We start from the raw sequence: 55,895 nt of genomic DNA, 5'->3' as shown, positions 1-55,895 counted from the left end.
AGTCGGGATGTCTTGCCCCAGGTAATGCATCAGCCGCTTCAAGGGCTTGAGCACCCGCGCGGCAGAAGCATCATGTGTCAGACCGAGATGGACGACATTGTCGCGGCCCAATGCCACAGACAAAGCGTCGCGGTCCAGTGGTAGCGTCCAGCCCCTCTCGCCCGAGCCTTCGGCCTCGCGGCCGACGCGCCAGGCCTGGTCGAGCTTCTTGCGCCCGTCCTCGCTGGCATCACTAGCGTGTAGCAGAAGCGCCACGCCGCCCATCCGCGCCGTCTCGGCAATGCGCTGCGTCCCCAAGATAAGGGCTCCGACGCGCATTTCGAGCCCCAGCCGGTCGAGCAGGACGCGAGTGAGCGCCTCCTCGATCTTCTCGGGCAGGTTCTCCGGGATCTCGAGGTCGCCGGTCTTGAAGGCGCGCGAGAGGCCGCCCTTCAGCTTGCCGTCGGCAAGCGCCTGTTCGATCTGCTGGCGCGAGGAGCACACCCAGGCACCCCGCCCCGGTGCCTTTTCCTGCGCATCGGGCAGGACCAGGCCGGAAGGCGAGACGGCGAGGCGGACAAGCGCGTCGCGCGTGTCCGTCTCTCCGGAAAGGATGCAGCGCCTTTCGGGCTCCGATTTACGGGGCCGGGGGGCTTCAGCGATGTCGGGGCTCAGGCGCTCATTGGGTGGAGTCCGCATCGGCGGCCTCCTGCGTGTCGGTCGCGTCGGCGGCTGCCGGAGCTTCCTCTTCGTCTTCGAACCAATGGGCGCGGGCAGCCATGATGATCTCGTTGCCCTGCTCTTCGGTCAGACCGTATTCGCCAAGCACACCGCCCTTGTCCTGCTCGCGCATGGGGCGATCGCGGCGCATCGGCGGGCCGTCGGGATTGTTGTTCCGGCGGCGCGGAGCCTCGCGCTTCTTGGCGATCAGTTCGTCGGTGGCGAGGTCGGCCACGTCGTCGAGCGTCTTGAGGCCTGCCTTGCCGAGCGTGACGAGCATCGCTTCGGTGATGTGCGGCAGTTCCGCAAGGTCGTCCTCGACACCCAGTTCGCGGCGTGCCTCGCGGTGCGCAGCTTCCTGGCGATCGAGCGCTTCCTTGGCGCGGTTCTGGAGTTCTTCGGCCAGTTCCTCGTCGAAGCCTTCGATGCTGGCGAGTTCGTCCAGCTCGACATAGGCGACTTCCTCGAGCTCGGCGAAGCCTTCGGCGACGAGCAGCTGCGAGAGCGTTTCGTCGACGTCCAGTTCCTCTTCGAACATCTTCGAACGCTCGGCGAATTCCTTCTGGCGCTTCTCCGAGGCTTCTTCCTCGGTCATGATGTCGATCTGGTTGCCGGTCAGCTGGCTGGCGAGGCGCACGTTCTGGCCGCGGCGGCCGATCGCGAGCGACAGCTGGTCGTCGGGAACGACGACTTCGATGCGGCCGTCTTCCTCGTCGAGGACGACGCGGCTGACGGTGGCCGGCTGGAGCGCGTTCACGATGAAGGTCGCGCCATCTTCCGACCAGGGAATGATGTCGATCTTCTCGCCCTGCAGTTCCTGCACGACGGCCTGGACGCGGCTACCCTTCATGCCGACGCAGGCGCCGACGGGATCGATGCTGCTGTCGTGGCTGATGACGCCGATCTTGGCGCGGCTGCCCGGGTCGCGGGCGGCGGCCTTGATCTCGATGATGCCGTCGTAGATTTCGGGCACTTCTTGCGCGAACAGCTTGCGCATGAAATCGGGGTGCGCGCGGCTCAGGAAGATCTGCGGACCGCGGTTGTTGCGCTCCACCTTGGTGATCAGCGCGCGGACACGCTCGCCGACACGGGCGGCTTCGCGCGGGATCTGCTGGTCGCGGCGGATGACGCCTTCGGCACGGCCGAGGTTCACGATCACGTGGCCGAATTCGACCGACTTGATCACGCCGGTGATGACTTCGCCTGCGCGGTCCTTGAACTCTTCATACTGGCGCTCGCGCTCAGCGTCGCGGACCTTCTGGAAGATGACCTGCTTGGCCGACTGCGCATCGATACGACCGAGGTCGACCGGGGGCAGCGGGTCAACGATGAAATCGCCGATCTTGGCATCGTCCTGAAGCTTCTGGGCCTGCTTGAGATCGACCTGCTTGAAGTAGTCTTCAACTTCTTCGACGACCTCGACGACACGCCACAGGCGAAGATCGCCGGTCTGCGGGTCGAGCTTGGCACGAATGTCGTTCTCCGCGCCGTACCGGTTGCGGGCGGACTTCTGGATCGCCTCTTCCATCGCTTCGATCACGATGGACTTGTCGATCATCTTTTCCGATGCGACCGCGTTCGCGATTGCAAGGAGTTCAGCCTTGTTGGCGGAAATGGCGCTGGCCATCAGTCGTCTGCCTTTTCTTCTTCGATGTCGTCGGCACCGCTCGTATCGAGCGGCTGGGTGGCGGCAATAAGCTCGTCGGTCAAGACGAGCTTTGCCGAGTGGATCTGGTTGCGATCGAGTTTGACCTCGCCCGCCTTGGCATCCTCGATGACGACGTCGTCACCTTCGATACCCTTGAGTTCGCCCTTGTAATTGCGCTGGCCGTCAAAGCCCTTGGCCATGGAAATCTTGGCCTCGTGCCCTGCCCAGTTGGCGAAATCCTTGGCGCGGGTCAGCGGACGGTCGATGCCGGGCGAACTCACCTCGAGGTGGTAGGCGCCTTCGATCAGCACCTCGCCCTGCTCTTCGAGCTGATCGAGCTTTTCCGAAACGCGGCGCGAGAGGGCGGCACACTGTTCGATCACCAGCTGCCCAGTTGCCGGGTCTTCCGCCATGATCTGGAGCGCTTCGCCGCCGTCGCCGGCTTCCGAAGGCATCATCTTGACGCGCACGAGTTCGAAACCCAGCGCCTTCGCTTCGGGTTCGATCACTTCGTTCAAGCGCTCAAGATCAGCCATTCGTACTCCGTCTTAGACATGCAATGCGACATCCGGGTTGCTCAAAGGCTTTTCGGCCGGCCCCTTGCGGCGCCAGCCCCTACAATGTCGCGACAATGTCGGGATGGGAGGCAGATAGGGGCGAGTCCTGCAAAAAGCAACACAGTTCTGCATTCGCGCGGCTTCGTGGTATGATCGACTCGCGGTCAACAAGGCCGCGCCGTGCTCCCCGGTCTTCCCGTTCAGCCAAATTGGCCGGGAGAGCCCTTGAACGAGGGGATGCGAGATGAGACTTGTCATTTCAACCATCGCCGCCTTGCTGACGCTGAGCGCCTGCGGCGAAACCGTCGAAGAAGCGCCCGACACCGGCCCGCGCGAACGCGATGCGGCCTGGACGCCCGAGGAAGGGCTGCCCGAGTTTGCCGACCGGCAGGACCCCAATCCGGGGATAGGGACATGGATCAACCGCCTCGAGCCACAGCAAAGCGATGCCTGCGACTTCACCGAGAAACCGCCAAAGGACCGGCCGGCCGAATATGTTCTGACCGCCTGGAGCGGAAACCTCGACCTCTACACGCCGCGCGACACGCTCGAGCACCGTCGGGGCGAAGGCTTCATCGAGTCGGCCTTCATGCATTCACGACCTGTCGTGGCCGTGCGCCAGGGTATGGACGACCTCTGGATCGAACCTGTGGGCGAGAACGTGGTCCTATATATAGGAGCGGACGAGCTTACCTGTCGCCGCGACGAGGCAGAAGCCTGACGCGGTTGGAAATGGCCGCTCAGGGACAGCCTAGACCCCAGGGGTTCTTGTTGCAGTCCACAGCCGGCTTGGGGGCGACGGCGGCCGGTGCCGCCTCGGCCTTCGGCTTCGCCCCCTCTGCGTCCATGGACGAGACCATGGTGAACATGCCGATGAGGAAGATGCCGGCGAGCACGCCAGCGACGATTAGCCGGAGAGGGAAAGTCTGTCGCTCGTGCCGTTCACGTTCGGCACGCTGCTCGTCGGTTTCGGACGCATTGCGCGCGATTTCGTAGGCATCATGCAAATCGAGTAGCGAAAAGCCCATCTGATTTTCCCCCTGGCATTTGAACAGGGGCGAAATAGCTCGCGAAACTGAAGAAAAGCCTAATAAATAAGGGCTTGGCTACTCGGCCTCTTCCATCAATCCATGCTTCTTGATGCAGTGGCGCAGCTGGTCGTAGCTAAGGCCGAGCGCCTTGGCGGTCTGGCGCTGGTTCCAGCGATGCTTGCCGAGTGCGTGCTCGACGATGGCGCGCTCGTGCTCCTCGACTGCCGCCTTGAGATCGTCGACATGCTCGAGATCGGGCGTGGCCGCGGCGGCAGGCGCCGGCTGGGCCGCAGGTTGCTCCGCCTTCGGACGCGAGGACGGCATCGACACCGGCTTCCACGGGCTGTCGAAGGGATCGAACACGACATGCCCGATGGGCGCGCTCCAGTCGTCCCAGCGATAGACCGCGCGCTCGACCACGTTGCGCAGCTCGCGCACATTGCCCGGCCACTGGTGGTTCTCCAGTTCTTCGGCCACGTGATCGGCGAAACCGGGCCAGGCTTCCCAGCCGAGCTCTGCGCCCATGCGGCGCCCGAAATAGTCTGCCAGCACCTCGATATCGCCTTCGCGCACGCGCAGCGGCGGCAAGGTAATGACCTCGAAACTCAGCCGGTCGAGCAGGTCGGCGCGGAATTCGCCGCGCTCCGCCTTGGCGGGCAAATCCTCATTGGTCGCCGCCACGATGCGAACGTCGACACGGATCGGGCGAGAGGAACCGATGCGGGTGACCTCGCCATATTCGACGGCGCGCAACAGGCGTTCTTGTGCGCCCATCGACAAAGTACCCAGTTCGTCGAGGAATAGAGTGCCCTTGTCGGCTTCCTCGAACCTTCCGGCGCGTTGTTTGGTAGCACCCGTGAATGCCCCGGCCTCGTGGCCGAACAGCTCCGCCTCAATCAGCGTTTCGGGGAGCGCGGCGCAGTTCATAGTGACGAGAGGCTCGTCCCAACGGGTCGACAGGCGATGCAGGCGTTCGGCAATCAGCTCCTTGCCGGTACCGCGCTCGCCGATAACCAGCACGGGCCTGCGCATGGGGGCCGCACGGCTGGTCCGCTCGACCGCATCGAGGAAGGCGCCTGACTGCCCGAGAAACTGATTTTCCCGCTCCATGGCCAATATATAGGAATTTTCACCAAGCCTTGGCAATCCCCGCCATGGGAAAAATCACCAATCTCCGCAAACGGCGCGGTTTTCTCCCGTTTTTCGAGTTTGGCACACTGCTTGCTGAACATGGGACAACAACAGTTTCAGTCCAGGGAGGACACCATGTACGACCGCAAGTTCTTCAGCACCCAACTCGGCAAGGCAGCCCTCGCCAGCATCGCAATGATGACGGCATTCGTCGCCTTGAGCTCACAGATTGCGGTTACCACCCCGATGCCGCTGGTGGCATCGATCGATCATGTGGAGATCGCGTGAGCAATTTCGATCCCCTCGGGCCGGAGCGTTCTACTCCCGACAGTCCCCCCCGCGCTTCATCGCGCAAGGACGCTTCGGCCCGCCCCAACCGCGTAACCTTGTCGCGGCTCGATAGCGAGGTAGAACGGCTCCGTCGTTCGCCGACGCCGACCAAGGACACAGGCCAGCGCGCCGCCGACTTTTTCTCTAGTGGAGCACCTTTGATGGGAATCTTCAGCCGTACCCGTGACATCATCGCGGCCAACTTCAATGACATGCTCGACAAGGCGGACGATCCGCAGAAGATGATCCGCATGATCATCCTCGAAATGGAGGAAACGCTGGTCGAGGTCCGCGCGAGTGCCGCACGCACCATCGCCGACCAGAAGGAAATGCACCGCCACACCGTCAAGCTGGACAAGCTCCAGGCAGACTGGGGCGAGAAGGCACAGCTCGCGCTGTCGAAGGACCGCGAAGACCTGGCCCGTGCAGCCCTGGTCGAGAAGAAAAAGGCCGGCGACATGGCCGACCAGCTCAAGCAGGAAATCGCAGTGCTCGACGATGCGCTGCGCGCCTACGAACAGGACATCCAGAAGCTGCAGAACCGCCTGCGCGAAGCCCGCAGCCGCCAGACCGCCATCGCGGCGCGTCTCGAGAGCGCGGAAAACCGTGTTAAACTGCGCACGCTGATGACCGAAGACCGGGTCGACGACGCGCTCAGCCGCTTCGACCAGCTCGAACGCCGCGTCGACTACGCCGAAGGCCGTGCCGACGCCCTCGCCATCACCGATGGCAAGGAAAAGCCCAGCCTCGCCGACGAAATCGCTGCCCTCGAAGGTGCCGATGCGATCGACGACGAACTTGAACAGATGAAGAAGGCGCTCGGTAAGGACAGCGCCAAGAAAGAGGACTGATCCGTGGACGAGATTTTTGCAATCGTATCGATTTTCATCGCGCTGCCGTGGATCATTCTCCACTACATCACGAAGTGGAAGACCTCGGCCACCATCACCACCGATGACGAAGCGCTGCTGGAGGAACTCTACAACCTCGCCAAGCGCCTCGATGACCGCATGGACACTGTCGAGCGCCTGGTCGCTTCCGATAACCCCGATTTCCGTCCCGCACGCCTCGTCCATGACAGCGAGCAGGACAACCAGCAGCTGCGCGAACTCGAACAGCTGATTTCCGAGAAGAAAGGAGCCTCGAAGTGAACTCCCCCCGTACGACCCTCTATCGCGACAAGAGCAATGCGAAGCTGATGGGCGTGTGCTCGGGCATCGCCGACTATACCGGCGTCGATGCCTTCTGGGTTCGCCTCGGCTTCCTCGGCCTGACGTTCATGACCGGCGGCTCGACCATCCCGTTCTACTTCCTCGCCGGCCTGCTGCTGAACAAGAAGCCCGCGCATCTCTATTCGGAGCCTGCCGAGCAGAAGTACTGGCAGGGCGTGCGCCAGAACCCGAAGCGCACCGCTCGCGAAATCCGCAGCCGCATGAAGGACATCGATCGCCGCCTGGCCGACGTCGAGACCTTCTACGTCAGCAACAACCCGCGCCTGAACGCCGAAATCGAGCGCCTGCGCTAAGCCGCGAAGAGGGGAGGAAAGACCATGGATCTGGCAATACTGATCCCGCTTGCACCCTTCATCATGGTTCTGGGCATCATCTACCTGGTGAACCAGCGCAAGCTCGAGGAAAAGCGCATCTCGGCCACCGCCGAAGCGAGTTCCGAAAAGGCCGCGCAATACGCCAGCCGGGTGCAGCAGCTCGAAGACCGAGTCCAGGTGCTGGAGCGCATCGTGACCGACAAGGGCTACGACGTTGCCACTCAGATCGAGGCGCTGCGTGACCAGCGCCAGGTCGAAGAAAAGGGCAGCGGCGTGCCGCTCGATATCAAACAGGGAGAAAAAGCATAATGGACTGGGGTGGCCCCTCCTTTGTCATCGCCATCGTGGCGCTCAGCACGGCTGGCTGGCTGATCAACAACTGGATCCGCGCCAAGCACGGCTACTCGCTCGAAGACGAGTGGGGCGGCAAGACCGAGCGCAGCGACAGCGCGGAAACCAAGCGCCTGCGCGAGGAAAACCGCGAACTGCATGACAAGCTCGACTCCATGCAGGACCGCATGATCGTGCTCGAGAAGATCGTCACCGATCGCGGCTACTCACTCAGCGACGAGATCGAAGCCCTGCGCGACACCGGCACCGGCGTGCCGCTCGATATCAAGACCTCGGAGAAGGCATGATGGAATTTCTTTCCGAAACCGCGATCATTGCAGGTGTTGCGATCATGACCGGCGGCTGGATCGTAAACACCTGGCTTCGGATCAAGAACGGCTACCCGCTGGAAAACAGCTGGGGCAAGGCCGTCTACCCGAAGAACGACCAGGCGGTGGAGCGCGTAAAGCTGCTCACCCAGGAAAACGCCGAACTGCGTGCCGAACTCGGTTCGCTCAAGGATCGCCTCGGCAATGTCGAGCGCATCGTGACCGACAGCGGCTACCACCTCACTAGCGAAATCGATCGCCTGCGTGACAAGTCGGAGGCAAACTGATGGACGCCGATCTTATACTCATTTTCGGGTTCATCCTGACCATCGCCAGCCTTGGCATGGTGACGGGCATCCTGATCCATCGCAGTCAGATCCGTGCCGACGAGCGCAAGCTCGAACTCAAGGCACAGATCGAGCAGGCACGCGCCGAACAGGCCCGCTTCCAGAAGGGCGACTACTCCAAGATGGAGGAGCGCCTCCGGGTACTCGAACGCATCGCGACCGACAGCAACCATGCGCTCGCCTCGCAGATTGACGAACTGCGCGCCCTCGACGCGGTCGAGGACAAGCGGGAGCCGGCATCGTGAGTGGATGGGCCATCGTCGCAGTCGTCGCCATCGTGGTGTGGGGCGTGGTCCAGATGGTCAAGGCCCGCCACCGCGCGGAGCGCGGCATCATCGTGGATGAGACCGGCAAGGAAAGCTTCGGCAATGCGCTACGCGATGCCGAGACCGAGCATGAAATCGAGGACCTGCGTGAGCGCATCAAGGTGCTCGAGCGTATCGCCACCGACGGCAACTCGCTCGATGCGCAGGAAACGAAGAGAATATCCGCCGAGATCGAGGCGCTGCGCGACAAGCAGCCCGGCAAAGGCGAATAGGGATAGGCACTGGTTCAAGGAGGACATGGGGAAATGTTCGAACCGACAATGATCATTGCAGCGGCAAGCCTGACCGGGCTGGTCATCGTGGCTGCCGCCATGCTGCGCGGCTGGCAGGGCTGGCTTGACCTCAAGCGGCGTGAGCTGGAAGAGCATTCCGGCCCGCGGCAGGAAGAAGGCTCGTCGATGGGCGCAGCGCGCATCGAGCTCGCCGACCTGAAAGAGCGCATCAAGAAGCTCGAGGCCATCGCCAGCGGGGTCGACCTGTGATCGAGCGCGGCGGTGAAGTCGCCAAGGTCGGGATCGGCATGGGCAGCGCGATCGCCATCGCGATCTCCTGGACCAAGAACCAGTCGATCCTCTGGGCCATATTTCACGGCTTTATCAGCTGGATTTACGTCATCTACCATGCATTTACCCGCCCCGGCGGGCTGATGGGCTGAGCCCGATGGACGCGGGCGCCGCGCACCGCTAGATGGCGCGGCCATGCGTTCTCTCTCCGATATCCAAGAAGAATACGAGTTCCTCGAAGGCGACGAGCGTTATCGCCTGCTGATCGAACTCGGCCGCGAGCTCGACGAGATGCCCGACGCGCTCAAGACCGACGCCACGCTGGTGCGCGGCTGCTCGGCCAGCGTCTGGGTCTATCCCACGGGCGATAGCGGCAAGCTCCATTTCCTCGCCGACAGCAACGCCGCGATTACCAAGGGCATCGTCGCGCTCGTGATCTCGGCCGTGCAGGACAAGGCCGCCGCGGAAGTTGCCGGCATGGACATCCACGCAGCGCTCGAGCCGTTCGACCTGAAGAACCAGCTTTCGAGCAACCGGACACAGGGCGTGCCCAACATGATCGCGCTGGTGAAGGATCACGCTGCCAGGATCGCGGCCAGCTGACATGAAGCGGACGGTCTACCGCGCCCTCGGCTTCATCAGCGTGGGCCTTGGCGCGATCGGGGCAGCGCTTCCGATCATGCCGACCGTCCCCTTCCTCCTGCTGGCGGTATACTTCTTCGCTCGCTCAAGCCCCGAGCTCGAGCAGAAGATCCTCGATCACCCGACTTGGGGCCCGCAGGTCCGCGACTGGACCGAGCGCCGCGCGATCAGCCGCCGCGCAAAGACAATGGCTATCGGTGCCATGGCAACCGGCGCGGTGGTGACCTACTTCACCCTCGGATACCCGTGGTACTGGATTTCCGTCGCCATCCTCGTGATTGCCGGCAGCTGGATCGCCACCCGCAACGAATAGCCGCTACCGCTGAAGCGGCCAGTCGACTGGCGATGGCAAATCGAGCGAGGCGCCGGCCTCGATCAGCCGGGCCTTGAAGCGCGGCGTGGCATCGAGATCGAAGCCGTTGCCGCAATGGCAGGTAACGATCCCGCTGTTTGCAAACCAGATCGGCCCGGCAGGCCGCGCATCGATCCGCGCCGCGTATTTATTGGCTGTCTCGCGGTCGCCCATGAGCGTCGCCACGTGCAACAGGGCAACGTCGGGGGCGCCCTGCTGCTGATATTTCTCGAATTGGTTTTCCAGCCCCTCGCGGTCGCCTTCGGCGGCAAGTATCCAAGTCTCCGCCTGCCCGTGATAATACGCTTGGGGGTCCATGCGATCGAGCACTTCGCGTGCATCTTCCGTACGGCCTGCTGCGACAAGCGCGAGCACATGGATACGGTGCATGGCTTCCGAATTGTCGCCCGACGTCTCTGCGATCTCGATCGCCTCGTCCACTTTCCCCGAATAGATCAGCATGGCGACGAGCGGTGTGCGGCTGGTGAGAGGGTCGCATTTCTGGAGGCGCCTTGAATAGTCGATGTATTCGTCGACCAGGCCCAGCCGGATGACCAGCCAGTCGTTGTAGCTCGTGAGCACGCTGCAGCCGCTTTCCTCCCGCAGCATACGCTCGACGATTTCGCGCGCATCCGACCAATCGTTCGAATACTGGATCGCCTGCTGGTCGAGCACGGCGTATGCCCAACGTGGCGCATTGGCGCGCGCGGCGGCCAGTCTGCGCTCGATCTCGAGCCGCGCTTCCTCAGCCACTTCGGGCCCACCCACGGGGAAGCCGATACTGTGATCGGTCAGCAAATGGCTGAAGCGGTCAATCGCCGCGACCTGCGCGTTCCAGAACCGTGGTTCAAGTGCGAAGGCACGGTCGAAATACTCGTTAGCCTCGGCAAGGTTTTCGTATGTCGCGCCCTGGTTGTGCACCTTGCCGAACAGCTCCATGCCGCGTGCGAAAAGTGCATAGGCCTCGGGATTGTCGATACCCGCCTCGGCCATCCGTGACCGCTTGTCGCCATCGAGCAGGACGCCGAGAGCTTCGGCTGCACGCTCGGCTATTTCCGATTGCACCGCCAGGATGTCGGAGCCGGTCACATCATAGGTATCGCTCCATAGCTGGCTACCGTCTTCCGCACGGACGAGTTGCGCGGTCACCCGCCAGTCATTGCCATTCCTGCGCACCGTACCGTCGACGAGGTGGGTGACGCCGAGCTGCTTCGCCACCTCCCCGACCGGCAGGTCGGTGCCGGCAAGCTGGAAACTCGAGGACCGTGCGGTGACCCTGAGTTCCGCGAGTGCGCTGAGCCGGTTGAGGATTTCCTCGGCAACGCCTTCCGCGAAGTACTTGTCGTCCTCGTCGTCGGACAGCGACCGGAAGGGAAGGACGGCGACGCCGGTCTGCTCGCTTGCCTGTTCGCTGGCCAGGGCCTCGCTGTCGCTGGACCGGTTGGTCCACCAGAAGCCCGCGGCAACCACAACGAGAGCCATGGCTACCATCAGTATGGCGATCGCCCTGTTGGCCGCCGGTCGTTCGACTTCTGGGGCGGGCGTTCCCGGCAGGCTCGTGAGCCTGTGACCCAAAGCGCGCAGCAGGTCCGAGTGTCCCCGCTCGTCGGTCATGTCGATCGCATGGATCTGCTTGAAACCTATCGGAGGAGGCGTCCCGTCGAGGCTCGTCGCGACCAGCTTGCCCGCTTCGAGACCTATTCCGGCCTCGTCGCGAACCCAGCGCGATGCGACACCGTCCTTGGACCAGAGGACAAGCACGACCTGGGCTTCTTCCAGCCGGCGTTCGATCTCTGCAGCAAATTCCGATCCGCCATCGATATGGCGATCCCACCAGACCGAATATCCGGCAGCCTCGATCTCGGCAGCCAGCCGCTCGGCCTGCTCCCGGTCGGCCCGCGCATAGGAAAGGAAGACATCCCCCATTGCGGGCAATGTGCCATCAATTTCACGCTTGTCCAATAACGCAAACGTATAGGCCGCGCGGAGTGGCCGCGAGGAGCGCTAAACGGCCGTCTTTTCGGAACCCAGACCCGGTCAAGCCGTTGATAAGCCATACGACGGGAGGGCTGACGAAAGGACACTCTCCATGGCAATTCTGATTCTGATCGCGACCATCCTGCTTCCCCCGCTCGGCGTTGCTGCCAAGCACGGACTTGGTGGTACGACGCTGCTGAATCTCGTGCTGACCCTGCTCGGATTCATTCCGGGCCTGATCCACGGTCTTTACGTGAACTACGCCAGGTAAGGCGGCGACAGATTAATCGAGTTCGGCCGGGGCCGGGACCGTTTCAGCGGTCTCGGCCTCTTCCGTTTCGGCCATGCCCTGCTCGCGTTGCATTTCGAACGTGCCGTTCATGTCGAGCAGGCTCCAGACGCCGGTTACCTCCAGCCCGTCGCTCGATATCTGGCCGACGTAATCGACCGGGTTTTCATAGCCGCGGGGCGCATCGAAATAGACCTTGGTGAAATCGACCGAGCGGGCCGTCCGGTGACCGGAAATCTCGGCCTCGATCGTCGCAGTCGGGCGAAAGATGTCGGGCTCGATCACCGAGCCTGAGAACCTGCCCGAGGTTTCGGATATCCTGACGCGGAAAGGCGTCGTCGCCTCGCCGCCCGGATAGGAAAAGCTGCCGTCCCAGTCCCCTGTCAGGTCGAGCGGATCGGCGATGTGATCAGGCCCCGGCGCTGTCGCGAACGACCGCTTCGCCCGCTTCGCGCTGACGTTTGAGTTCGGCTTTCAGCTTGGCAGGGTCCTGCGCGAAGACGAAACCGAAGCTTACGCCGCCTTCCTTGCCGATGGTGGCATGGTGCAGCTTGTGGGCCTGGACCAGGCGCTTCGCGTAGCCCTTCTTGGGCACCCATTTGAAATAGCGCTGATGGACCAGCCCGTCGTGCACCAGCGTGTAGATGACGCCGTAGAACAGGATGCCGAGCCCGATCCAGGTCGCTGGCCACCAGGCACTCGCACCAAGAACCCATTCGCTGCCGAGCGCAAACATCGAAATGCTCATCGCGGCACCGACGATCGCGTAGAGGTCGTTCTTTTCGAGCACATTGTCGTGCGGCTCGTGATGGTCGCGGTGCCATCCCCAGCCGAAGCCGTGCATGATGTACTTGTGGCTCGCCCACGCCACCCATTCCATGGCAGCGACGGTCGCAAGGACAATCAGGATCGGTGCGATGATTTCCATGGTCGCAATATAGGCGCTGCACAGGGGCAGCGCAAAGCCTGACTAGGCGTCGGGCGATGTCTTGCGCGTATCGATACCGAAATAGTCGCGTGCCACTTCGCGGCTGATCCGCGCGGGCATATGGCTTTTCGCATCAAGGCAGCACCACATGCTCTTCACCTCGGCGAGAACATCCTCTCCGCGGCGAATCACCGTGTTGTAGAAGCTGCGCGCGCCCTTGATCTTCTCGAGAACTGTCTCTGCGATCACCTCGTCGTCGAGGAAGGCGGGCTTGCGATAGGTGATCTCGTGCTTGAGCGCGACCCAGGCCTTGCTCGCCACTTCCTCTGCCGGCGCGAGTTTCTGCCAGTGCGCAAGGACAGTGTCCTGCACCCAGTTGAGATAGCGCGCATTGTTCACGTGCCCCATGAAATCGATATCCGCGGGCAGGACTTTGATCGGAAAAGAGAATGGCTTTGCTGACATGAGTGTAAGTAAAGCATAGAAAGATGAAGTTTGGAAGACTCTGGATTTGCCTTTTTGCGCCTGTCCCAAAGTGAGGCCAAACCACGCCCATGGCGAGCAAACCGCGCACACTTTACGAGAAGATCTGGGACGCCCACGTGGTCGAACGACAGGACGATGGCACCTGTCTCGTCTATATCGACCGGCACCTGGTTCACGAAGTCACCAGTCCGCAGGCATTCGAGGCGCTGCGCCTCGCTGGACGCAAGGTCAGGCGCCCGGACCTGACGCTGGCAGTCCCGGACCACAATCTCCCCACGACCGCGCGAAAGGCCCCGGACGGTTCGCGCCTGCCGATCGAGGACAAGCAGAGCGCGGCGCAGCTCGCCGCTCTTGAACGCAATGCGCCCTCTTTCGGTATCGACTATATAGACGCGGTCGCGCCCGAGCAGGGCATCGTCCATGTCGTCGGGCCCGAACAAGGCTTCTCGCTTCCCGGTGCGACTATTGTATGCGGCGACAGCCACACCGCGGCGCATGGCGGGATCGGCGCGCTGGCTTTCGGCATCGGCACGAGCGAAGTCGAGCATGTACTCGCCACGCAGACGCTATTGTTGCGGCCTTCGAGGACCATGGAAGTCCGCGTCGAGGGCGAACTCGGCCCGGGCGTCACGCCCAAGGACCTCATCCTCCACATCATCGGCGTGATCGGCACCGCGGGCGGTACAGGCCACGTCATCGAATATCGCGGCAAGGTCTTCGAGCGCATGAGCGTCGAGGGCCGCCTGACCGTGTGCAACATGAGCATCGAGGGCGGCGCGCGCGCCGGTTTGATCGCGCCCGACGATGTGGTCTTCGACTACCTGAAAGGGCGCCCTTACGCGCCGAGCGGTGAAGCATGGGGCAAGGCGGTCGCATGGTGGCGATCGCTCGCGACCGATCCCGGTGCGAGCTTCGACAAGTCCGTCGTGATCGACGCCGCCGACGTCGAGCCGACGGTTAGCTGGGGTACCAGCCCGGAAGACGTGGTCGCGATCGGCGGCAGCGTCCCCTCGCCCGAGAGTTTCTCGGATCCCTCCAAACAGGAAGCGGCCCGCAAGAGCCTCGATTACATGGGCCTCGCCCCCGGCACTCCGCTGGAAGAGGTCGAGGTCGAGAACATCTTCATCGGCTCTTGCACCAACAGCCGGATCGAAGACCTGCGCGCAGCGGCCGAGATCCTCAAGGGCCGCAAGAAAGCGGCGAATGTGCGCTGGGCCATCGCCGTGCCGGGCTCGGGCCTCGTCAAGCTGCAAGCCGAGGAAGAGGGGCTCGACCGCATTTTCACCGAGGCCGGTTTCGAATGGCGCGAACCGGGTTGTTCGGCCTGCCTCGCGATGAACCCCGACAAGGTCCCGCCGGGCGAACGCTGTGCATCGACCTCCAACCGTAATTTCGTCGGGCGCCAGGGGCCGGGCTCGCGCACCCATTTGCTCAGCCCCGCCATGGCCGCTGCCGCCGCGGTAACCGGTCGGCTCACCGATGTTCGCAAGTTGATGAGCGAGTGACCTCTTGCCCTTGCCCGCGTCAAATCCCATGAGGGGGTCATGACCAAACTACCCAAAGGCAAGGCCGCCATCGCAGGAGCCATCGGCTCCGCCGCCATCGCCGCCGCGCTGCTCTATGCGAACAAGCGCCGCGAAAAGAAGAACAAACCCACGCAGCCCGGGCCGATCCCCTCGGGTGAGAAGCCGGAGACTGATTGATGGACAAGGTATCGACGATTTCCGGCCGGGCGATCCCGCTGGGCCTCAAGAACGTCGATACCGATGTCATCATTCCCGCGCACTGGCTCAAAACGGTCAGCCGCGAAGGGCTCGGCAAGGGCGCCTTCGAGACGATCCGCGCGGCCCCGGGAAATCCCTTCGATGTCGAGGACTTCGCCGGCGCCCCGATCCTGATCGCGGGCGACAATTTCGGTTGTGGTTCGAGCCGTGAACACGCGGCTTGGGCCATGCTCGACATGGGACTGACCGCAGTCATCGCGCCGAGCTTCTCGGACATATTTTCGGGCAATGCGTTCAAGAACGGCATCCTCGCGGTCGAACTGTCGCAGGAGCAGGTCGACCGCCTGCTCGAAGTCGCGAAAGAGCACCCGATTACCATCGATCTGGAAAACCAGGTCGTCACCACGCCATTCCAGGATCGCTTCGGATTCGAAATCGATCCTTTCCGCAAGCATTGCCTGCTCAACGGCCTCGACGAGATCGGGCTGACGCTCGAGCGCGACGAGACTATCGAAACCCACGAAAAACAGCGCGCCGGAAGCCTCCCATGGCTCGATGCGCCCAGAAAACACCGGAGAGAACCCGCATGAAAGCTGTCCTGTCGAAAGAAACCGGCGGCCCCGAAACCCTCGTTGTCGAGGACATCGAAGCCCCCACGCCCGGCAAGGGCGAAGTCCTGATCGACGTGGCAGCCTGCGCGATCAACTTTCCCGACACGCTGATCATCCGCGACATGTACCAGTTCAAGCCCCCGCGCCCCTTCGCGCCGGGCGGCGAGATCTCGGGCACGATCGAGGCGCTGGGCGAAGGCGTCGAAGGCTTCGCGGTCGGCGACAAGGTGATCTGCGGCGTCGGCAATGGCGGCCTGCAGGAAAAGGTCGCGGTAGCCGCCGCGCGCCTGTTCAAGGTGCCTGAAGGCATCGACCTCGTGCAGGCATCGGCGCTGCTGATGACCTATGGCACCACGATCCATGGCCTCAAGGACCGCGGCGACATCAAGGAGGGCGAGACCGTTCTCGTGCTGGGCGCTGCAGGCGGCGTGGGCCTTTCGGCTGTCGAACTCGCCAAGGCCTATGGCTGCCGCGTTGTCGCTGCCGTCTCGACCGAGGAAAAAGGCGAGGTCGCGAAGAAGGCCGGTGCCGACGAGGTCGTGATCTACCCGCGCGCGCCCTTCGACAAGGACACCTCCAAGCAGCTGGCCAACGACTTCAAGGCTGCCGTCGGCCCCAATGGTGCGGACATCGTCTACGACATCGTGGGCGGCGACTATTCCGAGCCTGCCCTGCGCTCGATCGCCTGGGAGGGCCGCTTCCTCGTGATCGGCTTCCCGGCAGGTATCGCCAAGATGCCGCTCAACCTCACCCTGCTGAAAAGCTGCGACATTCGCGGCGTCTTCTGGGGTGCGTTCACCGCGCGCGAGCCGGAGCGCAACAACCAGAACATCGCCGAGCTGTTCGATCTGTGGAAGGCGGGCAAGATCAACCCGCTGGTCAGCGAGACCTACCCGCTCGAGCGCGCACATGAAGCCATCGCCAAGCTGGAGAACCGCGGCGCGATCGGAAAACTTGTCGTCACGATGGACTAATCCGTCGCCATACCCTTGCCGCTATGCCGTGTGATGCCTATTCGGCAGGGCAACCAACCTCCAAGGGGACAGGACATGACCGACTTCAAGGACCGCGAACGCGGCGAAGAAACCAAATACGCTTTCGACCAGGAAACCGAATTCAAGATCGCTGCGCGCCGCAATCGCCTGCTTGGCGAATGGGCCGCTGGTCTCATGGGCCTGACCGAAGAGGAAACCGACGCTTACAAGAAAGCGGTCGTGCAGGCCGATTTCGAGGAAGCAGGTGACGAGGACGTGATCCGCAAGCTGCTCGGCGACCTTACCGCTGCCGAATGCGATGTCAGCGAAGCCGACATCCGCGCGAAGCTGGAAGAATGCGCCGTCGAAGCGCGTCGCCAGTTCATGAGCGACCAGAAGTAACCCGTCATGCCGATGCCAGCCGAAGACATCGTCGCGCTGATCGAGGCCGCGCTTCCCGGCGCGGTGGTCGAAATGCGCGACCTTGCGGGCGACAACGATCACTGGGCGGCCAAGGTCACCGCGCCGCAATTCGCCGGCAAGACCCGCGTCGCCCAGCACAAGATGGTCTACGAAGCGCTGGGTGAACGCATGGGCGGTGAACTCCACGCCTTGCAACTGACCACGCAAGCACCCAACTGACAGCCAGACATTTTCGCTAAAGCAAAGGCAGGACACCCATGTCCGACGTAAACTCGCGCATTTCCGACATCGTTGGCAGCAACGACGTCGTTCTCTTCATGAAGGGCACCCCGCTCTTCCCCCAGTGCGGCTTCTCCAGCCGTGCAGTTGCCATCCTCGACCATTGCGGCGTCGCCTACGACAGCGTCGACGTGCTGCAGGACATGGAAATCCGCCAGGGCATCAAGGCCTATTCGGACTGGCCGACCATTCCCCAGCTCTATGTGAAGGGCGAATTCCTCGGCGGCAGCGACATCATGATGGAGATGTTCGAGGCCGGCGAACTCCAGCAGCTGATGGACGAAAAGCAGGTCGCCAAGGCCGAAGGCTAATACTCAGCCCAACCAGAAACGGGAAAGGCCCGCCCGGGGGACTGCCGGGCGGGCCTTTTTTGTTCGTTCGGGGAGGCGGACCGGGAGACCAGGAGGGTCCGCCTCTCGAAGACTAATGGGACGCAGAAGGATATGCACGCCGCGTGCCAAAAAGGCCGATGCCGCACGCTGCCTGTCTTGCGGTGGTTAACGCCAACTTTCCGCGTCCGGCTTTTGTAAAAATTCCCGACAGAAGGCGTTAACCTTCTCGTGCTTGGCATTCGCGCGCAATCGCGCCACACAGGTCCTCATGACGATTAACCCTGGCGACAGTCCCGAAGGCATTCCCGCAGCTACCGTCGTGATCTTCCGCAGAGGGCCGGACAATGGCCCTCCGGAAGTCCTCATGACGATCCGGTCCCGCGACATGGTTTTCGCAGGCGGCATGGCCGTTTTCCCGGGAGGGCGCGTCGATCCGGCCGATTTCGATCTCGGCGCGATGATGGGCGGTTCGCTAGAGCCCGACGAAGCGGCCCACCAGATCGCCGTCGTGCGCGAAACACTCGAGGAAACCGGCCTCGTCATCGGTCTTTCGGGAGAGATCGACGCCGAGAAGGCCCGCGCGGCGCGCCGCTATCTGCTCGAGACAGGCGATCTGGCAAGCGTTCTAGATCATTTCGACTGGTCGCTCGATCTCGACCAGCTGACGCCCTTCGCGCGCTGGTTTCCCAAGAACGAGAACATTCCGCGCGTCTACGACACCCGCTTCTACATCGCGGACCTTGGCACCGGGGCAGTCGAGATAGAGGCCGACCTGTCCGAGAACACCCACCTGTTCTGGAGCACCGCGCAGGGTGCGCTCGATGCGGCAGAGCGCGGCGACATCAAGCTGATCTTCCCCACCCGCCGCAATCTCGAACGGCTCGCCCTGTTCGACGACTTCGCCGCTGCCAAGGAACAGGCCGATCGCATCCCCGTGCGCACCATCACGCCCTTCATGGGCGAACGCGAGGGCAAGAGCTGGCTCGAGATCGGCGAAGACCTGGGATATCCGGTGACCGGTGAGCCGCTCGACACCGTCGCACGCGGTTAGTGCCAACTGCCCCCAAGCATTGAAGCGATAGGGCGAAAAGATGGCGCGCCCGGCAGGACTCGAACCTGCTGCCTCAAGATTAGAAGTCTCGCGCTCTATCCAGATGAGCTACGGGCGCGCGCCAGCGTCGCCATAACGCGGCTTTGCGCGAGCGCCAATCAAGGATAGGCAGCGCGCTATGGAAAAGCCCGAGAGCCACGCCGTGCCGCAAGGACACCGTTTCCGCTATTACGATCTCGTGATGGCGGCATTCGTCACCATCCTGCTGCTGTCCAACCTGATCGGTGCGTCCAAGCCGAGTTATGTCGACCTGCCGGTCATCGGCCAGTGGTCCTTCGGGGCAGGCGTGCTGTTCTTCCCCGTGAGCTACATCATCGGCGACATCCTGACCGAGGTCTATGGCTATGCCCGCGCGCGGCGGGTCATCTGGACCGGGTTTGCCGCGCTGCTCTTCATGGCCTTTATGGCCTGGGTGGTGGTGCAATTGCCGCCTGCCGAAGGCTGGCCGGGGCAGGAATCCTACGAGTTCGTCTTCGGCAACAGCTGGCGCATCGTGCTTGCCTCGATGGTCGCCTTCTGGGCGGGCGAATTCGCCAACAGCTTCGTGCTCGCCAAGATGAAAGTGTGGACGCAGGGCAAGCACCTGTGGATGCGCACGATCGGCTCGACGGTAGTCGGACAGGGGCTCGACAGCCTGATCTTCTATCCGCTCGCCTTCTGGGGCCTTGCCGGCTGGCCGGTCGAGCTTCTTTGGCAGGTGGTCCTCTCCCAGTGGCTCATCAAGACGGCCTGGGAGGCCCTGCTGACGCCGGTGACCTATCTCGTGGTCGGCAAGCTTAAGCAGACAGAGCAGGTCGAGATCTTCGACACCGACACCGATTTCTCGCCCTTCGCCACGAGCCGCGGCGACACATAGGAGCGGGCAAGAAAAAAGGGGCGGCCCGAAAGCCGCCCCTTCCTCTCCCCTTTTGAGATCCAAGCGGATTAGAACTTGGCACCCACCGCGATGCCGTAGCGCCGCGGGTCGAGAGTGAAGATGTTGCTGAACAGGCCCGAGCTCGCGTCGGTGACGTAGAGGCCGGTCACCGAGTCAGAGTCGAAGATGTTCTGGACCCAGCCGCGAACGTACCAGTTTTCGTCGGCGCTATTGAGCTGGATCTGGGCATTCGCCTGGACGAACGGCTCGATGCGGTTGACCGGTCCGTTGAACACGTTGCCGTACTGCTCGCCGGTGAAGGCGATGTCGAAACGCGGGACCAGCGTCATGCCGTTGTCGAACTCGGCCGTGTACTGGACACCCAGCGAGGCCTTCATCTCAGGTGCCTGAGGCAGCTTGTTGCCCTTCAGGTTGACCTGGACACCCGGGCTCAGGACCTGAACCCCGCCGAACAGGGCGCCGATCGCAGTCGCCTGCGCATCGAGGGCGCTACAGATGCTGAAGGCACCGGTCGAGGCGATGCCGCCATCGCTCGGGAATGCGGTCGGCCCCTGGAGACCAAGACCGCCATTCACGGCTGCCACGAAGGCATTCGCCCCTGCACCAGTGACTGCGCAAAGCGCGCCATTGGTGATGTCCTTGATGATCACGGCGTCGGGGTCACCGCCGCCCGGATCACGCGGATTGGAGAAGAACTGGTCGCCAGCAACCTCGGCATTGAGGAACGAGACGTTCATGTTGACCAGCCAGTTGTAGTCCGGCCGGATGATCGTTTCGAACTCGAGACCCCAGATATCGGCGTCGATGGTGTCGTTGACCGAGGTACGCGCGATAATGCGGCTCAGCTGAAGATCCTTGTACTTGTAGTAGAAGGCCGTCGCGTTGAACTGCAGCGCACCGTCGAGGAACGAGTTCTTCGAACCGATTTCGAAGGCGTCGATCGACTCCGGACCGAAGCTGTCCGGCACTGCGAAGATCGGTTGCAGCGGCGGGTTGATACCGCCGGATTTGTAACCGCGCGAATAGGACGCATAGAGATGGTTGTCGGGTGACAGCTCGTAATCGACCACGAAGCGGCCGGTTATCTCGTCGAATGCGACATTGCGTTCCTGGACATCCTGCAGACCCGCAGTGCCCGGATCGGCATCGAACGGTCCGAAAGGCCCGTTCGGATAGAGCGGGTTCGCGGTCGGATCGAATGGATCGCCGTCGTTGGCATAGGGGTTGAAGAAGCTCAGCAGCGTCGAACGCGCCCTGATCGACTTGGTGTCGTCATTGTAGCGCAGGCCTGCCGTGATCTTCAGCCTGTCGGTCACGTCGATGTAGGCTTCACCGAAGATACCGAAGCTTTCGAGCTCGAAGTCCTGCGTGTTGTTGCGGAAGAACGAGGTGCCGCCATAGGCAGGCGGCAGACCGCCGCCGAAGCTGATCAGCGAGCCGATCACACCGGTAACGTAGTCGATCGCAAATGCGTTCACGAAGTAGCTGTTCTCCAGCACCTTCGAATTTGCGTAGATCCCGCCGAGCAGGAAGTTGAACGAGCCGTCGAAATCGGAAGAAACGATTGCTTCGACCGAGTAGCTCTCGTTCTCCTGGTTCGAGCGGTCGAACTGCGTGCCGTCAGGCGTACAGACCGAGAAGCCTTCGAAGGCGCCGCGGTTGTCCAGCCTGGTGTCGGAAACGCAGAGGTTGCCTGAACTGTCGAAAAGGGCGTCCACGATCGGCTGGAAATACGGCTCGAGGCCGGGAACCGCGCCGGCGGCATAGGCCTGGATGGTACCGAAGGCCGCAACCTGGTTGGGAATTTCACCCACGCCCAGGTTGTAGTCCTGCCGGGAATCGACGCTGGTTTCCTGGTAGGTACCGGTCAGGCTCAGGTTGATATCGCCGAAGCTGTGCTCGAGATGGGCCTGAAGCTGCAGTTCGTCGGAATAGTATTCCGGAGTGAACTGGGTGTTCACCTTGCGAACGTCGGCCGGTTCCTGGAAGTTGGCGTAGGCATCGGGGCCGTAGAGGCTGTTGAGCCCGAGGTTGTTCACCAGCGGTCCGAATGCGCCCAGCGCGATGTTGAAGAATTCCTGCGAACCGAGCGTACCGGTAAAGGTCGAGTTCGAGTTGGTTTTCGCAAAGTCGCGCCTGTTGTTGAGACAGCCCAGGACGCCGGTAGGATCGCGCTGACACAGCTGCTTCTGAATGCGGAGACGGTTGTCATCCTCTTCGAAGTAGTAGCCCATCAGGTCGAGAGTGGTGTCCGGACCCGGTTCGAAGCGTAGCGAACCACGGATCGCGAACATTTCGCGGTCGTCGATATCGTTGCCGTCGTAAAGGTTCTCCGTGTAACCGTCACGGTCGAGCCAGAAGCCAGCGACACGCAGGCCGATCGAGTCACCGATCGGCAGGTTGATCATGCCCTTGGCCTTCATCGAGTTGTAGTTGCCGTACTCGAGATCAGCCGAGGCCGAGAAGCCCGACAAATCGGGCTTGGCGGTCACGACGTTGACCACGCCCGAGGTCGCGTTGCGGCCGAACAGGGTGCCCTGCGGACCGCGCAGCACTTCGACGCGCTCGAGATCGAAATACTCGGTCTCGAAGAGACGCGTTCCGAACAGGGGTGCGGAGTTGAGGTGGATAGCTGTCGCGCTGTCGCAGGAGACGCCGACGCAAAGATCGCCGATACCGCGGATGGTGAAGCTTGATGCCGTGAAGTTGGACTTGGTGAAAGAGACGTTCGGCAGCGTCAGCTGAAGGTCGCTGGCGTTTTCGATCTGCTGTGCCTCGAGTGCCTCGGTGTCGAATGCGCTCACCGCGATCGGCACTTCCTGGAGGCTCTGCGCCTGGCGCTGAGCGGTCACGATAATGACGCGTTCGGTGGTCGTTTCTTCTGCGATGCCGGATTCGTCACTGTCTCCGGTGACATCCTGCGCATAGGCAGGAACGGCAATCGCACCGGCACAGATACCGGCCATCAGGGAAGCCCTGATCCTCATAATCCCTCTCCTCTCCGATGGCCTTCTCTATGGAGGCCTGCGCGGGAGGCTATCACACATTCGTATGCGCGCAAGTTTTCACGCATGAATCTTGCGCAAAACGGGCCTTTCGCGATGCTATGTTGCAGTGCAGCAATTTCACGAAATGCAATTGACGTTACGGCATGGCCGAAAGCCAGAGGGTGCCGCTACGGCACGCGTCAGAGATGTCAAATGAGGTCGGCGCTCTGTGCGATCTGGGAAATGCCGCGCTTGCCGCTCGAATCGCGGCTCAGCTGCACGACGACATCGATCACGCTTGCCGCGTAAGCGATGGTATCCGCACGCGTCAGGCCGATGCCGGTCTGCATGACCATCAGCGACAATTGTTCGAGCGCCCCGCTCAGGCTGTTGGCGTGGATCGTCGAGAAGCTGCCGGGGTGGCCGGTGTTGATGGCGCGCAGGAAGCTGACGCTTTCCGCGCCGCGCAGTTCGCCCAGCACGATCCGGTCGGGTCTGAGGCGTAGTGCCGCCTGAAGCAGCTCGTTGGCGGTCACCTTGGCTTCGCCCAGTTCGCCCTTGACCGCGACGAGGCCGACGCCGTTCTTGCCCGGCAGCTTGAGCTCGGGCGTATCCTCGACGAGCACGACGCGCTCATGCTTCGGGATTTCGCCAAGCATGGCATTGAGGAATGTGGTCTTGCCGGTGCTGGTACCACCCGAGACAAGGATCGTCTTGCGCTGACGAATGGCCTCGCGAAGGAAGGCGACCGGTTCGGCCTGCGGATCGGGCATCGGCGCTGCCGCGCCCTTGCCGAGCGGGCCGGAATCATAAGCATCGAGCGGCAGGTCGAGGCGGCGATGGCGACGGATCGCCATGGCCCAGTGCTTGCGCGCGGCAGGCGGGCCGCAGAACTGGACGCGAGCGCCATCGGGAAGCGTGGCGCCGAGCAGCGGGTGTTCGCGGTTGATGCCCTGGTGGCTGACACGCGCGACCTGCTCGGCAAGCCGCTGGATCAGCCGGTCATCGATGTCGGGCCGCTCTATGCGCTGCATCCCGCCGGCGGCTGCATCTTCCACCCAGACCTCGCCCGGCTTGTTGACGAGGATTTCGGTAACGGTGTCGCGCTCGAGCCATTCGGCGAAGGGCTTGAGATAGGCATCGAGATAGACGCTGCGCTCGCCGTGAAGGTCGACGTTCGGCGCATCCTCTTCCGGATGGTCGTCCGGCAGGAAAGGATGGATATCGGCGCTCACGTCTCTTCCGCCTGCCTTAGTTGACGCGCGAGAAGTCGAGGTCGCGGGCAGTAAAGATACGGATCGGTTCGCCGATCTTCACCCGGACCGTGGGACTGCGTTCGCCATCCTGCTGGGCTGCGGTAGCGGCAGCCGACTGGCTCGCCCCGCCCAGCACGATGCCGCCTGCTCCGCCGGTCGCGATGGTGCCGAGGCCGCCGACGACCGACAGCAGCAGCGCCGAACCGAAGCGGTTGAAAAAGCCGTTGCCGGACACCTTGCCCGCGAGGCCTGTCGTGCCGTCGAAGCCGATGGCGGGGGATGCGAGATTGACCGATGCACCGTCCGGACGGATCAGGCGGGTCCAGATGACATAGGCGCGCTTCTGGCCGTTCTGCATGCCCGACTGGTACTGGCCGATGAGGCGGCTCGAACGCGGCACGAGGATGCGCGAACCATCGAAGCTGCGCACATCCTGGCTCACCACGGCGCGGACATAGCCGGGCACGTTGGTATCGATCGCGGTCTCGAGGATTGCGGGGATGAGCGTACCCTGCGTGACAGTGGTCGAGGGATTGGTCATCGCCTTGGCCTGCGCCGGAGCGCCGCCGACGCCGCCGACGCGGCTGGCGAAATCGGTCGCCGAGTTGCCGGTGGCTTCACCTGCTGCTGCAGCGACGCCATCGGCGGTCGGATCGACGAGGCCGACAGCAGAGCCGGCATCGAAGACGACAGTCGGATTGTTGAACGGATTGCCGGCCGGCACCGCCTCGGGCGATGCAGCAAGAACGGGCGCCGGTGCCATTACCGGCGCCTCGGCCGCTTGCTGGACGGGTTCCGCAACGGGCGGCTGAACCGGCGCCACGATGGGCACCGGCGCCGCGACATCGGGATTGCCGATGCCTTCGGTTGCCGGCGTGCGCGCGGCGTTCATGCTCCAGAGAGTCACCGCGCCAAGACCTGCAACGATGGCGATGCCCGCCACCATGCCGAGCGCATCGCTCTTACCGCCGGGGCGTGCTACCGCCGGGAAGGCGTTGCGCTGCGCGAGATCGATGACCTCCGCATCACTCTCGTCACGCGGATCGATGTCGTTTGCGACACCCTTGGTCGAAGTCTTCAGGGCACTGCGCATCAGCTTTCTCCCTTCTGGGCAAGCGACGTATCGCCGAGGTTGCGGCTTTCGGTACTCCGCACTGGTCCGGAATTGACCAGCGTGGCACTTTCCTCGCCCGACCGCAGGATGATCGAGCGCGGCACGCCGTCGATGACGACAGTGTCGCCGCGAACGGTGTAGTTGACCGGTCCTTCAGCGCCCTTGGCATTGGTGACGAGGATGGCCGGCACGTCGCGGCCATTGGTCCAGGTGAGGAAGGTCGCTTCGCCGTCGTCGAAGGCACGTTCGGGCAGGAGTGCCTCGTTACCCTCGCCGTTCCAGGCGAAGTTGAGATCGGCCGGATCGACCGAAGCGAACGGATCTTCCGGCGCAGCGGGTTCCGCCTGCGCCAGCTCGGCCTTGCGGGCTTCCTCCTCCGGATCGACCGGATAGTCGAAGCGCAGCACGTAGACCGGCTTCGCATTCGGGCTGGCCACGAGGTCGAAGAGGTAGGTGCGCTTGCTGGTGACGACCGTGAGGTTGGTCGCGGCGCGAACTTCGAGCGGCTTCACGAAAAGGATGTTGGCCCGCTTGTTGGGCGTCACTTGCCAGGTCTGCGAATTGCCGATGGCGACATTCTCGATCACCTCGTCTTCACCGAAGACGATGCTGGCCTGTACGTTCACGCGCCCGGGCAGCGTGACCACAGAGTACTCGTCATAGACGACTTCCTGCAGGCGCGGATCGGCCTGTGCCGGGACCGCAAGGACAGCGAGCGCGAGCGCGGGAATCAGCGCGCGTTTCATGACTTTTTCTCCGTAGAAGCATCGAGGCTGCGCGGCGGGGCGGACTTGAAGCGACTGCCGATCCCTGCCGTGCGGCTGGGCCCGCTGCTAGCGGGCGAGAGCTGAGCGCCACCTGAAGCGGTGGCATAGACCTTGGTGGCGCGCGAACCTTCGCCGCCCGCGCCGCTGTCGTTCGCGGCCGAGCCGGTCGAAAGCGCCGAGACGTCGATGCGGCGCGCCTGGTCGCTGGCCTGCGTCGCCGCCTGCGCCTGCACGAGCGGTTGCTGCTGGTTCGTGACGATGGGAGCCGAAGCGGGCTCGGTAGCCTTGCCGCCGTCTTCCTTCGAAGGGACGAGGCCGAACACGGTCCAGCCCGAAACCATCGCGCCTGCGACCTTGAAGACGATCACCATCAGCGCGACGTGCACCGCGCCGATCATGAAGAATGCCATGCCGGCCTGCGCAGGGACAACCCCCGGCTGCTGGGTCAGGGCCGAAAGGATCGGGACGGAAAGCTCGAGCATGATGGAGCCGCCCAGCACCGCGAAGAGCGGTGCGAGCGCGCACATGACCAGGCCCTTGAGCCAGCCCGTAAACAGGCCGCGCGTACCGTTGAACAGCGCGAGGACCACGAAGATCGGGCCGAGCGCCACGAGGATACCGAGCGCGATCTTGGTCGTGACCAGCAGGCCGACCGTCCCGAGCATGAACAGCATGGCGCCGAGCCACATGAGGCCGTGCGGCGAGAATGCCGAGAAGTCGGAATTGTTGCCGCTGGCTTCCTGTATCGCGATGAAGACCACGTCGATCTTCTGAGCGAAGACGTCCGTCGCCGAGCCCTGCGTGCCGGTCAGGATGCCGGCGAGGTAGTCGGGCGTGCCGACGAAGATGTTCCATACGACGCTCTGGTATGCGACCCAGCTGGTGGCGAAGGTCAGCACGAGGCCGAGCGTCATCATGCGCGGGATCAGCGCGCGAACGCCGATATTGGTGCGGCCCGTCAGCAGCAGGTAGCCGAAGATCGCGACGTAAAGCGTGAGAAGGATCGTGAGCGTCGTGCCAAGCGCGCCGCCGGGTGCAAACAGCTTGCCGAAGGCAGCCGCGCTCGCTTCACCGGCAACGCAATCGACGCCGCGCAGTGCTGCTGCGACGCCGTTGCCTACCTGTTCGGTGACCTGCTGGCAGTTCGCGCTGGTCATTCCGCAGCCAGTCCGATCTCGATATCGTCATTGGCCTCGTTCGCCCCGCCCGGCCACGCGGTGCCGGTGAGCGCGGGGAACCAGTCGGCGGGCGCATCGCCCATCGCCTGGCGCAGGGTGTCGAGGCGGCGGACCGAGCTTTCACGGCCCGAAAGCAGCGTGAGCACTTCAGGCGCACCCGAAAGGTCGAGACGCACGACGACGCTCGCATCGGGCTGGCGCACGAGGAAGCAGCGGCTGTGCGCGGGCAACGTACGGATCAGCGCCAGCTCGTGGCTGGTGAGGCCGAAGCCGTCGCAGTAATCTTCGGGCCGTGCACGCGAGTTGGGCATGAAGACCATCGTCGCGGTCTGTTCGACCAGCGCGGTAGAGATGCGGCTTTCGAGGGCATCGCGCGCGCTCTGCGTGGCGAAACCGACCAGCGCATTGCGCTTACGCAGCGTCTTCAGCCAGTCGCGAATGCGTGCGGCAAAGACCTCGTCGTCGAGCGCCTTCCACCCCTCGTCGATGAGGATCATGGTCGGCTTGCCGTCCAGACGCTCCTCGATGCGGTGGAAGAGATACATCATGGTCGGAGTGCGCAGCTTGGGGTTTTCGAGCAGCGCGGTCATGTCGAAGCCGAGCACGCGGGCATCGAGATCGAGCTTGTCTTGCGGGTTGTCGAACAGCCAGGCGTTCTCGCCCCCTTCACCATTATCGGCGCCGATCCATGCGCCGAGGCGGTCCGCAAGATCGCCAGGCATCGGACGACGGCTGCCCGAAAGCAGTTCCTTGAAGTGACGCAGGCGGCGCAGCGAAGCATCGTTCGCATAGGCAGCATCGACCGCATGTGCGATCGTCGCCTCCTCCTCCGGACCATTGGCCTTGAGCAGCACGCCCAGCCAGTCGCGCAGGAAGGCGCGGTTGGTCGGCGTATCTTCGAGCGCCATCGGGTTGAAGCCGGTAGGGTGGCCTGCACGGATGCTGTCGTAGCGCCCGCCGATGCCGCGCACGAACAGCTCTGCACCGCGATCCTTGTCGAACAGGATCGTGCGGGGCGCGAACTTCTGCGCCTGCGCGGCGAGGAAGTTCATCACCACCGTCTTACCCGAACCCGAGGGACCGATGACCGAGAAGTTGCCGAGGTCGCCGTGGTGGAAATTGAAGAAGAACGGCGTCGCGCTGGTGGTTTCCAGCAGTGTGACCGCGTCGCCCCAGTGATTGTCATAGGCCTGGCCGAGCGCGAAGCCGTGCAGGCTTCCAAAGCTTGCCATGTTCGCGCTGGAGATCAGCGCGCGGCGTACGAGATACCCTTCATTGCCGGGGAACTGGCCCCAGAACGCAGGCTCGAGATTGGTATCTTCGCGCACGGCGATCGCGCCAGTGTCCGCGAGCGCGGCGGCACAAGCGGCAGTTGCATCGTCGAGGCGGCCGAGGTCGCGTTCCTTGACCATGACGGTGAGGTGGTGGTCGCCGAAACCGACGGCACCCGCACCAAGTTCGTCACGCGCGGCCATCATGTCTGCGCGTTCGGCGGCGGCTTCTTCGTCCGCGCTCTTCAGGCGGCGGATCGCGAGGTCCATGCGTTCACGTGCGGTCTGGCGTTCGGTCGGCGCATAGCTTTCCGACACGATCATCTCGAACGGGAGACGCAGCAGGCCGTCGAGCAGACCGGGAGTGGTTGCTTCCGGGTAGTCCTTGAGGCCGAGGATGGCGGCGAAATCGGGCGAGCCCGAACCGCGCTGCTCGATCGCGTCGAGGCCGAAGCTCACGCGGCGATAGGGCAGCATCATGCCGAGATCGACATCTTCGCTCGGCTTGCGCACCGGGCGCATCTCGCCGTTGTAGAGCGCGGAGAGCAGCTCGAGCATTTCCGAATTCACATTGCCCTGCGGCCCCGTGTATTCTCCGAGCACGCTCGCCCCGTAGGACTGGAGCGAGGCGACGAGGCCTTGCGCTGCGGCACGCAGTGAACGCAGGTCCTTGGGATCGGCTTCGAGCCGGTCCTTCTGGCGGCGCAGCGTCTTGCCGACACGCTCGACAAGTCCGGCCTTGCCGCGTGCCGGGCGGCGGATCAGCGTGATGAACTGGTCGTTCACGAACAGCTGGCCCGAACCAAGGCGCTCCTTCCAGCGCGCATCGATATGGCGGCTGATCGGATCGGGGAAGGTGCCATCGAGCTCGACCGACACGCGGCGGCGGATGACGTGGTGATAGAGCACGAAGCGCGCATCGAGCGTCGAGCGGAGCATGACCTCGCGCGTCGCCGCATGGGCATTGAGCGCCTCGCTATCCTCGGTCTCGAACAGGAGGCCGGGGACCTGGATGGCGGTCATCACGCTGCCGTCGCGCAGCAGCACTGTGTTCTCGTCGACCAGCCGCGCATAGGGCAGGCGGTCGCCGGCACGGGCTTCCTTCGAACTCCAGGCGGCAGGGCCGATCCATTTGCCGTTACGCGGCATAACTGTTGCACCCCCAATGCTTGTAGTTCTTCACGCGGGGGCACTTCGAGACCTTGGTGATCCAGAGGTCGAAGATGCGCGGCTCGCGAAGGCATGCGAAGTAGCCGACACCGTGCATGACGAGCGCTGCGAACAGCGCCCAGAAACTGCCGGTGATCAGGAATATCTCGGTCGTCACCACCCCGTTGATGATGAAATAGTTGAACGTCACGCCCGCAAACATCTGCGGACGCGTGAGCGCTCTGTGGACGGGGTGGCGAACGAGGGCGGTCATCTTATGCGGCAACCTGCTGGATGCCGGCGACGATCGATGCCGCGCCGAAGAGGATGAAAACGCCGATGATCACGGTGGCGCCGAAGCGCCAGTTCAGCCGGCCGGTCAGCATCATGAAGCCGACGGCAGCCACGGCCATGACGGCAACTGCAGTGGCGACGTTGCCGAGCAGCGTTCCCTGCAGCCAGCCGAGCGCATTGACGATCGGGCCCGAACCAGCCGGATCGTTGGTCTGCACCTGCGCCATCGCGGCGGTAGGACTTGCAAGGGCCAGGATGACGGCCAGCTTTGCGAAAAGCGATTTCAAGTTTTCTTACTCCCGTGAGTGATCTGCGAGCCGCCCCATGATCGAGGCGACGTAATTCTGAGTTTCGCGGATACGCGGGATCCCCCCCGCACGTTCGACCCGTCCGGGTCCCGCATTATAGGCAGCCAGCGCCTTTTCCAAATCGCCGTCGAAACGGTCGAGCTGTTCGCGCAGGTACCGCGCACCGCCTTCGAGGTTGGCGAAGGGGTCGCGCGGGTCCACGCCAAGGTCGCGCGCAGTGCCCGGCATGAGCTGGGCAAGACCCTGCGCCCCGACCGGGGAAACCGCATCATGCCGCCAGCGGCTCTCCTGCCAGACCATCGCTTCGATGAGCGAGGCGCTGAGGTCGTACTTGGCCGAAAGCTCGGCGACCTTGGCCTGGTAGGCTGCCGGCACGCCGCGAGCATGGTTTGCCGGATCCGATGCGATCGCGTCCGGTACGTAAATCTCTGCCGGAACGTCCTCTACCGGAGCGGCAAATGTGCTTGCAGGAGGCTGGACAGCAGCAATGGCAGTGCCCCCGCCGGCCTTCCAGCGTGCACCGTCATCGTCGATCTCAATTACATCCGCCTTCGCCGGGAAGGCGGCCAGCGCGGTGCAAATCAATCCCGTCACCAACGCCGGGTGTGTGCGAATCATGTCGTACACCCTCCGTGCGGCCCCAATGGCCTTCATACATGACAGTAGGGTGACGTAAGCATGAATATGGTTAATTTGCCCCTAAATGGCGCAAATAAAGCCCGCACCACCGAAAGGCGATGCGGGCCAAGGGGGCTATAGGCCCGGTGGCGGTCGCTAATTAGCGGCTCGCGAGCGCTGCGTGTTTCTGGAAATCACCGCTTTCGAGCATGGCGAGGCCGCGGCGTCCGAGAACCCGCGAATCCACCCATTCTCCGGTCGAAGTCTCCAGATCGTAACGCTCCGCATTGCGGGCCGCGGCACTGAAGCGAACACGGGCTTCTTCATAATCGCCCAGGCGCGCGAGAGCGATGCCGTGATTGATCTGGCGAGCGGGATCGCGGTGCGAGGACTTCTCGCATTCCTCGATCGCGGCAAGCGCTTCGTGATCGTGACCGGCGATCAGCTCTTCATAGCCGATATCGAATTCCGTTTCGGGTGCGGTGACGACAAGGGCGGAGCGGTCGGCGACAACCAGAAGGGTGGCAGCTGCGAGCAAGGACATTGGCATTTTCTCCCAAACTTATGGGCTCGAAATACCTCGCCGGAAAACCGACTGCAACAAAACCGTCACATTGTCACAAAATTGCAATCTACGGTCTTCGCGACAAAGCTGTTGAAACTGCAACACAACGGTCACGAACCAACACAAACTGTCACACGGCGTCCCTAGCTGGCGAGTCGCGATCAACGAATTCGCATTCGAAATCTCGCCTTTCTTCCCGGTTTTTGAGGGGACCGAACCCGTGACCAATTTCCATCGCTCGCTTATCCTTGGCGCCTCCGCAATCGCTCTTGCCGGCTGCGGCGCCGACGAAATCGTTTCGCCCGGCACCGGCGGCAATATCACCATCAACAACGGCAATGGCGGTGGCGGCACGCCGACCCCGACGCCGACCCCGACCTCGGGCACGCTGGTCACTCCGGCAGCAGGCTGCCCGACCATCGCCGACGCGCAGGGCCTCACCGACGAGGGCACCATCAGCGGCCCGACCGGTGAATACCGCGTCTGCACCATGCCCGCTCGCTTCAACGCCAGCTCGACCCTCCCCTACATCGAAGGCCTGCTTTATCGCATGAACGGCCGCGTCGATGTCGGCACCGACGGCGGTCCGGCTCCGGACAACAGCGACGGCCTCGACGACACCAATGTCGAGCTGACGATCGAACCGGGCGTGATCGTCTACGCTTCGGGCTCGAGCTTCCTCAACGTCAACCGCGGCAACACGATCAGCGCCGTTGGCAGCGCCAGCCGTCCGATCATCTTCACCAGCCGCGACAACGTGCTCGGCATCAACAACGACAGCTCGTCGGGCCAGTGGGGCGGCGTCGTCCTTTCGGGCCGCGCTCCGGTCACCGACTGTATCGCTTCGGGCGCCACCCCGGGCAGCGTGAACTGCGAACGCCAGGTCGAAGGTGCTGCGCAGCCGGCGATCTTCGGTGGCGCGACCCCGGACGACAGCTCGGGCGAAATGAGCTACGTCCAGATCCGTTATTCGGGCTTCGTCCTTTCGGGCGACAGCGAGCTCCAGTCGCTGACCACCGGCGGCACCGGCTCGGGCACCGTTCTCAACAACATCATGAGCTACAACAGCTCGGATGACGGCGTCGAATTCTTCGGCGGCCGCGTGAATGTCCAGAACATGATCGTGGTGGGTGCGGAAGACGACAGCGTCGACACCGACACCGGCGTGAAGGCCAACATCCAGTACCTCATCGCGATCCAGCGCCCCGGCGCCGGCGACACGATCATCGAGGCCGACTCGGACAACGCCTTCAACGAAAGCACTCCGCGCCAGAACACGCGCATCTCGAACGCCACCTTCGTCCACCAGAAGGCCGACGACCAGGTCGTTCGTATCCGCGGCTTCGCCGACTACTCGATCGCCAACTCGGTGATCGTCTCGACCGATGGCACGCCCTGCCTGCGCATCGACGGTCCGGAAGAACTGAACCGCGCTGCCAACGCTTCGATCGACGAAGCCGGCCCGGTCGCCTTCGACTCGCTCGTTCTCGATTGCGCCACCGCATTCCGTGACAGCTCGGGTGTGACGGCAACCGAAATCGAAACGCGCTTCAACGCTGGCGCCAACAACAACTCGGCATTCACCAACACGCTCTCGATGCTGTTCCTCAACGGCAGCAACGAAGACGCCGTGCCGGTGTTCGACGTGTCGACCTGGGACGCCTTCTTCGAGACCCCGGCCCGCATCGGCGCAGTCTTCACCGAGAACGCAGACTGGGTGAACGGCTGGACCTGCAACTCCGCCACGGTGACCTTCGACAGCTCCGTGACCGATTGCACGAGCCTGCCGGTCTACAACTGATCGCATGATCGGGGGCGGGGGTCGCGCATTGCCGCGCGACCCCCGCCCCAACCCGTTTCCGGGGCACTGCCCCACTTTTGATACCGACCTTAACTGAGGGGGTCATTCATATGTCCACTGGCAAGCAGCTGGCAGGGCTGCTCCTGCTTTCCACCGCCCTGACTTTCCCGGCTGCCGCCCTTGCGCAGAGCACCGGAGCAGAGGGCCCGCCGCCGACCGAAGAGGAAGTTCCCGACCAGGAACTGACCGAGGACGTCGATGCGGCAAACGACACCGTCCCCGGCGATATCGCCGAGGAAGAAAAGCAGGCAGAGCCCGACATTTCGATCCCCGGCGGCACTATCATCGTCACCGGTCGCCGCACGCGCGACGTGACGCGCGCCTCGCCGCAGGTCGTCACCGTCCTCGACACCGAGAGCATCGCCCGTACGGGTGAAGGCGACATCGCAGGCGCACTCAGCCGCGTGACCGGCCTCTCGCAGCAGAACGGCCTCGTCTATGTCCGCGGCCTCGGCGATCGCTACTCGCTCGCACTCCTCAACGGCCTGCCGCTCCCCTCGCCGCAGCCGCTGAGCCGCGTGGTCCCGCTCGACATCTTCCCGACCAGCGTCGTCGCCTCGAGCCTCGTCCAGAAGACCTATTCGGCCAACTTCCCCGGCGAATTCGGCGGCGGTGTGGTCAACCTGACCACTCGCGCCATTCCGACCGAAGACTTCGTGACCATCAGCGGTTCGCTGAGCGGTGACAGCGAGACCACCTTCGGTCCCGGCTACACCTATTTCGGCGGCGACTACGACTGGACCGGCTTCGACCAGGGCCGCCGCGACGTGTCGAACTACGCCAACCTCCAGGGCTTCTTCGACAGCGGCGCCCGTATCGGCGATCCCGACGTCAACGTTCAGGGTGTCCTGCAGGACCTCAACGATCCCAACCTCTACCTGCTGCAGAAGATCGGCGACCTTCCGGCGAACTTCTCGGCCGGCATTACCGCGGGTACCTCGCTCGACGTCGGCTCCGACGGCATGCTCGGCGTCATTGCCACCGCCTCGATCAGCAACAAGTGGCGCAACCGCTTCATCACCAAGCAGACCGCGGTGAACGAGGACCTCGACCTCGACACCGACTTCCGCGAGTTCACCACGGATAACCGCGTGCTGACCAACGCGCTGCTCGGCTTCGGTCTGGAAATCGGCGAGCACAAGTTCCGCCTCACCAACCTTTTCATCCACGACACGCTCAAGCGCGCGTCGCTCGAACAGGGCATCGACTTCCAGGACGATGACGAAGAACTGATCCAGGACACCGCGTGGTTCGAACGCCAGCTGCTCAACAGCCAGTTCGTCGGCGAGCTCGAATTCGGCGATCTCTCGGTCGACCTTCGTGCCGGCTACGCCCAGACGCAGCGCGAGGCACCGTTCGAGTGGACCTTCGAGTATGTCCGCACCAACAACGCGAACGATCCGTTCGGCGACGTCTTCCTCAACACGCTCGACCCCCAGCGCGGCGGCGCCATCGTCTCATTCTCTGACCTGACGGAAGACCTCTACTACGGCGGCATCGACGTCGGCTATTTCGTGAACGACTGGCTCAACGCGACGGTTGGCTATGCCTATACCGACACCAGCCGCTTCTCGACCCGCCGCGAGTTCGACATTCGTGCATCCTCGGGCTTCCCCGAAGTCTTCGGCGCGTTCCGTCCGGACAACCTGCTCGGCGATGCTCTGATCGATTTCGCCTTCGATCCGGCGGCGCAGGCAGAAGCTGGCATCGGCCCATACAACCTGACGATCTTTGAGACGACGCAGGCCGACCCGGCATTCCAGGCCGATCTCGAGATCCACGCGGCCTACGGCAAGATCAACCTTCGTCCGTTCGAGACGCTCTCGCTCGACGTCGGCGTGCGCTACGAGGACGCAGTGCAGTCGGTCGAGGCAGTCGAAGTCTTCGCCAGCCCGCTCGGCTCCACCTCGGGCACGCTGCTCGAGAACGACTACTGGCTGCCGGGCGGTACGCTGACTTGGGAACTGACCGACGCGCTACAGTTCCGTGCCAGCGCCTCGAAGACGGTTGCCCGTCCGCAGTTCCGCGAGCTGATCTTCCAGACCTATTTCGATCCGGAAACCAACCGTCAGTTCAACGGTAACCCGCGTCTGGTCGACAGCGAGCTGACCAACTTCGAAGCACGCCTCGAATACTACATCGGTGGTGGCAGCCGCGCGAGTGTTGCCGGCTTCTACAAGGACATCGAGAACCCGATCGAGGTCTTCACCAGCTTCTCGGACAACGAGATCGTGTCGGGCTTCGCCAACGCGCCTTCGGCCGAGCTGTTCGGCGCCGAGGTCGAGTTCCAGTACAATTACGACCTCGTCGACCTGGGCGGCTGGTTCGAAAGCCAGCAGCTCGTGGCAATCGCGAACTACACCTACACCCAGTCGGAGATCAAAGTCGGTCCGGACGATATCGCGCGGGTCTTCCCCTTCGCGGATCAGCCGGCAACCAACTTCTTCGATGACGGCGTTCCGCTCACCGGTCAGTCGGACCATCTCGTGAACTTCCAGCTCGGGCTCGAGGATCTCGATCGCCTGAGCCAGTTCACCGTCCTGGTCAAATATGCCAGCGAACGGGTCACCGGCCGCGGTGCAGGCCCGCTTCCCGACATTATCGAGAAGCCGGGTCTCACGGTCGATTTCGTGGTCCGCCAAGGCTTCGAGGTGTTCGGCGGTAACGAGCTCGAAATGAAGCTCGAGGCGCGCAACCTCACCGGCCGCGATTACGAGGAATTCCAGACCAACGGCACCACCCGAATCGACATCAACAGCTACGATGTTGGCCGGAGCATAAGCCTGGGTGCTTCGCTGAAGTTCTGAGCTCCCCATCTGCTCGGAACGAACTAAAGGGCCGCACCCGTGAGGTGCGGCCCTTCTTGCGTCTGCCTCGGGATAGGGTCGTAAGCTCTAGTGGCTGTCGTATACGTAGCCGAGCGAGCGGACCGTGCGGATCGGTTCGCCTGCGCCGACCTTGCGCAGGGCCCTGCGAAGGCGGCCGATCCAGACGTCGACCGTCCGCTCGTCGATCGGTGGGTCCTGCTTGCCGAGGCCGTCGATCAGCTCGGTGCGGCTCATCACGCGGTCGGCGTTTTCAGCGAAGAAGCGAAGCAGCCGGAATTCGTTCGGGCGGAGGGAAATGGGCTTGCCGTGCCAGCGCGCCTGCAGGGCGGGCAGGTCGATCTCCAGGTCGCCCAGCTGGAACGGCTGCGTCGACACCGCGGCCGCCCTGCCGGTCCCCAGAGCCAGCACACGATCGAGAACGGTCGTGCGGTCGGTCGGACCGACCATGTAGTCATCCGCACCGGCAGCCAGCGCGCGGCGCTTGTCTTCGGGATCGCAGCCTTCGAGCACCATGGTGATATGGGCATCGGCTGTGCGAGGGTCGGCGCGCAGGCGGCGGCACATCTCGAGGCCGGAAAGCTCGTCCATGACCCAGTCGACAAAGGCGCAGACTGGCCCGTCAAGCAGGCGCTGCGGCCCGGCCTCGGTCAGCCGGTCGAATACGAAACGCGTGTCGCCATGGTCAAAATCGGCGAAATCGGATGCATCTTCGCCGGTCAGCAGAATAGTTGTCACGTTCACGCCCGGGCGGTCCCTGTCCCCTGGAATACGCGAACAGCGATGGCCCAGACATGTGACTGCCGTGTGACCGATTCATCGGGATTGTAACAACCGCGTTTTTCAGCCCTCGGCTAGCGTGATTTTCCCGAAGCCCGGTGCGGTAGAAGCGACGCCTACCGGCATCTTCGGCAGGTAGGACTTTTCGAGCCTGGAGACCTCCTCCTCGGTCAGGTCGAGGGTCATGGCCTCAACCGCCGCGCCGATATGCCCGGGCTTGGTCGCCCCGATGATCGGCGCCGTCATCTGCTTCGCGAAATGCCAGGCCAGCGCAACCGTCGCCCGCGAGGTTCCGCGGTCCTCCGCGATCGCGCCGACAGCCTCAACCACCTCGCGATCGGCATCGACATTCTGCGTGTAGAGCATCTTGCCGAAACCGTCGGTCTCGCTGCGCACGGTGCTCTCGTCCCACGCCCTCGCCAGCTTGCCACGGGCGAGCGGTGACCATGGGATGATCCCCACTCCCTGATCGCGGCACAGAGGGATCATCTCGCGTTCCTCCTCGCGGTAGAGGAGGTTCACGTGGTTCTGCATCGATATGAAAGTCGTCCAGCCGCGGGCACGGGCGATCTCCTGCGCCTTGGCGAATTGCCATGCCGCCATGGAGGACGCGCCGATATAGCGCGCCTTGCCTGCTTTCACGATGTCGTGAAGCGCTTCCATCGTTTCCTCGATCGGCGTCGTTTCGTCCCAGCGATGGATCTGGAAGAGGTCGACGTAATCCATCTTCAGCCGACCAAGGCTGTCGTCGATCGCCTGGAACAGGCTCTTGCGCGAATTGCCGCCGGCATTGGGCGTATTGCGCCAGGGAAGGAAAGCCTTGGTCGCCACCACGATCTCGTCGCGCAGGGTGAACTCGGGGAGCAGCTTACCGATGACTTCTTCCGACGCGCCCTTGGAATACATGTTGGCGGTGTCGAAGAAGTTGATCCCCGCCTCCACCGCCTCGCGGATGAAGGGGCGGCTTTCATCCGCGCCGAGCACCCAGTCGCCGTGCCAGCCCTTGGTCGTGTCACCGTAGCTCATGCAGCCTAGGCACAGGCGCGAGACCTTGAGGCCGCTAAGCCCGAGATTGACGTATTCCAAAGCTCTCTCCTCTCAGGACAGGGTCATGCCGCCATCGACCCGCAAGGTCTGGCCGTGCATGTAATCGGCGAGCGGCGAGGCGAGGAACAGCGCTGCGCCCGCCATGTCCTCGGGCTGGCCGAAGCGGCCTGCCGGAATGGTTCGCAGCGAGGCTTCCCGGCGCTTCTCGTTCTCGAAGGTGACCGCTGTCATCTTGGTTTCGACGAGGCCCGGCGCGATGCCGTTCACACGGATGCCTTCACGTGCCCATGCTGTGGCGAGCGAGGTTACAAGGCTCACGGCCCCGGCCTTGCTGGCGGCATAGGCCGGATTGCCGACCATTGCATGAAACGCTCCGACCGAGCTCACGATGATGAGCGATCCCTTCGCCTCTGCCAGCCGGTCATGGAAGGCGCGGGCGCAATCCATCAGCGAGTTCAGATTGACTTCGACCACCGCGTCCCAGCCGGGGCGGTCGAATTCCTCGCGCGAATAGCGCACTATGCCCTGGCAAAGCACCACGACATCGACCTTCGGAACATCGAGACCCGCCACGGCGTCGCGCTCGGAAACGTCGAGCGTATGGAAGGTCAGGCCGTCCATATTGCTATCGGGATAGTCATCCGCAGATCCACGCGTGCCGGTGACGTGGACCGTTGCACCTGCAGCGCGGAAGGCTTGCGCGATGCCGTTTCCGATCCCGCTCGTCCCTCCGATTACGAGGGCGGTCTTGCCGGAATAATCGAGCGGATCGGCCATGTAATTCTCCTCAGATCGCGCGGCTTACGACTTCTTTCATGATCTCGTTCGTGCCGCCGTAGATGCGCTGGACGCGGGCATCGCGCCAAAGACGCGCGATGGGATATTCGTTCATGTAACCGGCTCCGCCATGCAGCTGGAGCGCAGCGTCGCAGCATTCCCACTGGAGATCGGTGTGCCACAGCTTGGCGGCGCTCGCCTCGTCCGTGGTCAGTTCGCCCTTCAGGTGGCGCTGGATCGCCCAGTCGAGATGCGCCCAGCCGACCTGCAGCTTGGCAGCAAGATCGGCGAGCGTGAACTTGGTATTCTGGAATTCGAAGACGGTCTTGCCGAAAGCCTTGCGGTCCTTGGTGAAATTTACCGCTTCGTCGAAAGCGCGCTGCGCCCCCGCCTGCGCGCCGACGGCGATCGACAGGCGTTCCTGCGGCAGCTCTTCCATCAGGTGGATGAAGCCCCGGCCTTCCCCGCCCAGCAGGTTCTCCTTGGGCACGCGGCAGTCGTTGAAGAAAAGCTCGGACGTGTCGGCGGCATGCTGGCCGATCTTGTCGAGATTGCGCCCGCGCTCGAAGCCCGGAGTGCCCGCATCGACGAGGATCAGCGAAGTGCCCTTGGCGCCCTGCGAGGGATCGGTCTTGCAGACCACGATCACGCAATCGGCATTCTGACCATTGGTGATGTAGGTCTTCGAGCCGTTGATGACCCATTCGTCGCCATCGAGCTTGGCCGTGGTGCGCACGCCCTGGAGGTCCGAGCCGGCGCCCGGTTCGGTCATGGCGATTGCCGTGATGATGTCGCCCGACACCATGCCCGGCAGATACTTCTGCTTCTGCTCCTCGGTGCCGAGGCGTTCGAAGTAATTGACCGTGATGTCGTTCTGCAGCGTGAAACCTGCAGACGAGCCCATGTAGCTGAGCTCCTCGGCAATCACGCAGTTGAAGCCGAAGTCGAGCCCGAGCCCGCCGTTCTCCTCGGCGACGGTCGGGCAGAGCATGCCCGCTTCGCCCAGCGCCTTCCACGCCTCGCGCCCGACGATGCCCTCTTCCTCGTGCTTGTCGAGATAGGGGACCATGTGCTCGGCAAAGACCTTGCGCACTGTGTCGCGGAAGGCCTCGTGGTCATCATTGTAGGCGAAGCGCTTGCTTGTATCGAGCATGGGTCAGTCCCTCAGGCGTTCTGGAAACCGGCGAGACGCTGGGTGATGATTTCCTCGGCCTGGCTCATGATATTGTCGATCAGTTCCTGGCAGGTCGGGATGTCGTTGATGAGGCCTGCCACCATGCCGCAGGACCATGCGCCTGCATCCATGTCGCCTTCGGTCATGATGCGCGGATAGACGCCGGCGACCTGTTCGATGATGTCCTCGAACTTCAGGTCGTCGCCCTTTTCCTTCTCGATCTTGAGCAGTTCCTCGACCGCGTCATTGGTCATCACGCGCTCGGTGTTGCGCAGCGGTCGCATCACGAGGCGGGTGTCGAGTTCGGAGGCTGCGACGATTGCCTTCTTCACGTTCTCGTGGACCGGGGCTTCCTTGGTCGCGATGAAGCGCGTGCCCATGTTCATTCCGTCCGCGCCCATAGCGAGCGATGCCACGAGGCTGCGCCCGTCGGCCATGCCGCCGCTGGCGACGAAGGGGATTTCGAGCTCGTCAGCTGCTCGGGGCAGCAGGATCATGTTCGGAATATCGTCCTCGCCCGGGTGGCCGCCGCACTCGAAGCCGTCGACAGAGACCGCGTCGCAACCGATCGACTGCGCCTTCAGGCTGTGGCGCACGCTGGTGCACTTGTGGATCACCTTGACGCCCGCATCCTTGAAAAAGGGCATGACCTGCGCCGGGTTGTTGCCAGCGGTCTCGACGATCTTCACGCCGCCCTCGATGATGGTACGCACGAGGCCCGGATAGTCAGGCGCATTGACCGTGGGCAGGAAAGTGAGGTTCACGCCGAAGGGCTTGTCAGTCATGTCCTTGCAGCGCGCGATCTCGTTGGCGAGCTTTTCGGGCGTGCCCTGCGTGAGGCCGGTAATGATGCCGAGGCCGCCCGCATTCGACACTGCTGCCGCCATTTCGGCAAAGCCGACATAGTGCATGCCACCCTGGATGATCGGGTGCTTGATGCCGAACATTTCGGTGATGCGGGTTTTCATGGGGCCTCTCCTCAAGTCTGATTGCGTTTTGCAACCGGTATCGGGGGGAGAGGGGAGAGTCTAGCGCTTCGCGACCCGCTCCAGGGCCTCGAGCAACTGCTGCCCCCGTTCCGTAAGGGAAAGCTTTTCGCCCACCTCTTCGGCCAGTCCTTCGCGCTCGAGATCGGCTCCGGTCGGTGCGCGCATGATGCGTCCGTACTGGCCGCCGTGGTAGATCAGCGGCTCCGCCTCGCGCCGGTCGAAATCGATGACCTCACCGAGGAAAATGGCGTGATCGCCACCCTCGTATTCGAAGCGCGCGCGGCAACCGAAGCGCGCAGCACATCCCTCGATAAGCGGAGCGCCTTCGGGGCCATCAGCTGGAGAGAGACCCTCGAACTTGTTCTGGCCGGGTCTTGCGAACCGGTCGGACATACCCTGCTGGTCCGCCGCGAGCACGTGGACCGCCCAGGTCTCCGCATCGCGGAACACCGGCAGGCTTCCCGAGTGCAGCGACAGGCTCCACAGCACCATCGGCGGATCGAGGCTGACCGAGTTGAAGCTGTTGGCAGTCAGGCCCACCGGCGCGCCCGACGCATCGCGCGCGGTGACGATGGTCACGCCGGTGGCGAAAGAGCCTAGCGCGCTGCGGAAAGCGAGGGGATCGAACATCTTCGCAGTCCGCTATAGCGCCTGTGCGCGAAGGGCAAGCGTCAGGCAGCGGCCTTGGGCGCGGGACAGTACCGCTCGAGGTATTCCTTGTGCCCCGGCATGCGCTGTACGAGCCACTGGATCGACTTGGCCATTTCGTCGACTTCCTTGGCCGAAGCGTCCGCTACGCCATCCGCCATCGGACTTGTGCCGTCCATCGTGATCCCTTGGCCCAGCATCACCGCCGCCCAGCTGGTGGTGGTAAAGAGCTCGTCTTCTTCGCGGAACACCTGCCCGTTCGCCTTGAACACCTCGATCTTCTCGGTGAGGCTGTCGGGCACGTCCATCGTGCGGCAGTAATTCCAGAACTCGGAATCGTCGCGGCGCGTGGCCTTGTAGTGCAGGATCAGGAAGTCGCGGATACGCTCGTATTCCTTGACCGTGAGGCGGTTGAAGGTGCTCGCCTGCGCTTCGGTCACACCGTCCAGCGACATGGTCGCGATCAGCTTGTTCACACCGGTATTGATCAGGTGGATCGAGGTGCTCTCGAGCGGCTCCATGAAGCCCGATGCAAGACCAAGCGCGACGACGTTCTTGTTCCAGAACTTCTTCCTCCGGCCGGTCACGAAACGAAGGTGGTTCGGGTCGGCCGTCGGCTTGCCCGCCATGTTGGCGATCAGGATGTCGGTCGCCTCGTCTGCTTCCATGAACTGGCTGCAATAGACATGGCCGTTACCGTTGCGGTGTTGGAGCGGCACCTGCCACTGCCAACCGGCCTTGTGCGCAGTCGCCTTGGTGAAAGGCGGCGGAGGCGAACCGTCGTCGCGGTTGCACGGTAGCGCCACTGCGCGGTCACAGGGCAGGTAGTGCGTCCAGTCCTCGTATCCGGTCTCGAGCGCCTGCTCGATGAGGAGGCCGCGAAAGCCGGTGCAGTCGACGAAGAAGTCGGCCTCGATTTCTTTGCCGCTGTCGAGTGTCAGCTTGGTAACGAAACCGCTCTCGCCATCCAGCGCCACATCCTTGACGATCCCCTCGTGGCGGACGACGCCGCGCTGTTCGGCATATTTGCGCAGGTATTGCGCATAGGCGGTCGCGTTGATGTGATAGGCGTAATTGATCGGCGGCAGGTCGTCGCGCGCGTAATCTTCGGTCCGCGAGAATTTGCCGTAATAAGCCGCCATGGTCTCGAGGTTGAACAGCTGCAGCGGACGCTTGTCGCCGCGCTCGCGCATCTTGTGCCAGACCTGGTGGAAACCGATCCCGCCGATATCGTAGCCATAGGCACCGAAGGGGTGGATGTAGCTCTCCCCCACCTGGCCCCAGTTCTCGAACTGGATGCCGAGCTTGAAGCTGCCCTGCGTGAAAGACAGGAAATCGCGCTCGCTGATGTTCAGCGCCTGATTGAATTCGACGAAAGGCGGAATCGTCGCCTCGCCGACACCGACGGTGCCGATCTGCTCCGATTCCACCACCGTGATCGCCAGCTTGCGACCGTCGCGAATGCGCGACATCGCCGCCGCTGCCATCCAGCCTGCAGTTCCCCCGCCCACGATTACAATATGTTCGATAGCCATCCCAAAACCCATGCCAGCAAAACGAGCCTGTTGCCAGACCGCAACGGTCCTGTGGCAGGGGAATATTCTAACTTGTGAACGCTCACAACCCTCGATATGTTACAGTCAGATTGCGGGATTCGTCCTGACAATTACGCTTGGGATAGGGAGGAACAATGTCTCAGAAAACCATCGGCGTCGCGCCATTTTCGCGTCGCATTGCAGCGCTGACCACTGCATCCGGTCTCGCACTCGTGGCTGCGCAGCCCGCTTGGGCGCAAGATGCCGACACCGTCGACGAACCGACCGCCGAAGAAGCCGACGATGAAAACATCATCATCGTTTCGGGCTTCCGCGAGTCGCTTCGCACCGCACAGGACTTCAAGGAACGCGCCGACACCGTAGTCGACGTCATCACCGCTGAAGACATCGGCGCACTGCCCGACCGCTCCGTTGCGGAAACGCTGCAGCGTATCCCCGGTGTGAACATCGGTCGCTTCGAGAAGACCTCGGACCCGACCCGTTTCTCGGTCGAGGGTACCGGCGTCATCATCCGCGGCCTTCCCTATACTCGCTCCGAACTCAACGGACGCGATATCTTCTCGGCCAATGGCGGCCGTGTCCTGAGCTTCGAAGACGTATCGCCCGAACTGGTCGGCCGCGTCGAAGTCTACAAGAACAGCACCGCAGATATGATCGAAGGTCATATCTCGGGCATGGTGAACCTCGTCACCCGCAAGCCGCTCGACAACCCCGGCCTCAACCTCGCCGGCTCGGTCGAAGCCAACTATGGCGACCTGCGTGAAAAGTGGTCGCCCACGTTCAACATCCTTGCTTCCGACACGTTCGATTCCGCCGCCGGCACCTTTGGCCTGCAGCTGAGCTACTCGAACTCGTCGCTCAAGAGCCGTACCGACGCATCGCAGATCGTTGATCCCTGCTATCGTTCGAACACCGACCTCACCAGCGGCTGCGTCCGTGCCCAGGTCGTCAATTCGGGCGGTTTCCAGGGCGATATCCTTCTCGGCCCGGACGAATTCCCGGTAGCTGGAACGGGCATCGTGCCCCAGTTCGCCAACGTCCGTTCGACCACGCTCGACCGCGACCGCGAAGCGATCTCGGGCGTTGCACAGTTCGAATCCGCCGATGGCGGCCTTGTGATGACGCTCGAATACCTGCGTTCGGAAACCGACTTCTTCACCGAAGAATTCGCGATCCTCGGCCGCATCGACGACGGTGTCACCTCGCCGGTTCCGCGTTCCGGTTCGACCTGGACCTTCGACGAGAACGGCAACTTTGAAAGCGGCGTGCTGACTTTCGGTGAAGGTGATGCCTACGCAACGCCGTTCGGCCTCGGCGGTGTTCCGACCGACACGCTGCGCTTCCTTCGTGGCACTAACTCGGTCACGCAGGACCTCTCGTTCGACGTCGACATGGAGTTCTCGGACCGTTTCCGCGGCAGCTTCGACATGCAGTATGTCAATTCGAAGCTGACGCGCGATTCCGTCTTCGGTGCGATGAGCACGTGGTCGGATATCGCCATCGATCTGAGCGGCGACATCCCGGACATCCAGTTCCTGGCTCCTCCGGGCGCTCCGGCTGATTACTTCAGCTCGGGCTTCTACACCTACTACTGGTTCGGCCTCGACAGCCGCGAGAAGAACGACGGCGAACTCTTCAGCCTTGCCGGTGATTTCGAGTACGACATCAGCGACGACGGCTTCTTCAAGACCGCCAAGTTCGGTGCCCGCTGGGCTGCGCGCGATCGCATCAACCGCAACACCAACTTCAGCACCTGGGGTAACCTTTCGGCACCCTGGGCCGGTCGTGGCGGCTGTGCTCCCTGGGGCGAAGGCCCGGGCTGCTTCTCCGGTCCCGGTCCCTATGTGCCCGACTGGGCCGGCTTCACGCCGGGTCGCTTCTACACCGGCCTGCCCGGTCAGGAATTCGCGATCGCAGGCGGTGCCTATGTCGACGAATTCCCGGACGCTTCGCAGTTCCGCAGCCCGTTCGCCGACAACTTCCAGCGCGGTGAAGCTGGCACGCCGATCGCGAACGGCTCCGCGTGGTTCTACGGCGGTGACGATTTCCTCGGGGAATATCTCAGTGGCGTGACCGACACGCAGTGGGACAATATCTCGACCTTCGGCCAGTCGCCCGAACGCTTCAACCTGGGCGTCAACGGTCGCACCGGATGCGATATCGACGGTGTGTACTGCCCCAACGAAGTTTCGGACGTCAGCGAAATCACCAAGGCAGCATATGCCCGGGTCGATTACGGTCTGGACATGGCAGGCGGCTGGACGCTCGCGGGTAACATCGGCCTGCGCTACGTGCAGACCGAGGTCAGCAACGATTCGCTGGTCCGCTTCCCCGATCCCGAGCAGTTCGACGCGGTCGCCAATGGCGGCAACGGCGATGGCATCGTGCAGCCGACGGAAATCACCGACTCCTGTCCGCCGATTCCGCCCGGAGGGGGCTTCGCGCCTGACATCCTCTACTGTCAGCTCACTGGCGCACGCCTGGATGAATATGCCTCGCTGTTCACCGGTGAATTCGTGCCGGATACCTCGGACATCACGTTCGACCACTTCCTGCCGGCGTTCAACATCCGCCTCGACAGTGGTACGGGCTGGGTCATCCGCGGTGCGGTTTCGAAGGCGATCTCTCGCCCCGACCTCAACCTGTTCAATGCAGGTGGCACTCTTGGCTTCAGCGGGAATGTCGATAGCGGACCTCTGCTGTCGATCCGCACCGGCAACCGAAACCTCCGGCCGATCGAATCGTGGAACTACGATTTGAGCGCCGAATGGTATTTCGATGACGTCGGCTCGCTGACCGCTGCGTTCTTCATCAAGGACATCGAGGGTATCGTGCAGAACGGCCTCGGCCTGGTGAACTACACGGCACCCAGCGGCCTGTCGCAGGATGTCATCATCAACGGCCCGGCGAACGACATCAACGGTACGCTGAAGGGCTTCGAAGTCGCTTACCAGCAGACCTATGATTTCCTTCCTGGCCTGCTGAGCGGACTGGGTTCGCAGTTCTCCTACACCTATGTGGATGGCGGCGACTTCCCGAACCCGAACATCTCGAGCATCGGTTCTCCCTCGGTCAATTCCGATGGCGCCCCGATCAATGCGGGTCCGTTCGTCGCCCAGCTTCCGCTGGCGGGTATTTCGGAGCACACCGTGAACGCCACCGTGTTCTACGAGAAGGGACCGCTGTCCGCTCGTGCCGCCTACAACTGGCGGAGCGAGTTCGTGGTCACGGTGAGGGACGACCTCTTCCCGTTCTCGCCGATCTACCAGGAGTCGGGCGGTCAGCTCGACGCGTCGATCTTCTACAGCCTCACGGACAACATCAAACTGGGTGTCCAGGGCGTGAACCTCCTCGACGAGGTTACGCAGCTCTCGACGGTGGTCGACTACGATGGAACCCGCGTGAACAGCGCGGCATTCCGCAACGACCGTCGCTACACCTTCATCGCCCGCTTCAACTTCTGAGTTGAACGGCTGACTGAGTAAGGACGGGCCTCGGTTGCAAGACCGGGGCCCGTTCTTTATTGTGCAACGCAGCGCTTCCGCAGAAGCGCCGTCACAAGTGCCTGAGAATTTGATGGGATCGACGGCACGGGGCACTTTCGCCCCATGGCAGCGAGGGGAATGACATGGGTCGGCGCCGTCAATCGGTGACTATCAAACATGTGGCAGCCGATGCGGGGGTCTCCCTGCAGACCGTCAGCCGCGTCATCAACAACGAACCCAATGTCCGCCCCGCCATGAAGGAGCGGGTGCAGGCGAGCATCGACAAGCTCGGCTATGTCCCTTCGATCGCGGCGCAGCGCATGAGCGGCTCGCGCTCCTACATCATCCTCGCGCTCAACGACCGTGACCTGACCATCGCTGACTGGAAGGCACGCGAAGGCCGCGACTGGGTCGACCAGATGCTGCTTGGAGGCATGGAGACATGCGCCGCGCACGGCTACCGCATGCTGATCGAGCTCGTCGATACGCATAACGACCATGTCGAGCGGGAACTTGGCGCAGCTATCGCGGCTCTCCAGCCCGACGGCGTGATCCTCACCCCGCCCCACTCGGAAAATTCGCTGATCACGGGCCTGCTCGCCGATCGCGGTATCCCTTTCGCGCGGATCGGCACGACCCAGCCCGGGCCCGGCTTCGCCATCACCATGGGCGATACGCACAATGCGCGCCTTGCGACAGACCACCTGATCGAACTGGGCCACGAACGTATCGGCTTCATCGCCGGACCTGCCGACTTCAGCCTTTCCGACCGTCGCATCAACGGCTGGAAGGCCGGAATGGACGATGCCGAGCTGCCCACCGAGGGCCTGTGCGAGCGGGGCGACTTCGGCTTCGAAAGCGGGACCCATGCGGCGAAGAAGCTGCTCGAATTGGACAACCCGCCCACCGCTATCATCGCCAGCAGCGACCAGATGACCCTTGCCACACTGGAAGTCGCCCGCAAACGCGGACTTGACGTTCCAAAAGATCTCTCGCTGGTCAGCTTCGACAATTCGCCGATCGTGCGTTTCACCCAGCCGCCGCTCACCGCAGTCGACCAGCCGATCGCGGCGACCACATCACGCGCCGTCGAATTGCTGATCGAAGCGCGTCGGAAAGCACCGCCCGAAGGCGTGATCTCGGTTTTCGGGGAGCTCGTCGTTCGCGGCTCGACCGCACGTGCTCCCCGCGCATGACGGCAGCTGAGGGCGGCGCGCCGCAGCGCCAGTCGCTGCGCTTCATGTGGCTCTACGCGCTCGCCGCAGCGGGCGGCGCGGTCAGCTACGTGCCCTTCCTCACCCTGCTTCTGCCGGTTCGTGTCACCGAGCTGGTGGCCGAGGAAAACATCGACCTTCTGGCCTATATCGCCTTTGCAGGGGCGATCACCGCGAGCCTTGCCAATATCGGATTCGGCTGGCTGAGCGACCTGACCGGCTCACGCAAGCCGTGGATTTTCGGCGGGCTGGTGCTTTCCTGCCTGATGCTGGTCACCGTTCGTACCGCGTCCGATCCGCTGGAACTGATCGGCTTGATCGTCATCTGGCAGCTTTCGATCAACATGATGCTGGCCCCGCTCGCCGCATGGGCAGGCGACGTCGTGCCCGATGGGCAGAAGGGCTTCCTGGGCGGCCTGCTGTCCTTCGCACCAGCTTTGGGGGCGGCTTCAGGAGCACTCGTAACCATTCCCGGCCTCGCCGGACCAGACGAGCGTTTGGTCATGGTGGCGGGGCTCGTCGCCGCAATGGTCCTCCCGGTGCTGCTGTTCGGCAAGCCGCAACCGATGCCGCAACTGATGCGAGCTGCAGGTGAACCGGGTGAGACGGTCCGCAAGTTCTCGCGCGGTGCGGTATCGCGCATGTGGCTTGCCCGGCTGCTCGTCCAGATCGCCGAAGCGGCGCTATTCGCATACCTCCTGATCTGGCTGGTCAGCGTGGATCCAGGCTTCAGCGACAACGACACCGCCCGCCTGTTTGCCATCGTCCTTGCCCTGTCCGTACCGCTCGCGCTCGTCGCAGGGCGCTGGTCCGACAGCCGGGATCGCCCGATCCTGCCGCTGGCCCTGGGTGCGGGTGTGGGAGCGATCGGCCTCGTTATCATGGCGCTCGCACAGGACATGGCAGGCGCCATCATCGGCTATGTCGTGTTCGGTCTGTCGACGAGCGTCTTCCTCGCGCTCCATTCGAGCCAGACACTTAGGGTGCTGCCGAAACCCACCACGCGAGGCCGCGACCTCGGCCTTTTCAACCTCACCAACACCGTTCCGAGCCTGATCATGCCATGGCTGACGCTTGCCCTCGTTCCGGTCTTCGGCTTCGGTGGACTTTTCGTCGTGCTAGCTGTTCTTGCATCGCTCGCAACATTGCTGCTGATTACTATGCCGCGCAGCAACTAGCCGCTTGATTTTGCCTTTCCTGCATGGCAATCCTAGCGTTTGATAACGTTCTCATTCGGGAGGGAGCGGAGAGGGATGACCAATATGAAAGCGTTTTGGATGGCAACGGCGGCTGCGGTTGGCCTAGCCGGGTGCAGCACCGTTCCTGCAGAGATCGGAGCACCTGTCGCTTCGGCATCGCAGATGAGCGAGGACGCGCGCGTTGCCGACCTGCTTTCGCGCATGAGCCTCGAGCGCAAGGTCGCCCAGCTCATCCAGCCGCAGATCAACAGCTTCACGCCCGAGGACATGCGCCGCTATCGTTTCGGCAGTTACCTCAACGGCGGCAATGGCGGTCCTTATGGCGACGAGTTCGCTCCTGCGAGCGAGTGGCTTCGCTATGCGGACGAGATGTATCTCGCCTCGATCGCGCCGATGGAAGACGATGAACCGATCATCCCGACGATCTGGGGCACTGACGCCGTGCACGGTCACACCAATGTCGTGCAGGCTACCATCTTCCCGCACAATATCGGTCTCGGTGCAACGCGCGATGCCGACCTGATCCGCCGCATCGGCGAAGTAACCGCCGTCGAAATCGAGGTTACCGGCATCGACTGGAACTTCTCGCCCACCGTGGCCGTTGCGCGCGACGATCGCTGGGGCCGGACCTACGAGAGCTATTCCGAAGACCCTGCCATCGTCGCTCCGCTCGGCGCGGCGCTGGTCGAGGGCCTGCAGGGCCGCAAGGGCGATCCCGAGCGCCTCGGTGCGGGCCACGTGATCGCCACCGCCAAGCACTTCTTCGGCGACGGCGGTACCGAACAGGGTGTCGACCAGGGCGACGTAAACGGCGACATCGAGGCTCTGAAGTCGATCCATGCCAAGCCCTACCCCGCGACCATTGCGGCGGGTGTCGAGACGATCATGGCGAGCTTCAACTCGATCAACGGCCGCAAGATGCACGGCAACGAGGCACTGCTGACCGACGTGCTGCGCGGCGAGCTGGGCTTCGATGGCCTCGTCGTCGGCGACTGGAACGGCCATGGACAGGTTGCCGGCTGCACCAACACCGACTGCCCGCAGTCGCTGCTCGCCGGTCTCGACATCTACATGGTGCCCGACGACTGGAAAGGTCTCCTCGAAACTCTCGTTTCCCAGGTCGAGGACGGCACCATCCCGATGGAGCGGCTCGACGAGGCGGTCGGCCGCGTGCTGCGCATGAAGATGCGCGCAGGCCTGCTCGACGAATTCGTGAAACCTTCCGACCGGCCGAACGCTGGCGATTACAGCCTGATCGGTTCGCCCGACCACCGCGCGATCGCGCGCGAGGCGGTGGCCAAGTCGCAGGTTCTGCTGAAGAACAACGACATCCTGCCCTTGAAGGCGGGTGCCGACGTGCTCGTTGCCGGTTCGGCCGCAGACGATATTGCGCAGGCTGCTGGCGGCTGGACGCTGACCTGGCAGGGCGGCGGCGATCTCACCAATGACAACTTCCCCGGTGCGACCTCGATCTGGTCGGGCATCGAGACGGCAGTAGAAGCAGGCGGCGGCACGGCCACCTTGTCCGAGGACGGCAGCTACACGGCCAAGCCCGATGTTGCGATCGTAGTCTTCGGCGAAGAGCCCTACGCCGAGTTCGCCGGCGACCGTAAGCACCTCGGCTTCACCGATACCGAAGGCCTCGAGCTGCTCCGCAAATTCAAGGCCGAGGGCGTGCCGACCGTCGCCGTCTTCCTGTCGGGCCGCCCCATGTGGATGAACCGCGAGCTCAATGCTGCCGATGCATTTGTCGCATCATGGCTGCCCGGCGGTGAAGGTGCAGGTATCGCCGATGTGCTCACCGGCGCCATGCCGGCGACCGGCAAGCTCGGCTTCAGCTGGCCTGCCGAATGCGATTTCGGTCCGGTCAACGGCGCCGAAGGCGCGCTTTTCCAGGTGGGTTACGGCCTGTCCTTCGGTGAGGGCGGCGTGCTGCCTGCCCTGCACGAAGAATGCGCCCCGCTCACCATGGGTGCTGCGCTCGACTGGTACGTGAACGGCCGCCTTGCAGACGGCGTGCTCGCCAATACGGCGACGGGCAAGCTCGACAATCTTCGCGGCGAGGCAGGCGGGATCACTGCCATCGGCCTTGACCGAAATGCGCAGGAAGATGCGCGCACGGTGACTTTCTCGCCGGGCTCCTCGCTCGAATTCGCGCAGGGCGGCGGCGACAGCGGGCTCGGCTACCGGATCGCCTACCAGGTTCTTGAACGGCCACGCGGGGCGGTAACGCTCAAGGTCGGCTCGGGCGAAGCTCTCGATATCACGCAGGAGCTTTCGGTCGCTGCTGGCAAGGGCTGGCGCGAGATGGTCATCACCGATGCCTGCGTTACCGACCTCGGCCCGTCGCTGGTCTTTGCCTCGGAAGGCGCGTTCGAGATCAATATCGGCACCGTTCTGCGCGAGGAGTTCGCGGAAGGGACCGACTGCTCGTTCTGAGCATGCATTCATATTCGCTTTGTGTGGCGTCGAAACGCTGCCACACAGGCAACAGAAAACTAGCCCGGACAACAAGAGGTCGCACCGGGACTTGGGAGGGACACTGACATGGCAATCGCACCGGACGTCGCGACGAGCACCGATCCGAATCCAATCGAAATCGACGACGATACTCCGCCGGTAGACGCACCGGGCCTGCAGTACTTCGTCTTCGGCCTCTTCTTCATCTTCGGCGGCATCACCTCGCTGAACGACGTGATCATCCCTAAGCTGAAGGAGCTGTTCACACTGAGCTGGACCGAGGCCATGCTGGTCCAGTTCTGCTTCTTCGCCGCTTACCTGATCATAGGGATCCCGGGGGCGAAGCTGGTCAAGAAACTCGGCTACATGCGCGGAGCGGTCGCGGGTCTGTTGACCATGATGCTCGGCTGCCTGCTGTTCATTCCGGCAAGCCAGACGGCCACCTATATCGTCTTCCTCGGCGCACTGTTCGTGCTCGCCAGCGGCGTGGTGATCGTCCAGGTCGTCGCCAACCCGCTCATCTCGCTGCTTGGCCCGCCCAGCACGACGCATAGCCGCCTGACCTTTGCGCAGGCCTTCAACTCGCTCGGCACCACGGTCTTCCCGATCGTCGGCGCGGTGGTGATCCTCGGCAGCCTCGCGACGGTCAGTGCAGACCAGCTCTCGGGCCAGGCCCTGATCGAATACCGCCAGGCCGAAAGCGAGGCGATCTGGCAGGGCTACCTCGGCCTTGCAGCGCTCATCGGTGTCGTCGCCATCGCGGTGTGGATGTTCCGCAACCGCCTGCCGCACGATGCAAAGCTGATGGGCGACACAGAACTTGTCACCTGGGGCCGCTATCTCGTCGGTCTTGCGCTGGTAATCGGTGGTGTCTGGGCCGCCCTCGCCGTTAGCCCATGGCTCGGCGTGGCGCTGATCCTCGCAGCGCCTGCAGTCTGGCTCTACGACAACAGCCTGCTCACCCGCACCCGTTTCAGCTTCGGGGCGCTCTGCATCTTCCTATACGTGGGCGGTGAAGTCGCGATCGGCTCGGTAATCATCAACTACCTTTCCGAAGAGCGCGTGCTCGGCCAGCCCGAGAGCGTGATCGGCTGGATGATCGGCCTATACTGGGGCGGCGCGATGGTGGGCCGTTTCATCGGTTCCTACTTCCTGCGCATCTTCTCGCCCGGCAAGATCCTTGCCTTCAACGCGACCGGCGCGATCCTGCTGATCATCATCTCTACCATGACCAGCGGTCAGGTTGCTGCCTACACGCTGCTGGCGGTCGGCCTGATGAACTCGATCATGTTCCCGACGATCTTCTCGCTTGCTTGCGAAAAACTCGGTCCGCGGGCGGCAGACGGCTCGGGTATCATCAACGTCGCCATCTGCGGCGGCGCGATCGTACCGCTGCTCTACGGCGTGGTGGCAGATGCAACCGGCGGCGACCTGGCGACCGCAATGATTATCCCGATCATCTGCTACGCCGTGATCGCAAGCTTCGGCATCTTCGCAAGGAGGCCTGCCGTCGCCTGATATACGCTTGGATTAACTCCATTCCGGGGGTTCGCAAGGAGGCTCAGGTCTGCCATGCGGCCCCCGAACTTTTTGAAGGACCGACACTCTCAATGACCGATGCCGAACTCGCCGCCCACCTCGCTCAAGTGGCGGGCAAGATCCTGATCGAAGTGCGGACAAGCGGCATGTTCGAGGGAAAGGCGCTCGGCAAGGCGGGTGACGAAACGGCCAACCAGTTCCTCTGCCACGCGATCCGCCAGCAGCGCCCAGACGACGGTCTGCTGTCGGAAGAGGAGAAGGACAATGCGGCCCGCCTCGACAAGGAGCGCGTATGGATCGTCGATCCGGTCGACGGCACGCGCGAATATGGCGAGGCACGCAGCGACTGGGCCGTCCATGTCGCGCTGTGCGTGAACGGCAAGCCGGAAACGGGCGCGGTCGCCCTGCCCGGCCTCGACACGGTCCTGCGCACCGATGCGCCGATCGACGTGCCCGCAGCGGCCGAGCGCCCGCGAATGGTCGTGAGCCGCACTCGTCCGGCCAAGGAAGCGGTCTCCGTTGCCGAGACCATCGGGGCGGAACTGGTTGGTATGGGCTCGGCAGGCGCGAAAGCCATGGCCGTCGTGCGCGGCGAGGCCGAGATCTATCTCCACACCGGCGGGCAATACGAATGGGACAGCGCCGCACCTGCGGCAGTCGCCCTCGCCCACGGCATGCATGCGAGCCGGATCGACGGTAGCCCGCTGACCTACAACCAGGCCGACACCTACATGCCCGACCTGCTCATCTGCCGCCCGGAATGGGCCGAGCGCGTGCTCGCCGAAGTGGCGAAGCTGGGCGCCTAGTCTTCGACCTGCGCCAGCAGCTGCTGCGCGCGGCTGAGGTGCGGCCGGTCGAGCATCTTGCCATTGTGGCCGATGGTCCCCGCACCGGGATTGGCCTCGAACACCGCCACGATCTCCTTCGCTTCGGCGATCTCCTCCTCGCTCGGCGTAAAGGCGGCGTTGATGACCGGCACCTGCGCAGGGTGGATCGCCAGCATCCCGCGATAGCCGTCACGCCGGACCTTCTCCGCGCGCGTCTTGAGGCCTTCTAGATTGCGGAAGTCGCCGTCGATCGTCTCGATCGCGGGCACATTGGCAGCTGCCGCCCCGAGCAGGGTCAGGCTGCGAGCAAGCTCGTAAGTGAAGGTATATTCGCCGTCCTCGCCCCGGTTCGACATGGCCCCGATGGAATCGGCGAGGTCTTCTGCGCCCCAGGTCATCGCCACGAGACGCGGCGCTCCGGCATAATCGCCGGTGGTGAACATTGCCGCTGCGACTTCTGTGACCAGCGCGATGACCGGGGTCGAGCCCGGCTCAATGCCAAGCTCCATCTCGAGCGGGGTGAGCAGGCGATCGAGCTCCTCGACATCGTGGCGTCCGCGCGACTTGGGCAGCATGATCCCGCCCGGCCTTGCGGGCATGATCGCGGCAAGGTCGTCAGCCGTGTGCGGCCCGTCCAGCGGGTTCACACGCACCCACAGCCGGTCATGCTCGCCATTATCGCGGGTCTTGAGGAATGCGCAGATCGCATCGCGCGCAGCGGGCTTTGCGTCTTCCGCCACGGCATCTTCGAGGTCGAAGATCACGATGTCGGCATCGCCCTCGGTCGCCTTGGTCATCTTCTTCTCGCTGTCGCCGGGCGCGAAGAGCCAGGAGCGCGAACGGGCGGGCAGGCGGGCGGAATTGGTCACGCAGGATTGTCCTCTCTCGAATTCGCGCCCCAAAGGGAGGAATTCGCGCCTCCGGTCAAGGGTCGGCCTAGCCTGCGCCCACGCCTTCGAGCCCGGGCACCATGACCGTCCTTGCGCCGCCGAAGTCCTCGCGGACGACGATCAGGCCCTGCTTTTCGAGGTGGTCGAGCAGGCGGCGGATGCGCCCCGGCGAGCTGGTGCCATAAGCGCGGGCCAGTTCGTTCTCGTCGACCTGCGTCTCGCCGGCATGCGCAGCCTTGGCGATGACGAGGAAGGGACCAAGCAGGTCTTCATCGACCATCGATGCCAGCTGCATGATGCGCGCCTGCATGTCATCCTCCAGCGCGTCGAGGCCGGCGGCGGCAATCGCGAACTTGCGCCGGAAGGCATGCATGTCGGGCATGGGACCGATCAAGCGCTCACGGCGGCACCGCGTCAGGAAGGTCTGGTACTGGGCCGAGGCCGACTGGAAGGCGATGCCTTCCTCGGCGGCGAGCTCTGCAATCAGCTCCGCGATCCGGTTTGCGACGCTCGAGGTGTCGACCGGCTCCGCGGGCGCTTCGACTTGCCGTTCCTCGGCATGGGCGATGCTGTCTTCCATCTCGTCCATGCGCGGCGCAGGCGGGGGAGCTGGCGGAGGCGTCGGCGTTGCCACGTCGGCGGCAAGATCGCGCGTCAGCAGGTCGGCCATGTCCTCGGGCGCCGTATCGGGCAGCGCCATCAGCCCTTCGCTGCGCGCCTGGTGGCCGGTCTTCACCGGGCCGATCTTGCAGGCGATTGGCAGGCGCGTGATCGCGGGGCCCAGCGCAAGGAAGTGCCCGCGTTCCAGCTCCCGAATGCGTTCAGCCTGCCGCCGCTCCATGCCGAGCAGGTCGGCAGCGCGTACCATGTCGATGTCGAGGAAGGTGCGGCCCATGAGGAAGTTCGAGGCCTCTGCCGCAACGTTCTTGGCGAGCTTCGCAAGCCGCTGCGTGGCGACGATGCCTGCAAGCCCGCGCTTGCGGCCGCGGCACATGAGGTTGGTCATCGCCGAAAGCGTCATGCGACGCGTGTCCTCGGCCATCTCTCCTGCAGCGGCAGGAGCGAACATCTGCGCCTCGTCGACCACCACCAGCGCGGGATACCAGTGCTCGCGCGGGGCATCGAACAGCGCGGTCAGGAACTGCGCGGCGCAGCGGATCTGCTGCTCGACTTCCAGCCCGTCGAGATCAAGCACGACGCTGGCGCGGTGTTCGCGGATACGGCGGGCTAGCGCCTCGATCTCGCCCGGCGAATAGGCCGAGCCGTCGATCACGACATGACCGAATTCCTCGGCCAGAGAGGGGAAATCGCCTTCGGGGTCGATCACGACCTGCT

60 protein-coding genes and 1 tRNA gene (2 of these 61 running past the window's edge) are annotated in these 55,895 nt (G+C 63.4%); 32 read left to right on the top strand and 29 right to left on the bottom strand.

Annotation, left to right across the window (positions count from 1 at the left end):
• The 3 genes in view from K3163_RS03925 to rimP are tightly spaced (each overlapping or abutting the next) and all read right to left on the bottom strand, a layout consistent with a single transcriptional unit that may run on beyond the window.
• Positions 1-678 carry the 5' portion of a DUF448 domain-containing protein gene (locus K3163_RS03925; RefSeq protein WP_221552549.1) on the bottom strand. 48 nt of this gene lie to the left of the window's left edge, so the window shows 678 of its 726 coding nt (coding positions 1-678); the start codon lies at positions 676-678; the stop codon falls past the left edge of the window.
• Positions 659-2,326, bottom strand: coding sequence for a transcription termination factor NusA (gene nusA, locus K3163_RS03920; protein ID WP_221429113.1), 1,668 nt, complete (start codon positions 2,324-2,326; stop codon positions 659-661). The genes K3163_RS03925 and nusA overlap by 20 nt, the downstream gene beginning before the upstream one ends.
• A complete protein-coding gene (gene rimP, locus K3163_RS03915; RefSeq protein WP_221429114.1) occupies positions 2,326-2,883 on the bottom strand; it encodes a ribosome maturation protein RimP in 558 nt (185 codons plus the stop codon). The genes nusA and rimP overlap by 1 nt, the downstream gene beginning before the upstream one ends.
• Before the next feature lie 265 nt (positions 2,884-3,148).
• On the opposite strand from rimP, the gene K3163_RS03910 reads away from it, so the two are divergent.
• Positions 3,149-3,625, top strand: a complete 477-nt coding sequence (locus K3163_RS03910) for a hypothetical protein (RefSeq protein ID WP_221552547.1) — start codon at positions 3,149-3,151, stop codon at positions 3,623-3,625.
• 19 nt (positions 3,626-3,644) lie between these two features.
• Here the strand turns inward: K3163_RS03910 and K3163_RS03905 are convergent, their stop codons facing one another.
• On the bottom strand, positions 3,645-3,932 hold the full coding sequence (locus tag K3163_RS03905) for a hypothetical protein (protein ID WP_221552546.1): 288 nt from the start codon (positions 3,930-3,932) through the stop codon (positions 3,645-3,647).
• A gap of 78 nt (positions 3,933-4,010) precedes the next feature.
• Complete coding sequence (pspF, locus tag K3163_RS03900) at positions 4,011-5,045, bottom strand: phage shock protein operon transcriptional activator (RefSeq protein WP_221552543.1); 1,035 nt, start codon at positions 5,043-5,045, stop codon at positions 4,011-4,013.
• Positions 5,046-5,201: 156 nt separating this feature from the next.
• Between pspF and K3163_RS03895 the strand changes: the two genes are divergently transcribed.
• The 13 genes from K3163_RS03895 to K3163_RS03835 all read left to right on the top strand — a co-directional run bounded on the left by K3163_RS03895 (position 5,202) and on the right by K3163_RS03835 (position 9,732).
• Entirely contained in the window at positions 5,202-5,354 is a 153-nt protein-coding gene (locus K3163_RS03895) for a hypothetical protein (protein ID WP_221429118.1), read from the top strand.
• 98 nt (positions 5,355-5,452) lie between these two features.
• Positions 5,453-6,247, top strand: coding sequence for a phage shock protein PspA (pspA, locus tag K3163_RS03890; RefSeq protein ID WP_221429459.1), 795 nt, complete (start codon positions 5,453-5,455; stop codon positions 6,245-6,247).
• Positions 6,248-6,250: 3 nt separating this feature from the next.
• Positions 6,251-6,547 (top strand): envelope stress response membrane protein PspB, encoded by a 297-nt coding sequence (pspB, locus tag K3163_RS03885; RefSeq protein WP_221429119.1) that lies wholly within the window; start codon positions 6,251-6,253, stop codon positions 6,545-6,547.
• The gene (gene pspC / locus K3163_RS03880) at positions 6,544-6,921 is read left to right on the top strand and encodes an envelope stress response membrane protein PspC (protein WP_221429120.1); all 378 of its coding nucleotides are present in this window, start codon (positions 6,544-6,546) and stop codon (positions 6,919-6,921) included. Before pspB ends, pspC begins: the two co-directional genes overlap by 4 nt.
• A gap of 24 nt (positions 6,922-6,945) precedes the next feature.
• A complete protein-coding gene (locus K3163_RS03875) occupies positions 6,946-7,251 on the top strand; it encodes a phage shock protein B (protein WP_221429121.1) in 306 nt (101 codons plus the stop codon).
• A complete protein-coding gene (locus K3163_RS03870; protein ID WP_221552541.1) occupies positions 7,251-7,580 on the top strand; it encodes a hypothetical protein in 330 nt (109 codons plus the stop codon). The genes K3163_RS03875 and K3163_RS03870 overlap by 1 nt, the downstream gene beginning before the upstream one ends.
• A complete protein-coding gene (locus tag K3163_RS03865; RefSeq protein WP_221429460.1) occupies positions 7,580-7,888 on the top strand; it encodes a hypothetical protein in 309 nt (102 codons plus the stop codon). Before K3163_RS03870 ends, K3163_RS03865 begins: the two co-directional genes overlap by 1 nt.
• Positions 7,888-8,193, top strand: coding sequence for a hypothetical protein (locus K3163_RS03860; protein WP_221552539.1), 306 nt, complete (start codon positions 7,888-7,890; stop codon positions 8,191-8,193). Before K3163_RS03865 ends, K3163_RS03860 begins: the two co-directional genes overlap by 1 nt.
• Positions 8,190-8,486, top strand: a complete 297-nt coding sequence (locus tag K3163_RS03855) for a hypothetical protein (RefSeq protein ID WP_221429124.1) — start codon at positions 8,190-8,192, stop codon at positions 8,484-8,486. Before K3163_RS03860 ends, K3163_RS03855 begins: the two co-directional genes overlap by 4 nt.
• A gap of 33 nt (positions 8,487-8,519) precedes the next feature.
• Positions 8,520-8,756 carry a hypothetical protein gene (locus K3163_RS03850; RefSeq protein ID WP_221429125.1) on the top strand — a complete coding sequence of 79 codons (237 nt, stop codon included), beginning with the start codon at positions 8,520-8,522 and terminating at the stop codon, positions 8,754-8,756.
• Positions 8,753-8,929, top strand: a complete 177-nt coding sequence (locus K3163_RS03845) for a hypothetical protein (RefSeq protein WP_221429568.1) — start codon at positions 8,753-8,755, stop codon at positions 8,927-8,929. The genes K3163_RS03850 and K3163_RS03845 overlap by 4 nt, the downstream gene beginning before the upstream one ends.
• Positions 8,930-8,972: 43 nt before the next feature.
• Complete coding sequence (locus K3163_RS03840; RefSeq protein ID WP_221552537.1) at positions 8,973-9,380, top strand: SufE family protein; 408 nt, start codon at positions 8,973-8,975, stop codon at positions 9,378-9,380.
• Position 9,381: 1 nt separating this feature from the next.
• Positions 9,382-9,732: a YbaN family protein gene (locus K3163_RS03835; RefSeq protein ID WP_221429127.1), complete on the top strand. Its 351-nt coding sequence runs from the start codon at positions 9,382-9,384 to the stop codon at positions 9,730-9,732.
• A gap of 3 nt (positions 9,733-9,735) precedes the next feature.
• Here K3163_RS03835 and K3163_RS03830 read toward each other — a convergent pair whose 3' ends face one another.
• Positions 9,736-11,697 carry a TIR domain-containing protein gene (locus K3163_RS03830; protein ID WP_221552535.1) on the bottom strand — a complete coding sequence of 654 codons (1,962 nt, stop codon included), beginning with the start codon at positions 11,695-11,697 and terminating at the stop codon, positions 9,736-9,738.
• 163 nt (positions 11,698-11,860) lie between these two features.
• Here K3163_RS03830 and K3163_RS03825 point away from each other — a divergent pair, with 163 nt between their 5' ends.
• Positions 11,861-12,019, top strand: a complete 159-nt coding sequence (locus tag K3163_RS03825) for a YqaE/Pmp3 family membrane protein (RefSeq protein WP_160608000.1) — start codon at positions 11,861-11,863, stop codon at positions 12,017-12,019.
• 12 nt (positions 12,020-12,031) lie between these two features.
• Here K3163_RS03825 and K3163_RS03820 read toward each other — a convergent pair whose 3' ends face one another.
• From K3163_RS03820 to K3163_RS03810, 3 genes are all read right to left on the bottom strand, one after another.
• Positions 12,032-12,322, bottom strand: coding sequence for a hypothetical protein (locus K3163_RS03820; RefSeq protein WP_221552525.1), 291 nt, complete (start codon positions 12,320-12,322; stop codon positions 12,032-12,034).
• Positions 12,323-12,446: 124 nt separating this feature from the next.
• Positions 12,447-12,965: a sterol desaturase family protein gene (locus K3163_RS03815; protein WP_221552522.1), complete on the bottom strand. Its 519-nt coding sequence runs from the start codon at positions 12,963-12,965 to the stop codon at positions 12,447-12,449.
• 42 nt (positions 12,966-13,007) lie between these two features.
• Positions 13,008-13,430 (bottom strand): acyl-CoA thioesterase, encoded by a 423-nt coding sequence (locus K3163_RS03810; RefSeq protein WP_221429131.1) that lies wholly within the window; start codon positions 13,428-13,430, stop codon positions 13,008-13,010.
• A gap of 89 nt (positions 13,431-13,519) precedes the next feature.
• Between K3163_RS03810 and leuC the strand changes: the two genes are divergently transcribed.
• From leuC to K3163_RS03770, 8 genes are all read left to right on the top strand, one after another.
• Positions 13,520-14,956 carry a 3-isopropylmalate dehydratase large subunit gene (leuC, locus tag K3163_RS03805; protein ID WP_221552514.1) on the top strand — a complete coding sequence of 479 codons (1,437 nt, stop codon included), beginning with the start codon at positions 13,520-13,522 and terminating at the stop codon, positions 14,954-14,956.
• A gap of 39 nt (positions 14,957-14,995) precedes the next feature.
• A complete protein-coding gene (locus K3163_RS03800; protein ID WP_221429133.1) occupies positions 14,996-15,154 on the top strand; it encodes an isopropylmalate isomerase in 159 nt (52 codons plus the stop codon).
• Positions 15,154-15,765, top strand: coding sequence for a 3-isopropylmalate dehydratase small subunit (gene leuD, locus K3163_RS03795; RefSeq protein ID WP_221552512.1), 612 nt, complete (start codon positions 15,154-15,156; stop codon positions 15,763-15,765). The genes K3163_RS03800 and leuD overlap by 1 nt, the downstream gene beginning before the upstream one ends.
• Entirely contained in the window at positions 15,762-16,760 is a 999-nt protein-coding gene (locus tag K3163_RS03790; protein ID WP_221552496.1) for an NADPH:quinone oxidoreductase family protein, read from the top strand. The genes leuD and K3163_RS03790 overlap by 4 nt, the downstream gene beginning before the upstream one ends.
• Before the next feature lie 75 nt (positions 16,761-16,835).
• Complete coding sequence (locus tag K3163_RS03785) at positions 16,836-17,162, top strand: DUF1476 domain-containing protein (RefSeq protein WP_221429136.1); 327 nt, start codon at positions 16,836-16,838, stop codon at positions 17,160-17,162.
• Positions 17,163-17,168: 6 nt separating this feature from the next.
• Positions 17,169-17,402 carry a BolA/IbaG family iron-sulfur metabolism protein gene (locus K3163_RS03780; RefSeq protein WP_221429137.1) on the top strand — a complete coding sequence of 78 codons (234 nt, stop codon included), beginning with the start codon at positions 17,169-17,171 and terminating at the stop codon, positions 17,400-17,402.
• 38 nt (positions 17,403-17,440) lie between these two features.
• Positions 17,441-17,773, top strand: a complete 333-nt coding sequence (gene grxD / locus K3163_RS03775; protein WP_221429138.1) for a Grx4 family monothiol glutaredoxin — start codon at positions 17,441-17,443, stop codon at positions 17,771-17,773.
• Between the two features lie 289 nt (positions 17,774-18,062).
• A complete protein-coding gene (locus K3163_RS03770; protein ID WP_221552487.1) occupies positions 18,063-18,845 on the top strand; it encodes an NUDIX hydrolase in 783 nt (260 codons plus the stop codon).
• A 41-nt stretch (positions 18,846-18,886) separates the two neighbouring features.
• On the opposite strand, the gene K3163_RS03765 is transcribed toward K3163_RS03770, so the two are convergent.
• A tRNA-Arg gene (locus K3163_RS03765) sits at positions 18,887-18,963 on the bottom strand.
• A gap of 60 nt (positions 18,964-19,023) precedes the next feature.
• On the opposite strand from K3163_RS03765, the gene K3163_RS03760 reads away from it, so the two are divergent.
• Positions 19,024-19,761 (top strand): queuosine precursor transporter, encoded by a 738-nt coding sequence (locus tag K3163_RS03760; protein ID WP_221552485.1) that lies wholly within the window; start codon positions 19,024-19,026, stop codon positions 19,759-19,761.
• Between the two features lie 68 nt (positions 19,762-19,829).
• On the opposite strand, the gene K3163_RS03755 is transcribed toward K3163_RS03760, so the two are convergent.
• From K3163_RS03755 to K3163_RS03710, 10 genes are all read right to left on the bottom strand, one after another.
• Positions 19,830-22,748, bottom strand: a complete 2,919-nt coding sequence (locus K3163_RS03755; RefSeq protein ID WP_247712450.1) for a TonB-dependent receptor — start codon at positions 22,746-22,748, stop codon at positions 19,830-19,832.
• 230 nt (positions 22,749-22,978) lie between these two features.
• Positions 22,979-24,004 (bottom strand): P-type DNA transfer ATPase VirB11, encoded by a 1,026-nt coding sequence (gene virB11, locus K3163_RS03750; protein WP_221552480.1) that lies wholly within the window; start codon positions 24,002-24,004, stop codon positions 22,979-22,981.
• A gap of 16 nt (positions 24,005-24,020) precedes the next feature.
• Positions 24,021-25,118 (bottom strand): TrbI/VirB10 family protein, encoded by a 1,098-nt coding sequence (locus K3163_RS03745; protein WP_221429143.1) that lies wholly within the window; start codon positions 25,116-25,118, stop codon positions 24,021-24,023.
• Entirely contained in the window at positions 25,118-25,885 is a 768-nt protein-coding gene (locus K3163_RS03740; protein WP_221429144.1) for a TrbG/VirB9 family P-type conjugative transfer protein, read from the bottom strand. The genes K3163_RS03745 and K3163_RS03740 overlap by 1 nt, the downstream gene beginning before the upstream one ends.
• Positions 25,882-27,063 carry a TrbL/VirB6 family protein gene (locus tag K3163_RS03735; protein ID WP_221552462.1) on the bottom strand — a complete coding sequence of 394 codons (1,182 nt, stop codon included), beginning with the start codon at positions 27,061-27,063 and terminating at the stop codon, positions 25,882-25,884. The genes K3163_RS03740 and K3163_RS03735 overlap by 4 nt, the downstream gene beginning before the upstream one ends.
• Entirely contained in the window at positions 27,060-29,504 is a 2,445-nt protein-coding gene (locus K3163_RS03730) for a VirB4 family type IV secretion/conjugal transfer ATPase (protein WP_221552459.1), read from the bottom strand. Before K3163_RS03730 ends, K3163_RS03735 begins: the two co-directional genes overlap by 4 nt.
• Complete coding sequence (locus K3163_RS03725) at positions 29,494-29,778, bottom strand: VirB3 family type IV secretion system protein (RefSeq protein WP_221429147.1); 285 nt, start codon at positions 29,776-29,778, stop codon at positions 29,494-29,496. The genes K3163_RS03730 and K3163_RS03725 overlap by 11 nt, the downstream gene beginning before the upstream one ends.
• A 1-nt stretch (position 29,779) precedes the next feature.
• On the bottom strand, positions 29,780-30,085 hold the full coding sequence (locus K3163_RS03720; protein ID WP_221429148.1) for a TrbC/VirB2 family protein: 306 nt from the start codon (positions 30,083-30,085) through the stop codon (positions 29,780-29,782).
• 6 nt (positions 30,086-30,091) lie between these two features.
• Positions 30,092-30,724 (bottom strand): lytic transglycosylase domain-containing protein, encoded by a 633-nt coding sequence (locus K3163_RS03715; RefSeq protein WP_221552450.1) that lies wholly within the window; start codon positions 30,722-30,724, stop codon positions 30,092-30,094.
• Between the two features lie 160 nt (positions 30,725-30,884).
• A complete protein-coding gene (locus tag K3163_RS03710) occupies positions 30,885-31,268 on the bottom strand; it encodes a hypothetical protein (RefSeq protein ID WP_221552446.1) in 384 nt (127 codons plus the stop codon).
• 241 nt (positions 31,269-31,509) lie between these two features.
• Between K3163_RS03710 and K3163_RS03705 the strand changes: the two genes are divergently transcribed.
• Together K3163_RS03705 and K3163_RS03700 are read left to right on the top strand one after the other, a co-directional pair.
• A complete protein-coding gene (locus K3163_RS03705; RefSeq protein WP_221552444.1) occupies positions 31,510-33,090 on the top strand; it encodes a hypothetical protein in 1,581 nt (526 codons plus the stop codon).
• Between the two features lie 110 nt (positions 33,091-33,200).
• Positions 33,201-35,957: a TonB-dependent receptor domain-containing protein gene (locus K3163_RS03700; RefSeq protein WP_221552442.1), complete on the top strand. Its 2,757-nt coding sequence runs from the start codon at positions 33,201-33,203 to the stop codon at positions 35,955-35,957.
• Between the two features lie 87 nt (positions 35,958-36,044).
• Here K3163_RS03700 and K3163_RS03695 read toward each other — a convergent pair whose 3' ends face one another.
• From K3163_RS03695 to K3163_RS03665, 7 genes are all read right to left on the bottom strand, one after another.
• Positions 36,045-36,719: a response regulator transcription factor gene (locus K3163_RS03695; RefSeq protein WP_221552439.1), complete on the bottom strand. Its 675-nt coding sequence runs from the start codon at positions 36,717-36,719 to the stop codon at positions 36,045-36,047.
• Positions 36,720-36,818: 99 nt separating this feature from the next.
• Positions 36,819-37,841, bottom strand: a complete 1,023-nt coding sequence (locus K3163_RS03690; protein ID WP_221552437.1) for an aldo/keto reductase — start codon at positions 37,839-37,841, stop codon at positions 36,819-36,821.
• A gap of 12 nt (positions 37,842-37,853) precedes the next feature.
• On the bottom strand, positions 37,854-38,579 hold the full coding sequence (locus K3163_RS03685) for an SDR family NAD(P)-dependent oxidoreductase (protein ID WP_221429155.1): 726 nt from the start codon (positions 38,577-38,579) through the stop codon (positions 37,854-37,856).
• A 10-nt stretch (positions 38,580-38,589) separates the two neighbouring features.
• On the bottom strand, positions 38,590-39,732 hold the full coding sequence (locus tag K3163_RS03680; protein ID WP_221429156.1) for an acyl-CoA dehydrogenase family protein: 1,143 nt from the start codon (positions 39,730-39,732) through the stop codon (positions 38,590-38,592).
• An 11-nt stretch (positions 39,733-39,743) separates the two neighbouring features.
• Positions 39,744-40,721, bottom strand: a complete 978-nt coding sequence (locus K3163_RS03675; protein ID WP_221429157.1) for an NAD(P)H-dependent flavin oxidoreductase — start codon at positions 40,719-40,721, stop codon at positions 39,744-39,746.
• A 60-nt stretch (positions 40,722-40,781) separates the two neighbouring features.
• On the bottom strand, positions 40,782-41,372 hold the full coding sequence (locus tag K3163_RS03670) for a flavin reductase family protein (protein WP_221552421.1): 591 nt from the start codon (positions 41,370-41,372) through the stop codon (positions 40,782-40,784).
• A gap of 41 nt (positions 41,373-41,413) precedes the next feature.
• Entirely contained in the window at positions 41,414-42,925 is a 1,512-nt protein-coding gene (locus K3163_RS03665) for a tryptophan halogenase family protein (protein ID WP_221552419.1), read from the bottom strand.
• Between the two features lie 155 nt (positions 42,926-43,080).
• On the opposite strand from K3163_RS03665, the gene K3163_RS03660 reads away from it, so the two are divergent.
• The 6 genes from K3163_RS03660 (at position 43,081) to K3163_RS03635 (ending at position 53,649) form a co-directional block, all read left to right on the top strand.
• Positions 43,081-46,410 carry a TonB-dependent receptor gene (locus tag K3163_RS03660; protein ID WP_221552417.1) on the top strand — a complete coding sequence of 1,110 codons (3,330 nt, stop codon included), beginning with the start codon at positions 43,081-43,083 and terminating at the stop codon, positions 46,408-46,410.
• A gap of 164 nt (positions 46,411-46,574) precedes the next feature.
• The gene (locus K3163_RS03655; protein WP_221552415.1) at positions 46,575-47,627 is read left to right on the top strand and encodes a LacI family DNA-binding transcriptional regulator; all 1,053 of its coding nucleotides are present in this window, start codon (positions 46,575-46,577) and stop codon (positions 47,625-47,627) included.
• Entirely contained in the window at positions 47,624-48,823 is a 1,200-nt protein-coding gene (locus K3163_RS03650) for an MFS transporter (protein ID WP_221552413.1), read from the top strand. Before K3163_RS03655 ends, K3163_RS03650 begins: the two co-directional genes overlap by 4 nt.
• 75 nt (positions 48,824-48,898) lie before the next feature.
• The gene (locus tag K3163_RS03645; protein WP_247712449.1) at positions 48,899-51,283 is read left to right on the top strand and encodes a glycoside hydrolase family 3 protein; all 2,385 of its coding nucleotides are present in this window, start codon (positions 48,899-48,901) and stop codon (positions 51,281-51,283) included.
• Positions 51,284-51,391: 108 nt separating this feature from the next.
• Positions 51,392-52,822 carry a sugar MFS transporter gene (locus K3163_RS03640; protein WP_221429163.1) on the top strand — a complete coding sequence of 477 codons (1,431 nt, stop codon included), beginning with the start codon at positions 51,392-51,394 and terminating at the stop codon, positions 52,820-52,822.
• Between the two features lie 92 nt (positions 52,823-52,914).
• Positions 52,915-53,649, top strand: a complete 735-nt coding sequence (locus K3163_RS03635; protein ID WP_221552411.1) for a 3'(2'),5'-bisphosphate nucleotidase CysQ — start codon at positions 52,915-52,917, stop codon at positions 53,647-53,649.
• Here K3163_RS03635 and K3163_RS03630 read toward each other — a convergent pair.
• Entirely contained in the window at positions 53,646-54,539 is an 894-nt protein-coding gene (locus K3163_RS03630) for an HpcH/HpaI aldolase/citrate lyase family protein (protein ID WP_345719695.1), read from the bottom strand. The two genes, K3163_RS03635 and K3163_RS03630, sit on opposite strands and share 4 nt — an antisense overlap.
• A 67-nt stretch (positions 54,540-54,606) precedes the next feature.
• Positions 54,607-55,895, bottom strand: the 3' portion of a protein-coding gene (locus K3163_RS03625; RefSeq protein WP_221552409.1) for an ATP-binding protein. 160 nt of this gene lie beyond the right edge of the window; the window shows 1,289 of its 1,449 coding nt (coding positions 161-1,449); the start codon falls outside the window, past its right edge; the stop codon is at positions 54,607-54,609.

The organism is Qipengyuania xiapuensis (assembly GCF_019711395.1).
In the GTDB taxonomy this organism is placed as follows: domain Bacteria; phylum Pseudomonadota; class Alphaproteobacteria; order Sphingomonadales; family Sphingomonadaceae; genus Qipengyuania; species Qipengyuania xiapuensis.
Note: the sequence above shows the minus strand (reverse complement) of the source record. Positions and strands in the feature narration are given on the sequence as shown.

Excerpts from the sequence above, each read along its gene's own strand:
- K3163_RS03770 (WP_221552487.1), top strand. The coding sequence starts at position 18,063 with ATGACGATTAACCCTGGCGACAGTCCCGAAGGCATTCCCGCAGCTACC.
- K3163_RS03670 (WP_221552421.1), bottom strand. The coding sequence starts at position 41,372 with ATGTTCGATCCCCTCGCTTTCCGCAGCGCGCTAGGCTCTTTCGCCACC.
- pspF (WP_221552543.1), bottom strand. The coding sequence starts at position 5,045 with ATGGAGCGGGAAAATCAGTTTCTCGGGCAGTCAGGCGCCTTCCTCGAT.
- K3163_RS03865 (WP_221429460.1), top strand. The coding sequence starts at position 7,580 with ATGGAATTTCTTTCCGAAACCGCGATCATTGCAGGTGTTGCGATCATG.
- nusA (WP_221429113.1), bottom strand. The coding sequence starts at position 2,326 with ATGGCCAGCGCCATTTCCGCCAACAAGGCTGAACTCCTTGCAATCGCG.
- K3163_RS03760 (WP_221552485.1), top strand. The coding sequence starts at position 19,024 with ATGGAAAAGCCCGAGAGCCACGCCGTGCCGCAAGGACACCGTTTCCGC.
- rimP (WP_221429114.1), bottom strand. The coding sequence starts at position 2,883 with ATGGCTGATCTTGAGCGCTTGAACGAAGTGATCGAACCCGAAGCGAAG.
- K3163_RS03835 (WP_221429127.1), top strand. The coding sequence starts at position 9,382 with ATGAAGCGGACGGTCTACCGCGCCCTCGGCTTCATCAGCGTGGGCCTT.
- leuD (WP_221552512.1), top strand. The coding sequence starts at position 15,154 with ATGGACAAGGTATCGACGATTTCCGGCCGGGCGATCCCGCTGGGCCTC.
- K3163_RS03895 (WP_221429118.1), top strand. The coding sequence starts at position 5,202 with ATGTACGACCGCAAGTTCTTCAGCACCCAACTCGGCAAGGCAGCCCTC.
- K3163_RS03825 (WP_160608000.1), top strand. The coding sequence starts at position 11,861 with ATGGCAATTCTGATTCTGATCGCGACCATCCTGCTTCCCCCGCTCGGC.
- K3163_RS03815 (WP_221552522.1), bottom strand. The coding sequence starts at position 12,965 with ATGGAAATCATCGCACCGATCCTGATTGTCCTTGCGACCGTCGCTGCC.
- K3163_RS03745 (WP_221429143.1), bottom strand. The coding sequence starts at position 25,118 with ATGCGCAGTGCCCTGAAGACTTCGACCAAGGGTGTCGCAAACGACATC.
- K3163_RS03800 (WP_221429133.1), top strand. The coding sequence starts at position 14,996 with ATGACCAAACTACCCAAAGGCAAGGCCGCCATCGCAGGAGCCATCGGC.
- K3163_RS03700 (WP_221552442.1), top strand. The coding sequence starts at position 33,201 with ATGTCCACTGGCAAGCAGCTGGCAGGGCTGCTCCTGCTTTCCACCGCC.
- leuC (WP_221552514.1), top strand. The coding sequence starts at position 13,520 with ATGGCGAGCAAACCGCGCACACTTTACGAGAAGATCTGGGACGCCCAC.
- K3163_RS03840 (WP_221552537.1), top strand. The coding sequence starts at position 8,973 with ATGCGTTCTCTCTCCGATATCCAAGAAGAATACGAGTTCCTCGAAGGC.
- K3163_RS03675 (WP_221429157.1), bottom strand. The coding sequence starts at position 40,721 with ATGAAAACCCGCATCACCGAAATGTTCGGCATCAAGCACCCGATCATC.
- grxD (WP_221429138.1), top strand. The coding sequence starts at position 17,441 with ATGTCCGACGTAAACTCGCGCATTTCCGACATCGTTGGCAGCAACGAC.
- K3163_RS03680 (WP_221429156.1), bottom strand. The coding sequence starts at position 39,732 with ATGCTCGATACAAGCAAGCGCTTCGCCTACAATGATGACCACGAGGCC.
- K3163_RS03730 (WP_221552459.1), bottom strand. The coding sequence starts at position 29,504 with ATGCCGCGTAACGGCAAATGGATCGGCCCTGCCGCCTGGAGTTCGAAG.
- K3163_RS03755 (WP_247712450.1), bottom strand. The coding sequence starts at position 22,748 with ATGGCCGGTATCTGTGCCGGTGCGATTGCCGTTCCTGCCTATGCGCAG.
- K3163_RS03780 (WP_221429137.1), top strand. The coding sequence starts at position 17,169 with ATGCCGATGCCAGCCGAAGACATCGTCGCGCTGATCGAGGCCGCGCTT.
- K3163_RS03860 (WP_221552539.1), top strand. The coding sequence starts at position 7,888 with ATGGACGCCGATCTTATACTCATTTTCGGGTTCATCCTGACCATCGCC.
- K3163_RS03710 (WP_221552446.1), bottom strand. The coding sequence starts at position 31,268 with ATGTCCTTGCTCGCAGCTGCCACCCTTCTGGTTGTCGCCGACCGCTCC.
- K3163_RS03875 (WP_221429121.1), top strand. The coding sequence starts at position 6,946 with ATGGATCTGGCAATACTGATCCCGCTTGCACCCTTCATCATGGTTCTG.
- K3163_RS03685 (WP_221429155.1), bottom strand. The coding sequence starts at position 38,579 with ATGGCCGATCCGCTCGATTATTCCGGCAAGACCGCCCTCGTAATCGGA.
- K3163_RS03645 (WP_247712449.1), top strand. The coding sequence starts at position 48,899 with ATGACCAATATGAAAGCGTTTTGGATGGCAACGGCGGCTGCGGTTGGC.
- K3163_RS03790 (WP_221552496.1), top strand. The coding sequence starts at position 15,762 with ATGAAAGCTGTCCTGTCGAAAGAAACCGGCGGCCCCGAAACCCTCGTT.
- K3163_RS03665 (WP_221552419.1), bottom strand. The coding sequence starts at position 42,925 with ATGGCTATCGAACATATTGTAATCGTGGGCGGGGGAACTGCAGGCTGG.
- K3163_RS03725 (WP_221429147.1), bottom strand. The coding sequence starts at position 29,778 with ATGACCGCCCTCGTTCGCCACCCCGTCCACAGAGCGCTCACGCGTCCG.
- K3163_RS03870 (WP_221552541.1), top strand. The coding sequence starts at position 7,251 with ATGGACTGGGGTGGCCCCTCCTTTGTCATCGCCATCGTGGCGCTCAGC.
- K3163_RS03640 (WP_221429163.1), top strand. The coding sequence starts at position 51,392 with ATGGCAATCGCACCGGACGTCGCGACGAGCACCGATCCGAATCCAATC.
- K3163_RS03650 (WP_221552413.1), top strand. The coding sequence starts at position 47,624 with ATGACGGCAGCTGAGGGCGGCGCGCCGCAGCGCCAGTCGCTGCGCTTC.
- K3163_RS03850 (WP_221429125.1), top strand. The coding sequence starts at position 8,520 with ATGTTCGAACCGACAATGATCATTGCAGCGGCAAGCCTGACCGGGCTG.
- K3163_RS03830 (WP_221552535.1), bottom strand. The coding sequence starts at position 11,697 with ATGGGGGATGTCTTCCTTTCCTATGCGCGGGCCGACCGGGAGCAGGCC.
- K3163_RS03910 (WP_221552547.1), top strand. The coding sequence starts at position 3,149 with ATGAGACTTGTCATTTCAACCATCGCCGCCTTGCTGACGCTGAGCGCC.
- K3163_RS03735 (WP_221552462.1), bottom strand. The coding sequence starts at position 27,063 with ATGACCAGCGCGAACTGCCAGCAGGTCACCGAACAGGTAGGCAACGGC.
- K3163_RS03740 (WP_221429144.1), bottom strand. The coding sequence starts at position 25,885 with ATGAAACGCGCGCTGATTCCCGCGCTCGCGCTCGCTGTCCTTGCGGTC.
- K3163_RS03810 (WP_221429131.1), bottom strand. The coding sequence starts at position 13,430 with ATGTCAGCAAAGCCATTCTCTTTTCCGATCAAAGTCCTGCCCGCGGAT.
- K3163_RS03715 (WP_221552450.1), bottom strand. The coding sequence starts at position 30,724 with ATGATTCGCACACACCCGGCGTTGGTGACGGGATTGATTTGCACCGCG.
- K3163_RS03655 (WP_221552415.1), top strand. The coding sequence starts at position 46,575 with ATGGGTCGGCGCCGTCAATCGGTGACTATCAAACATGTGGCAGCCGAT.
- K3163_RS03635 (WP_221552411.1), top strand. The coding sequence starts at position 52,915 with ATGACCGATGCCGAACTCGCCGCCCACCTCGCTCAAGTGGCGGGCAAG.
- K3163_RS03905 (WP_221552546.1), bottom strand. The coding sequence starts at position 3,932 with ATGGGCTTTTCGCTACTCGATTTGCATGATGCCTACGAAATCGCGCGC.
- K3163_RS03660 (WP_221552417.1), top strand. The coding sequence starts at position 43,081 with ATGTCTCAGAAAACCATCGGCGTCGCGCCATTTTCGCGTCGCATTGCA.
- K3163_RS03785 (WP_221429136.1), top strand. The coding sequence starts at position 16,836 with ATGACCGACTTCAAGGACCGCGAACGCGGCGAAGAAACCAAATACGCT.